This is a genomic window from Komagataeibacter diospyri, assembly GCF_006538165.1.
GTDB classification, from domain to species: Bacteria; Pseudomonadota; Alphaproteobacteria; order Acetobacterales; family Acetobacteraceae; genus Komagataeibacter; species Komagataeibacter diospyri.
This window is the reverse complement of record NZ_BDLU01000053.1, coordinates 1-51,940: the sequence shown is the minus strand read 5'-3', so window position 1 is coordinate 51,940 and position 51,940 is coordinate 1. Positions and strand designations below refer to the sequence as shown.

At 59.0% G+C, this 51,940-nt stretch carries 50 protein-coding genes and 7 pseudogenes; 37 read left to right on the top strand and 20 right to left on the bottom strand.

Annotation, left to right across the window (positions count from 1 at the left end; genetic code table 11):
• A partial coding sequence (locus MSKU9_RS12030) for a TetR/AcrR family transcriptional regulator (RefSeq protein WP_141261655.1) occupies positions 1-521 on the top strand: 521 nt, incomplete at its 5' end.
• Between the two features lie 134 nt (positions 522-655).
• On the opposite strand, the gene MSKU9_RS12025 is transcribed toward MSKU9_RS12030, so the two are convergent.
• Positions 656-1,549, bottom strand: a complete 894-nt coding sequence (locus MSKU9_RS12025) for an alpha/beta fold hydrolase (protein ID WP_141261654.1) — start codon at positions 1,547-1,549, stop codon at positions 656-658.
• A gap of 953 nt (positions 1,550-2,502) precedes the next feature.
• On the opposite strand from MSKU9_RS12025, the gene MSKU9_RS12015 reads away from it, so the two are divergent.
• Complete coding sequence (locus MSKU9_RS12015; RefSeq protein ID WP_141261653.1) at positions 2,503-3,441, top strand: replication protein RepA; 939 nt, start codon at positions 2,503-2,505, stop codon at positions 3,439-3,441.
• Between the two features lie 176 nt (positions 3,442-3,617).
• Here MSKU9_RS12015 and MSKU9_RS12010 read toward each other — a convergent pair.
• A pseudogene (locus MSKU9_RS12010) lies at positions 3,618-3,909 on the bottom strand (integrase core domain-containing protein); the annotation flags it as partial.
• A 154-nt stretch (positions 3,910-4,063) separates the two neighbouring features.
• On the opposite strand from MSKU9_RS12010, the gene MSKU9_RS12005 reads away from it, so the two are divergent.
• Positions 4,064-5,335: an IS110 family RNA-guided transposase gene (locus MSKU9_RS12005; protein ID WP_141261651.1), complete on the top strand. Its 1,272-nt coding sequence runs from the start codon at positions 4,064-4,066 to the stop codon at positions 5,333-5,335.
• Between the two features lie 401 nt (positions 5,336-5,736).
• On the opposite strand, the gene MSKU9_RS17915 is transcribed toward MSKU9_RS12005, so the two are convergent.
• The 3 genes from MSKU9_RS17915 to MSKU9_RS11995 all read right to left on the bottom strand — a co-directional run bounded on the left by MSKU9_RS17915 (position 5,737) and on the right by MSKU9_RS11995 (position 7,645).
• Positions 5,737-5,877 carry a hypothetical protein gene (locus tag MSKU9_RS17915; protein WP_154670676.1) on the bottom strand — a complete coding sequence of 47 codons (141 nt, stop codon included), beginning with the start codon at positions 5,875-5,877 and terminating at the stop codon, positions 5,737-5,739.
• Positions 5,878-6,314: 437 nt separating this feature from the next.
• On the bottom strand, positions 6,315-7,013 hold the full coding sequence (locus tag MSKU9_RS12000) for a hypothetical protein (RefSeq protein WP_141261650.1): 699 nt from the start codon (positions 7,011-7,013) through the stop codon (positions 6,315-6,317).
• The gene (locus tag MSKU9_RS11995; protein ID WP_084758338.1) at positions 7,010-7,645 is read right to left on the bottom strand and encodes a ParA family protein; all 636 of its coding nucleotides are present in this window, start codon (positions 7,643-7,645) and stop codon (positions 7,010-7,012) included. The genes MSKU9_RS12000 and MSKU9_RS11995 overlap by 4 nt, the downstream gene beginning before the upstream one ends.
• Before the next feature lie 589 nt (positions 7,646-8,234).
• Between MSKU9_RS11995 and MSKU9_RS11990 the strand changes: the two genes are divergently transcribed.
• The 12 genes from MSKU9_RS11990 (at position 8,235) to MSKU9_RS11940 (ending at position 21,198) form a co-directional block, all read left to right on the top strand.
• Positions 8,235-13,334, top strand: coding sequence for a lactate dehydrogenase (locus MSKU9_RS11990; RefSeq protein ID WP_141261649.1), 5,100 nt, complete (start codon positions 8,235-8,237; stop codon positions 13,332-13,334).
• Positions 13,335-13,511: 177 nt separating this feature from the next.
• A complete protein-coding gene (locus MSKU9_RS11985) occupies positions 13,512-15,431 on the top strand; it encodes a ParB/RepB/Spo0J family partition protein (protein ID WP_141261648.1) in 1,920 nt (639 codons plus the stop codon).
• Between the two features lie 182 nt (positions 15,432-15,613).
• Positions 15,614-15,952, top strand: coding sequence for a hypothetical protein (locus MSKU9_RS11980; RefSeq protein ID WP_141261647.1), 339 nt, complete (start codon positions 15,614-15,616; stop codon positions 15,950-15,952).
• The gene (locus tag MSKU9_RS11975; protein ID WP_141261646.1) at positions 15,945-16,358 is read left to right on the top strand and encodes a hypothetical protein; all 414 of its coding nucleotides are present in this window, start codon (positions 15,945-15,947) and stop codon (positions 16,356-16,358) included. Before MSKU9_RS11980 ends, MSKU9_RS11975 begins: the two co-directional genes overlap by 8 nt.
• Before the next feature lie 157 nt (positions 16,359-16,515).
• The gene (locus MSKU9_RS11970; RefSeq protein ID WP_141261645.1) at positions 16,516-17,547 is read left to right on the top strand and encodes a phosphoadenosine phosphosulfate reductase domain-containing protein; all 1,032 of its coding nucleotides are present in this window, start codon (positions 16,516-16,518) and stop codon (positions 17,545-17,547) included.
• Between the two features lie 31 nt (positions 17,548-17,578).
• Entirely contained in the window at positions 17,579-17,887 is a 309-nt protein-coding gene (locus tag MSKU9_RS11965) for a DUF5983 family protein (protein WP_141261644.1), read from the top strand.
• Positions 17,888-18,009: 122 nt separating this feature from the next.
• Positions 18,010-18,516, top strand: coding sequence for a DUF3085 domain-containing protein (locus MSKU9_RS11960; RefSeq protein ID WP_141261643.1), 507 nt, complete (start codon positions 18,010-18,012; stop codon positions 18,514-18,516).
• A gap of 227 nt (positions 18,517-18,743) precedes the next feature.
• Positions 18,744-18,899, top strand: a complete 156-nt coding sequence (locus tag MSKU9_RS18275; protein WP_162853816.1) for a hypothetical protein — start codon at positions 18,744-18,746, stop codon at positions 18,897-18,899.
• A gap of 69 nt (positions 18,900-18,968) precedes the next feature.
• On the top strand, positions 18,969-19,868 hold the full coding sequence (locus MSKU9_RS11955; protein ID WP_141261642.1) for an ArdC family protein: 900 nt from the start codon (positions 18,969-18,971) through the stop codon (positions 19,866-19,868).
• 57 nt (positions 19,869-19,925) lie between these two features.
• Positions 19,926-20,309 carry a hypothetical protein gene (locus tag MSKU9_RS11950; RefSeq protein ID WP_227002484.1) on the top strand — a complete coding sequence of 128 codons (384 nt, stop codon included), beginning with the start codon at positions 19,926-19,928 and terminating at the stop codon, positions 20,307-20,309.
• Positions 20,306-20,695: a hypothetical protein gene (locus tag MSKU9_RS11945; RefSeq protein WP_141261641.1), complete on the top strand. Its 390-nt coding sequence runs from the start codon at positions 20,306-20,308 to the stop codon at positions 20,693-20,695. The genes MSKU9_RS11950 and MSKU9_RS11945 overlap by 4 nt, the downstream gene beginning before the upstream one ends.
• Complete coding sequence (locus MSKU9_RS11940; RefSeq protein ID WP_141261640.1) at positions 20,692-21,198, top strand: hypothetical protein; 507 nt, start codon at positions 20,692-20,694, stop codon at positions 21,196-21,198. Before MSKU9_RS11945 ends, MSKU9_RS11940 begins: the two co-directional genes overlap by 4 nt.
• Here the strand turns inward: MSKU9_RS11940 and MSKU9_RS11935 are convergent.
• Entirely contained in the window at positions 21,195-21,707 is a 513-nt protein-coding gene (locus MSKU9_RS11935) for a hypothetical protein (protein WP_141261639.1), read from the bottom strand. The two genes, MSKU9_RS11940 and MSKU9_RS11935, sit on opposite strands and share 4 nt — an antisense overlap.
• Before the next feature lie 368 nt (positions 21,708-22,075).
• Between MSKU9_RS11935 and ssb the strand changes: the two genes are divergently transcribed.
• From ssb to MSKU9_RS11880, 11 genes and pseudogenes are all read left to right on the top strand, one after another.
• Entirely contained in the window at positions 22,076-22,540 is a 465-nt protein-coding gene (ssb, locus tag MSKU9_RS11930) for a single-stranded DNA-binding protein (RefSeq protein WP_141261638.1), read from the top strand.
• A gap of 569 nt (positions 22,541-23,109) precedes the next feature.
• Positions 23,110-24,300: a DUF3991 and TOPRIM domain-containing protein gene (locus MSKU9_RS11925; protein WP_141261637.1), complete on the top strand. Its 1,191-nt coding sequence runs from the start codon at positions 23,110-23,112 to the stop codon at positions 24,298-24,300.
• On the top strand, positions 24,297-24,971 hold the full coding sequence (locus tag MSKU9_RS18600) for a hypothetical protein (protein ID WP_227002483.1): 675 nt from the start codon (positions 24,297-24,299) through the stop codon (positions 24,969-24,971). The genes MSKU9_RS11925 and MSKU9_RS18600 overlap by 4 nt, the downstream gene beginning before the upstream one ends.
• Positions 24,968-25,821, top strand: a pseudogene (locus MSKU9_RS18595) (ATP-dependent helicase); the annotation flags it as partial. The gene MSKU9_RS18600 and the pseudogene MSKU9_RS18595, both read left to right, overlap by 4 nt.
• A complete protein-coding gene (locus tag MSKU9_RS18590; RefSeq protein WP_264371851.1) occupies positions 25,801-27,021 on the top strand; it encodes an ATP-dependent helicase in 1,221 nt (406 codons plus the stop codon). The pseudogene MSKU9_RS18595 and the gene MSKU9_RS18590, both read left to right, overlap by 21 nt.
• Before the next feature lie 617 nt (positions 27,022-27,638).
• Positions 27,639-27,896, top strand: a complete 258-nt coding sequence (locus tag MSKU9_RS18585) for a hypothetical protein (RefSeq protein WP_227002486.1) — start codon at positions 27,639-27,641, stop codon at positions 27,894-27,896.
• A gap of 423 nt (positions 27,897-28,319) precedes the next feature.
• Positions 28,320-28,571 carry an antitoxin gene (locus MSKU9_RS11900; protein WP_141261636.1) on the top strand — a complete coding sequence of 84 codons (252 nt, stop codon included), beginning with the start codon at positions 28,320-28,322 and terminating at the stop codon, positions 28,569-28,571.
• Positions 28,568-28,873: a type II toxin-antitoxin system RelE/ParE family toxin gene (locus tag MSKU9_RS11895; protein ID WP_141261635.1), complete on the top strand. Its 306-nt coding sequence runs from the start codon at positions 28,568-28,570 to the stop codon at positions 28,871-28,873. Before MSKU9_RS11900 ends, MSKU9_RS11895 begins: the two co-directional genes overlap by 4 nt.
• A 178-nt stretch (positions 28,874-29,051) precedes the next feature.
• A pseudogene (locus tag MSKU9_RS19020) lies at positions 29,052-29,654 on the top strand (IS1595 family transposase); the annotation flags it as partial.
• Between the two features lie 70 nt (positions 29,655-29,724).
• Positions 29,725-30,084, top strand: a complete 360-nt coding sequence (locus MSKU9_RS11885) for a hypothetical protein (RefSeq protein ID WP_141261634.1) — start codon at positions 29,725-29,727, stop codon at positions 30,082-30,084.
• Between the two features lie 453 nt (positions 30,085-30,537).
• Positions 30,538-30,957, top strand: coding sequence for a hypothetical protein (locus MSKU9_RS11880; protein ID WP_227002482.1), 420 nt, complete (start codon positions 30,538-30,540; stop codon positions 30,955-30,957).
• Here MSKU9_RS11880 and MSKU9_RS11875 read toward each other — a convergent pair.
• Positions 30,951-31,556: a nuclease-related domain-containing protein gene (locus MSKU9_RS11875; protein WP_227002481.1), complete on the bottom strand. Its 606-nt coding sequence runs from the start codon at positions 31,554-31,556 to the stop codon at positions 30,951-30,953. The genes MSKU9_RS11880 and MSKU9_RS11875 overlap by 7 nt on opposite strands.
• 154 nt (positions 31,557-31,710) lie before the next feature.
• Positions 31,711-32,124: a winged helix-turn-helix transcriptional regulator gene (locus MSKU9_RS11870; protein ID WP_171791124.1), complete on the bottom strand. Its 414-nt coding sequence runs from the start codon at positions 32,122-32,124 to the stop codon at positions 31,711-31,713.
• Between the two features lie 100 nt (positions 32,125-32,224).
• On the opposite strand from MSKU9_RS11870, the gene MSKU9_RS11865 reads away from it, so the two are divergent.
• From MSKU9_RS11865 to MSKU9_RS11850, 4 genes are all read left to right on the top strand, one after another.
• A complete protein-coding gene (locus MSKU9_RS11865; RefSeq protein WP_141261632.1) occupies positions 32,225-33,244 on the top strand; it encodes a zinc-binding alcohol dehydrogenase family protein in 1,020 nt (339 codons plus the stop codon).
• A 65-nt stretch (positions 33,245-33,309) separates the two neighbouring features.
• Positions 33,310-33,744: a cupin domain-containing protein gene (locus tag MSKU9_RS11860; protein WP_141261631.1), complete on the top strand. Its 435-nt coding sequence runs from the start codon at positions 33,310-33,312 to the stop codon at positions 33,742-33,744.
• A gap of 521 nt (positions 33,745-34,265) precedes the next feature.
• Positions 34,266-34,946, top strand: a complete 681-nt coding sequence (locus MSKU9_RS11855; RefSeq protein ID WP_141261630.1) for a hypothetical protein — start codon at positions 34,266-34,268, stop codon at positions 34,944-34,946.
• A 70-nt stretch (positions 34,947-35,016) separates the two neighbouring features.
• Positions 35,017-35,307, top strand: a complete 291-nt coding sequence (locus MSKU9_RS11850; protein WP_141261629.1) for a hypothetical protein — start codon at positions 35,017-35,019, stop codon at positions 35,305-35,307.
• A gap of 351 nt (positions 35,308-35,658) precedes the next feature.
• Here MSKU9_RS11850 and MSKU9_RS11845 read toward each other — a convergent pair whose 3' ends face one another.
• The 5 genes from MSKU9_RS11845 to MSKU9_RS11825 form a co-directional block, all read right to left on the bottom strand.
• Positions 35,659-36,066 carry a hypothetical protein gene (locus MSKU9_RS11845; protein WP_141261628.1) on the bottom strand — a complete coding sequence of 136 codons (408 nt, stop codon included), beginning with the start codon at positions 36,064-36,066 and terminating at the stop codon, positions 35,659-35,661.
• Between the two features lie 13 nt (positions 36,067-36,079).
• On the bottom strand, positions 36,080-36,892 hold the full coding sequence (locus MSKU9_RS11840; protein WP_141261627.1) for a hypothetical protein: 813 nt from the start codon (positions 36,890-36,892) through the stop codon (positions 36,080-36,082).
• 110 nt (positions 36,893-37,002) lie between these two features.
• A complete protein-coding gene (locus MSKU9_RS11835; protein ID WP_039733634.1) occupies positions 37,003-37,497 on the bottom strand; it encodes a hypothetical protein in 495 nt (164 codons plus the stop codon).
• Positions 37,497-38,327 carry an FAD-binding oxidoreductase gene (locus MSKU9_RS11830; RefSeq protein ID WP_141261626.1) on the bottom strand — a complete coding sequence of 277 codons (831 nt, stop codon included), beginning with the start codon at positions 38,325-38,327 and terminating at the stop codon, positions 37,497-37,499. Before MSKU9_RS11830 ends, MSKU9_RS11835 begins: the two co-directional genes overlap by 1 nt.
• Before the next feature lie 3 nt (positions 38,328-38,330).
• Positions 38,331-38,915 carry a hypothetical protein gene (locus MSKU9_RS11825; protein WP_162853815.1) on the bottom strand — a complete coding sequence of 195 codons (585 nt, stop codon included), beginning with the start codon at positions 38,913-38,915 and terminating at the stop codon, positions 38,331-38,333.
• A 317-nt stretch (positions 38,916-39,232) separates the two neighbouring features.
• Here MSKU9_RS11825 and MSKU9_RS11820 point away from each other — a divergent pair, with 317 nt between their 5' ends.
• The 4 genes from MSKU9_RS11820 to mobF are packed head-to-tail and all read left to right on the top strand — an operon-like array spanning position 39,233 to position 43,898.
• Positions 39,233-39,985 (top strand): BRO-N domain-containing protein, encoded by a 753-nt coding sequence (locus tag MSKU9_RS11820; RefSeq protein ID WP_193557696.1) that lies wholly within the window; start codon positions 39,233-39,235, stop codon positions 39,983-39,985.
• A gap of 59 nt (positions 39,986-40,044) precedes the next feature.
• On the top strand, positions 40,045-40,338 hold the full coding sequence (locus MSKU9_RS11815) for an HU family DNA-binding protein (protein ID WP_039734189.1): 294 nt from the start codon (positions 40,045-40,047) through the stop codon (positions 40,336-40,338).
• Positions 40,339-40,389: 51 nt separating this feature from the next.
• Positions 40,390-40,680: a hypothetical protein gene (locus MSKU9_RS11810; protein ID WP_141261625.1), complete on the top strand. Its 291-nt coding sequence runs from the start codon at positions 40,390-40,392 to the stop codon at positions 40,678-40,680.
• A complete protein-coding gene (mobF, locus tag MSKU9_RS11805) occupies positions 40,680-43,898 on the top strand; it encodes a MobF family relaxase (protein WP_141261624.1) in 3,219 nt (1,072 codons plus the stop codon). Before MSKU9_RS11810 ends, mobF begins: the two co-directional genes overlap by 1 nt.
• Before the next feature lie 686 nt (positions 43,899-44,584).
• Here mobF and MSKU9_RS11800 read toward each other — a convergent pair.
• Both MSKU9_RS11800 and MSKU9_RS11790 read right to left on the bottom strand, forming a co-directional pair.
• Positions 44,585-45,973 (bottom strand): annotated as a pseudogene (locus tag MSKU9_RS11800) (ISL3 family transposase); the annotation flags it as partial.
• Between the two features lie 356 nt (positions 45,974-46,329).
• Complete coding sequence (locus MSKU9_RS11790; protein ID WP_141261656.1) at positions 46,330-47,613, bottom strand: chloride channel protein; 1,284 nt, start codon at positions 47,611-47,613, stop codon at positions 46,330-46,332.
• A gap of 468 nt (positions 47,614-48,081) precedes the next feature.
• Here MSKU9_RS11790 and MSKU9_RS11785 point away from each other — a divergent pair.
• Both MSKU9_RS11785 and MSKU9_RS11780 read left to right on the top strand, forming a co-directional pair.
• Positions 48,082-48,303: pseudogene (locus MSKU9_RS11785) on the top strand (transposase); the annotation flags it as partial.
• Positions 48,289-48,528, top strand: a pseudogene (locus MSKU9_RS11780) (IS5/IS1182 family transposase); the annotation flags it as partial. The pseudogenes MSKU9_RS11785 and MSKU9_RS11780, both read left to right, overlap by 15 nt.
• Here MSKU9_RS11780 and MSKU9_RS11775 read toward each other — a convergent pair.
• The 5 genes and pseudogenes from MSKU9_RS11775 to MSKU9_RS11760 all read right to left on the bottom strand — a co-directional run bounded on the left by MSKU9_RS11775 (position 48,466) and on the right by MSKU9_RS11760 (position 51,592).
• The gene (locus MSKU9_RS11775; RefSeq protein ID WP_456305980.1) at positions 48,466-48,990 is read right to left on the bottom strand and encodes a hypothetical protein; all 525 of its coding nucleotides are present in this window, start codon (positions 48,988-48,990) and stop codon (positions 48,466-48,468) included. The pseudogene MSKU9_RS11780 and the gene MSKU9_RS11775 sit on opposite strands and share 63 nt — an antisense overlap.
• A 37-nt stretch (positions 48,991-49,027) precedes the next feature.
• Entirely contained in the window at positions 49,028-49,450 is a 423-nt protein-coding gene (locus MSKU9_RS11770; protein ID WP_370685928.1) for a glutathione S-transferase C-terminal domain-containing protein, read from the bottom strand.
• Complete coding sequence (locus MSKU9_RS18935; RefSeq protein WP_370685927.1) at positions 49,347-49,691, bottom strand: glutathione S-transferase N-terminal domain-containing protein; 345 nt, start codon at positions 49,689-49,691, stop codon at positions 49,347-49,349. Before MSKU9_RS18935 ends, MSKU9_RS11770 begins: the two co-directional genes overlap by 104 nt.
• Positions 49,692-49,715: 24 nt before the next feature.
• Positions 49,716-50,393, bottom strand: coding sequence for a peroxiredoxin-like family protein (locus MSKU9_RS11765; RefSeq protein WP_141261623.1), 678 nt, complete (start codon positions 50,391-50,393; stop codon positions 49,716-49,718).
• Positions 50,394-50,497: 104 nt separating this feature from the next.
• Positions 50,498-51,592 (bottom strand): annotated as a pseudogene (locus MSKU9_RS11760) (alkene reductase).
• A gap of 133 nt (positions 51,593-51,725) precedes the next feature.
• Here MSKU9_RS11760 and MSKU9_RS11755 point away from each other — a divergent pair.
• The coding region (locus MSKU9_RS11755; RefSeq protein WP_141261622.1) for a transposase at positions 51,726-51,940 on the top strand (215 nt) is incomplete at its 3' end.

Genomic DNA, 51,940 nt, shown 5'->3' with positions numbered 1-51,940 from the left:
AGACGGCGACGATGACCGAGATCGCTGCCCGCTCCAGCACGGCGATCGGTTCGCTTTACCGTTTCTTCCCGACCAAGGACGTGCTGGCCGCCGCAGTGCTCGAACGCTACGGCGCGTGGCTCCTGCATGCCCTGGATGAGTTGGTCGACCGCGATCCGCCGCTGTCGTCGCCACGTGAGGCGGCAGAAGGACTGCTGGACATCATCCAGCGTCTACGGACGGAACGCTCAGTCGTCCTTTCCCTGATCGACAGCGGGATTACCCTGCCAGATGGGACCGGAACGCTCCGCAAGGCGCTGATCGGGCGCATGAGCCAGCTGTTGTCACGGCTGGGTGGTTCTCCGGGTCCACATGACGAACGGGCCGTGATGCTGCTGCATCTGGTCAAGGCGATCTTTGCCCTGCCACAGGATCTTTCGGTCCCCCGCCCTACCCAGGATAAGGAAGCCGTTACGATGCTGCGGCTCTATCTGGAACATGCCGTTGCTTCCCGTCGATCCAAGTCAGGGGTCGCTCCGTAACCTCTGAATCCACACACAGCCGATCGGTACCTCCACCGGTCACGTCATCTGGATCGAGCGGGTCTGCTTTTAAATCATAAGTGACTGTAATGCGGTGAAAATCGAGCTTTGACTCTCCAACTGTTTCGCGAAGGTCAGAGAAACGCATCAAGCCGATGCAACAGTTCTGCCGGTGCTTCCTCCTGCGGACTATGACCACAGTCGATCGCGTATCCCCGCACATCCACGGCTTTTTCGCGCCATGTCTCGACAACATCATATAACGCGCCCACGGTGCCACGTGCACCCCACAGAGCCAGTAATGGGGCCTCGATCCGCCTGTCTGCATCAGCTGCATCATGAACGAGGTCGATGCCTGCCGCAGCACGGTAGTCTTCGCATGCTGCATGACGCATTGCCGGGTCGGCGTAGCATCGACGATATTCGGCCATGACACGCGGATCGACCGATCCTGGTATCTTGATCTGTCCTGCAATGTGGCTTTCGAGAAAGAAATCCGGATCCCCACTGATCAGCCTTTCGGGCAGTGGGGCGGGCTGGATCAGAAAAAACCACCAGAAATAGCGTCGGGCGAATTCCATATTGGTCCGGGCATACATCGTTGCTGTCGGTGCGATATCGATCAGCACCAGTTTTTCCACCGACTGCGGTGCATCCAGTGCCATGCGGTGCGCCACCCGTCCGCCCCGGTCATGCCCGACGACCATGAACCGTGCAAATCCAAGCTGGTGCATGACGCCAACCAGATCAGCCGCCATGGCCCGCTTGGAATAGTTGGCGTGATCCGTCCCACCTTCAGGCTTGGCGCTATCACCATAACCCCGCAGATCTGGGGCCACGATGGTAAAACGTTTCGCCAGTGCGGGCGCAACCTTGTGCCATGTCAGATGCATCTGCGGATGACCATGCAGCATGAGCAGCGGCGGTCCGTTTCCGCCGGTAGCCGTGCGGATCTGCACGCCATTCACCTCGATATCCCGCCAGCTAAAGCCCGGCAATAAATCGGGAAATTTCCTGATTGCGGTCATGCTTTCACCTGCATTCGTCCAGTGGACACACAGCAAAAAAGCAGAATATCAGGAAATCAGTATTTCCCCTGTTGAAGACCTGTTGATTATCTCCCTACCGCGACTCACAGCGGCGTCACTGGGTAAATCAGTTGGGATATCCGAGACAGTCGATTCGCAGAGTCTGCGGAAATAGCCAGGGCCATGTCACGCGTGATCACGGACGTCAGTCCCCAGTGTAACCACAACATCCAGATGAGGACTTTGGCGGGCGTAGCCCACGCCACGACATTATCCCGACAGACCGTAAAACGTACATTGACGGAGCCAGCGTCTCAGCGCGCCACCCGACCAAGTAAAAGTTCTGAACACATGTTCCCGCCTACATTCCCGCCAGAGTCCTCATGGAGTTTCTTTCAGAAGCAAAAACTGAGGACTCTGGCGGGAACATGCGACGCGCAAGGTTAATTTCTGAGATATGCCGAAAATCTGGAGCCGAAACAGATCGCAAAACGGTCCTCGAAGTGAGGACTCTAGCGGGGTTTTGTGCGCCAAAAACAGTTTATCCGCCGAACATCAAGGAAAATCGGCCTGTTAGAAGCCTCCTAACCTGAAAATTTCTCAGTTTTGAGGACTTTGACGGGGGGCCAAATTAGCGCTATCTGCAAATCGAGGACTCTGACGGGAAACTTGATGCCCTCAGAGATACCGATTCGCTCCACCTCCCTTTTGCAAGGTGACCAACAGGGTACTGAGGACTGTAGCGGAAAAACTGAGGACTCTAACGACACGAGCTTACGGAGCAAGCGCGATTCGCTTAAGTTATCCCGAGGACACTAACGGGACAAACTAATATTAGAATACAATTATCTCTAACTAGTATTAGATCCCGCTACAGTCCTCGGAGACATTCCGAACAAATCCGTGCATCATGGACACAGAATCGAGCCAACATACGTATGCCTAGGGGAGCCATGATGGCGGAAGTGCATGACTTGCTTCAGGAGCATGGTCGACAGCATGTACTCCAGCTAGACATGGACCGCCGGGTCGTTGATGCGGCAGCCGCATATCTGACAGACGAAGATGCCGGACTAGGTTTCATGTATAGCGGTTGGGCACAAGCACCGCTCCCGCATAAAAAACAGCCCGACTCTGCACCTTGGCAGGTTCGTACCGACAGAGTTACCCTTCTCGTAGAGCCAGGTCGACGGACACTTCCAAATGGAGAACTTCAATGGATTGGTGTCCCGTACGGAAGCCGGGCCAGACTTATACTGCTATATCTGCAGACTGAGGCTCTAAGAACCCAGAGCCGCGAAATTGAACTCGGGAAGTCGCTCCGCGATTGGCTTAAGAAGATGAACATCTCTCCCGGCGGTAAAACGATAGCCGACGTAAGAGAGCAGGCACTCCGCATCACACGCTGCCGTCTCACTTTCGAGGTCCAACAAGCAGGAAAGTCAGCATTAGTACAGCAACTTATAGTCGATAAAGCGCTGTTTACGGAAGATGGTGAGGACTCTAGCGGGGGGCAACTTTTAGCGCGAACGAAGCTAAGTGAAACATTCTACGATCAGCTTCGTCGACATCCTGTTCCCATCCAGGAATCCGCAATTCGAGCGATCAGTAAGCACTCGATGGCTTTAGACATATATTGCTGGCTTGCATATCGGCTGCATGTCCTCCAGAAGGACACACCAATCACTTGGAAGGGTCTTCACGCCCAGTTCGGTGCTGGCGTGAAACGCCTAGACCATTTCCGTGATACCTTCTGCGCTCAACTCAATTTGGCGCTGGCAGTATATCCGGAAGCGGTAGTCAAACTGAGTGCTGTGGGCCTAACATTAGTTCCCTCACCTCCACCCGTTGAGCCAAAACGCTCGATAGTCGCATTTCCTCGGTCCCGCTAAAGTCCTCACTCGACGTAAACGATTAAAACGTCTGAGTCACATAGAGGCAGATCAGTGGAATAATTGCGGACGAACAGTCGAAGATAGCCGTGTCGTGTTGAAGGCCCTAAAAGAGAGAGCCCAAACCGTCGGGACATTACCCTGCCCCGAAAGTGCCCTCAGTTTTAGGTCGAGTTCTATGGATTGCTATTTGCTTTATTGGCGTGTTGGGCGAAAGTCTTTGGCGTCATGCCGTTCATGCCAGCGTGGGGCCTGACGGCATTGTAGTCGGCACGCCAGATCTCGATGACCAATACGTGCGTGAGCGATGTTGCGAAACAGACGTTCATTGAGGCATTTGTCCCGGAACCGGCCGTCGAAGCTCTCGACGAGCCCTTTCTTCTGCGGCCTGCCTAGTATGATAAAGTGCCACAGCACCGACCGTTTTTCTTGCCAGGCCAGGATTGCGTTCGACGTCATCTCGATGCCGTAGCACATCAGGAAGCGCCGGCATCGGTAATGCCGATCTGGCCTTAAGGCCAGATCGGCGGCCATGACCAGGCGACATGTCTCCATAGTGATGGTGTCCAGCCACACAGAGGAGACAACCGACCGTGACCAGATCCGATACTATACTATACCAATGACTGCCGTCCTCGTCGCCATCGATGTCGCCAAATCCCGCAATGAGGTCCTGATCGAAATGCCCGGCAGCCGGCGGCGACGACGCCTGACCGTGGCTAACACGCGCGTCGAGCATGACCGCTTCGTGGCAGAGCTCCAGGCTCTGGCGCCGCGACCGGTCATTGTTGGCTTCGAACCGACAGGCCATTATCATCGGCCACTGGCCTGGCGCCTGGTGCAGGCTGGGTTTGATACACGCCTGATTTCTTCGGTCGCCCTCGCCCGCACACGAGAAGCTCTGCACAATGGCTGGGACAAGAATGATCCCAAGGATGCGCAGGTCATCCTGCACATGCTCCAGATCGGTGCGACCAAACCGTATCACGATCCGCTGGCCAACAGGATCAATGACGTTCAGGAACTGTCCGTTACGCACGAGGTGATTTCCCGTGCCAAAACTGAGGTCCAGCACCGGATCCTTACCCATTATCTGCCGCTTTATTTTCCGGAGATCGATCGTTTCAGGGGCAATACCCGCAGCGACTGGTTTTTCGCTCTGCTCGAGCAATTCCCGGTTCCCGCCAGCATCACGGTGCTCGGCAAAGATGCGTTTGTCGCGGCAGCCTGGGACGTCGTCGGTCGCAAGGTCAGCAAGTCTCGTCTGCCTGGCGACATCTGGGACACAGCCCGGACATCCATCGCCTTGCCGATTGCCCCGGATGCTCCTGCGATCGGGATGTTCAGGCTGGTGTTGGGAGAGGCGCGGCGCCTGATTGCCCAGCGCGACGACATTGAGGCCGCGGCCATCGAACTGCTGGGCGAGCATGCCGATTTCCGGCGTCTGCAGCAGGTGCCAGGCATCGGGCCGATCCATGCCCTGACAATCCTGGCCGAGGCAGGTGATCTGAGACGTTTTCGTCATCATCGGCAATTTCTCAAATTCTGCGGTCTGGATCTGTCCACCTACCAGTCGGGTCAGTATCGCGGCAGAACGAAGCTGTCCAGGCGCGGTAATGCGCGCTTGCGCCGCACATTGTGGATGGCAGCTCAGGTCGCCATTCGTCAGCGCGAGAACAGCTTCCGTGACAAGTTCGATCGCTATGTGGCCAGGGACCGGCATGATCCGGACCTGCGCCGCAAGGCGTTCACAGCCATCACCGCAAAGATGGGACGTGTTGTGCACGCGATCATTAAACGCGGTGACGATTACCGGCCCTTCGTTGAGGGGCCGGTTCCAGGTGGAGGAACCCCTCTCACTCAGTGCCGTGAGGGCGCGTTAGCGACCCTGTAGATAATGTTTGGGTCCTCCACCTGGGTTATCGCATCCCATCTTCAGGACGGTTAGAGCCACGGCGCCATCACGCCGCTCTGGACTCTGTGTTTGCTATGGCAGGGAGCACCTTATTTTGCGGTGGAGACCGCCTAGTTTTTGCTTGCAGTATTTTTCAACGACAGTGCAAACTGCCGATAGAGACGTGTTGCCAAATCGACCGGATGCTTCCCGATATAGGACGTTGTCGCTGACGATCATCATGTTGAAGCCGCGATATTCGTCGATCCGGTCGAGTTCGCGTAACGGTAACGTCCCCCCCTTTAGCGCCCGGCCCTCCCGCGTGTAATCGTTTTCAACTGGCAGCACGCGGAAGCGACATCCGTTATCCAGCGCGTCCGAAAAAAATCAAGGCTCCAGCGCTAATTAAGACCGTCGGGTACCAGCATTGGCGAGTAGATGCCGATTTCCTGCTTCTGGCTACCAGACTTGTGGACCGACAACTCTTCCTTGCGATACAACCGGAACAGCTTCTTGTGGATCATCATTACTCCCTCGCACATCCAGAAAAAACCTGCCGGCTCTGATAGCCGAACCGACATCGTTCGCCCGCAAGGTGGCATAGTGGGCTGCGCGCCTCGGTATCATATGGACGGCATGACTGACGCATAACGCCACGTCCGTGGGTCGGTGCTGATGAGGCTACAGGCCCGCCCCGTTTTTGCGAGCAATCCCGTTCGGTCATGGCTCTGGTCAGAGCATTACGCCATAAACTAGGTGTCTCACGAATTTCCTATTCGCTGCTCCTCCAGCTTCGAGGCCTCCATTACGCTTTCCACTAGGAGCCGCTTCAGGTTTTCGTTCTCCTCTTCAAGAGGCTTGAGGCACTGTGCTTCCGGCATTTCCATCCCGCCGTATTTCGATCGCCTTTTGTGGAAGGTCGTATTACCGATCCCGTAATAGATGCGTGGGTTGGCCTCTTAATATTCTCTCGGATTCCTTACTCGTCACCGATAAGTTCATCGATTTCACGTAAGCGCTTTCGGATGGCAACAAGCTGTTCCAGCATTTGGCGCCTGGTGCTTCTAAGGCGCCGCGCCTCTGTTACGAGCGCGGCAAAATCAACATGGGCCTCGGGCCGCTTGATTGACTTTCGGAATGCTATGATTGCGGAACGAGACGCGCTGGGTGCGACTAGGCCCTTCTCGCGAGCCGCATCGAGTTCTTCTGGTCCCAGCAAAGTCAGTTGGTACGCTGCACTATATGAACCCGGTAGTGAAGTCTCGCTAATTCGGCCACTATCTACCATGCTTGCGATCCGACGCAACTGAGAAGCCACCGGTTCGGAGAAAGGAAAAAAGCGCTCGAAGCTGGATTTAAGACGGTTTTTCTCTTCTCGCGAAAAAAGTGCATTTTCTAGCGTATTTAATGCTCGACCGATTTCCAGAAAGGAACGCGCAGCCTTTTCCCACGCCGATGTGACTGCGCGCTGGGTGTCAAGAATGATCCGGATGCGGCCCTCGTCCTTCGCGAGGTCCGTTCCGGAAAATACTGATGCAATCGTCTCCAAGGTTTCAGAGGATACGGTGGTGAGTTCATGTAGCTCACTAGGACGCGCGTCAGACGGCTGTATTTCGTCAGCATCAAGGCCCTGCAAAGCTCGCAGCGAGATACCGCGCGTCGAATTGGCTTTGCTCACAGGTCCAACTCCTGTCGCAAGTAAGACCAGAGTGCGCCAAACGCTTCCGCGTTTTTGGGCCGACTTAGATCCATGACGCCCAACCCTTTACCATTTGCAAGTGATATTTCCTCTGCTTGGGCGATTTCTACGGGACACACGGGTCCGACATTCAGCAATTTGGAGCGGATAGTCGCGTAGGAACGAGTTCGAATATTCGCCCGATTAATGATGAACGCTGCTTTCGCGCCGCTCTGTTTCAAATGGCGCATCCACGGTATCACGCTATCTAAATCGTCTTGACTTTGCTGGCAAGGAACCAGAACAAAATCAGAACCCTCACACAAGCCCAAGATTGCCGTCATGTTGATTTCGATTGAAGGCGGCGTGTCGATGACAATAAAATCGGCGGAGGATTGCCTCGCCATTTTCAGGGTAGACCGCCAGTCATCAAGAGACGCGCGATGTACAGGAATATGGGATACAGCCGGAATACTCGCACGGACGCGTTCCCTGCGTTCCGCCCATGTGGCTAGAGTTGCCTGTTTATCCATATCCAATCCTAATACTTGTCTGCCTGCTTGAGCAGCTAAGACAAGTATATTCCGGGATAACGACGATTTTCCGACACCGCCCTTTGGCGATGATAGCATCACGATGGATTGCTTTGACGGAGAGGGATGTTTTGTCATTGGGACCTTATCGATGCAGGAGTTCCGCGGACCGCCACCATGTAGAAGAAGTTTTTACAGGACAGCTTTCTGAAGACAAGCGAAGATTTCCAAATCTTTTACGCCGTAAAAATTTTACCGCGTAAAACGCTTCTGTCTGTTGATGTGATGCGCCGCTTGCGCGGGATGTATCGTCTGGCACTGCCGTTAGATTACCTACGGTCGGTTGCGCCAGAGCTTTGGGTCTTTTGCCCGTTATTTGCCGAAGAGGAATGGGCAAAAAAAGATCTAAATAACACAAAACGGCACCAGATCGGTCAGCACGCCGCAAGGGGTAGCTCCTCCCCGTGCTCGGCGTCTGCGTCGCCTGCGCGCGGGTCCGGTGCTGCCGCTACGCGGCACCCTTGCACCGCACTGCCCGACCCGGTTGCGATAAGATCTGAAGGAAAGAGTAATCAGGCAGCACAACCTGGTTAGCACGCCCGTTCCTGACATCCCGAAAACCTGACCCCGGAACCATCCCGGCCTGCAGAAGCAGTGCCGGGTGCCGGCGTTTGTACGGAGCACGGCCATGTCGTTCCAGCTCAACCTCTTCGGTACAACCGCTCTCGCAGATACCCAGAACGACCTTTTCTGGGGCGAACTTGAAGGTGAAGACGGTTCATCCCCTGCCTCGCCCGCCACACCGGCCGCGATGGCCCTTCCCCAGATCGACTTTCATATGGTTACCGACCGAAGCCTCGCAGCTACGTGGAAACAGCGAGCCCGTGACAATGCGCTGGCAATCGCACTGCTCAAGGAGATCGAAGAAGCTGACCGAAACGCATCGTCCCCCGAACAGATCGTCCTGTCACGCTTCATCGGCTTTGGAGCAGGAGAACTGGCGAACAACCTGTTCCCATCTGGAAGCGATAGTGCCCGTCCAGGCTGGGAAGAAATTGGCGAGGCGATCCATGCCTCCACAACAGACATTGAGAGGGCAGGACTGAAGCGCGCAACACAATATGCGCACTTCACCCCTGAACTGATCGTGCACGCACTCTGGAGTACAGTGTTGCGGATGGGATTTAGAGGCGGTTCCGTGCTCGAACCCGGGTGTGGCACCGGTCTTTTTATCGCGGCCCGACCGGAAAAGCTCGAGGGACGCATCGCCTTTACCGGGATCGAGAATGATCCGATCACAGCAAGGATTGCGCGCAGGCTCTATCCGAACCAGTGGATCCGCAGCGAGGATTTCACGACAGCGAAGCTCGCAACCGGGTACGACCTTGCGATCGGTAATCCACCCTTTTCCAATCGCACCGTGCGGGGCCCCGAAGGTCTGGGGCGGCTTGGCCTGAGCCTGCATGACTTTTTCATCGCCCGATCCATCGAAGCACTCCGCCCGGGCGGCATTGCAATCTTCGTGACGTCCCGCCATACGCTGGATAAGACGGACAGCACCGCGCGTCGGACCATCGCTAAAATGGCTGACCTCGTGGGGGCGGTCCGTCTTCCGGCCGGAGCCATGCGCGATGACGCCGGCACGGACGTCGTGGTGGACGTGCTGGTGTTTCGAAAGCGCATGATCGGCGACATGGCCGATGATGAGGCCTGGCTGGAAACCAGCGCTCTTGTGGACAGCGACCAGGGCAACGGCCCGCTCCTTGTTAACCGCTATTTCCTCGACCATCCGGAGCAGGTGCTTGGCCGTCACGGCTGGACCACCACCCAGTTCGGCCCCGATTACACATGCCACGCGTGTGCCGACTGCGGACTCGATGTGATGTTGCCCGAGGCCCTGAGCCGGATCGGGCAGGACGTGCGCTTTTCGGAACCCCTGGACCAGCGCATCGTCCGACCGACGGGATCCAGTGTCCTGATCGGCACGGCGGCCGATGGCGCCCTGCTGAAAGAGGGATCCTACTTCGTCACGAAAGGCGTCCTGCAACAGATATGCGACGGCCAAGCCGCTACGGTAGCCATCAGGAAGGGGGACCAGAAGGACGGCCTTTTCCAGAAGCATGCCCGGATCATTACCGCACTGATACCCGTCCGGGATGCAGCACGCGCGGTTCTGCGGGCGCAGATGGAGAACCTGCCCTATGGACGCCTGCAGGGCGATCTGAAGCGTGCCTATTTCAGCTTTGTCCGACAGTTCGGACCGATCAACCTGATGAACGTGACGGTCAGGATCGACCCGGAAACCGGGGTCGAGAACGAAACCCAGCGGCGGCCAAACCTGACGCCATTTTACGATGATCCCGATGTCTGGCTGGTTTCGTCCATCGAGGAATATGACGAGGCGACACAGAAGGGCCGGATGGGACCGCTTTTCTCGGAACGGGTCATTCATGCGCCTGTCGAACCGGAAATCCATTCCGCCCACGACGCCCTGGCTGTCTGCCTGCATGAAACAGGCGGCGTGGAAATGCCGCGGATCGCGGAACTCATGGGACAGTCCGAAGCTGAGGTCGCAGCCGCACTGGGGGATGCGGTGTATCTCGATCCGGTACGGAGCGTGGACGGTCGCGATGTCTGGGTCACGGCTGACGAAATGCTCTCCGGCGCCGTGCGGACCAAGCTGGAAGAGGCACGCGATGCAGCCCGGATCGATTGGCGCTACGCCCGGAACGTCACGGCGCTGGAAGCCGTCCAGCCAGCCGATCTGCGTCCGTCGGAGATCACCGCGCGCCTTGGCGCTCCGTGGTTGCCGGTCAGCGACATCATCGCCTTTACCGCCGAGGTGCTCGGGGTCGAAACGGTCATCTATCACGCACCCGCGGTCGCCTGCTGGACCGTGGAGAAACGGGCGTTCATGGGCAAGGCCGAGGCGACGTCAGTCTGGGGGACGGAATGGCGACATGCCGGCGAACTGCTGGAAGATGCCCTGACGCAGGCATCGCCAAAGATATGGGATGTCTGGCGTGATGGCGATGGCAATGAGCACCGCGAACTGAACACACAGGAGACGGAAGCCGCAAAGGAAAAACTGGCAGCGATCAGGCGTGCGTTCGAGACATGGGTCTGGCAGGATGGCGATCGGGCCGAGCGGCTGGTCCGGCTGTACAATGATACTTACAACAACCTGGTTGCACGCGCGTTTGATGGCTCCCATCTGCGCCTGCCCGGTGCAAGCACCACGATCAGCCTGCGCCCCCACCAGAAACGGGTCATCTGGCGGATCATCGCTGCCGGCGGCACGTATATCGCGCACGCGGTCGGCTCCGGAAAGACCTTCTCGATGGTTGCGGCCGTCATGGAGCAGAAGCGGCTTGGCCTGATCAGCAAGGCGATGATCGCCGTTCCCGGTCACTGCCTCGCCCAGATGGCCCGCGAATTCCTCATGCTCTACCCGACCGCGCGGATCCTCGTCGCTGACGAGACGAACTTCGTGAAGGCAAAGCGCCAGCGGTTCCTCGCCCGGGCCGCGACCGGAAACTGGGATGCGATCATCATCACGCATGATGCATTCAGGTTCATCCCGGTAGAGGGCGATTTCGAACGCCAGATGATCGAGGCGCAGATCACGTCTTACGAGGAAGTGCTGGAAAGCGTCGATGCGGCCGACCGCCTGTCGCGCAAGCGGGTCGAGAGCATGAAGGAGAAGATGCAGGCGAAGCTGGAAGGCCTTGCCGCTCGAAAGGACGATCTCGTGCATCTGGGAGAGATCGGCATCGACCAGATCCTCGTCGATGAAGCGCAGCAGTTCCGGAAGCTGAGTTTTGCAACCAACCAGTCCGACCTCAAGGGGGTCGATCCGAACGGCTCGCAGCGGGCCTGGGATCTCTTCGTGAAGACGCGCTACCTGGCGGCAAAAAATCCGGAACGCCCGCTGATCATGGCGTCCGGCTCCCCGATCACCAATACGCTGGCCGAGATGTGGACGGTCAGCCGCTATATGGATCTTGAGGCGCTGCAGAAGCGCTACCTGCATGAATTCGATGCCTGGGCAGCCAATTTCGGCGAAACCCGTACCGAACTGGAACTGCAGCCAAGCGGGCTTTACAAGCCGGTCACGCGCTTCACCGAGTTCGTCAACGTCGCCGACCTCATGGCGATGTATCGCGACTTCGCGGATGTCGTGCAGCACGATGACCTGCGCCAGTACGTGAAACTGCCTGCGATCCGGGGCGGACGTCGCGAGATTATTGTCGCGCCGACAAACGATAACTTCAGGGCCTACCAGAAGACGCTGGCGGCCCGCATCAACGCCATCGAAGCACGCCAGGGGCGTCCCCAGAAGGGCGATGACATCCTCCTGTCCGTCATTACGGATGCCCGTCATGCCGCGATCGACCTGCGCTTCGTCGCCCCTCTCGCCGCGAATGATGACACGTCGAAGCTGAACCTGATGATCGGGAACGTGTTCCGGATATGGCAGGAGACATTGGAAAGCCGTTACAGCGATCCTGAAACCGGTCGGTCGTACGACCTGCCGGGGGCGGTGCAGATGATCTTTTCGGATCTGGGCACCGAGAGCGCGATGGAGACACGCGGTTTTTCCGCCTATACGTGGATCCGCGATGAACTGATCCGTCTGGGTGTGCCGCGCGCGGAAATCGCGTTCATGCAGCACTACAGGAAGAGTGCGGCGAAGCAGAAGCTGTTCGGTGATCTCAATGCCGGCCGCAAGCGGATCCTGATCGGCTCGACGGCGACCATGGGCACCGGCGTCAACGCCCAGCAGCGCCTCAAGGCCCTGCACCATCTCGATGTGCCGTGGCTGGTCTCCGACATCATCCAGCGCGAGGGACGTATCGAGCGGCAGGGCAACCAGCACGCGGAAATCGAACTCTACGCCTACGCCCAGCAGGGTTCTGTTGACGCGACCAACTGGCAGCTCCTCGAGCGCAAGCAGCGCTTTATTGGCCTTGCGATGTCAGGTGACCGTTCCATCCGCCGGATTGAGGACATTGGCGGGGAAGGGGGAAACCAGTTCGCCATGGCCAAGGCGCTCGCCTCAGGCGATGCCCGGCTGATGCACAAAGCCGGGCTGGAGGCCGATCTTGCGCGGCTGGAGAGACTGGCGGCCGCCCATTATGACGACCAGTTCGCCGTAAAACGTGCCATTGACCGGGCCGAGCGTGAGATTGCGGGCGCGGAGCGTCAGATCCCGCTCATCGAGGCGGATATCACCAGCCGTCAGCCCACGAAGGGGGACGCGTTCGTACTGCGTCGGGACAAGGGGGATGTCAGCGAACGTGAGAAGGCCGGATCATGGCTCCTGTCCCAGGTCCGCCTGGCGGCGAAGAACGGTGAGGCAGGGGTCTGGAACCTCGGACGCATCGGTGGGTTCGCCGTCATATGCGAAGCTGGGCCAGGCCGTCGCGTGCGCGGCGAAAAGCGCGCGGTCGACGTGACGCTGTTTGTGGAAGCACGCTCGGGTCGCATTGAGATCGCCGTCGAGGACGACACGAAGGGCCTTGGGCTGACGTCGCGTCTCGAGCATGCGTTGCTTCGGATCGATGACGCGCTCCGTGACGCAATCCGGATGCGGGAGGAAGCGCAGCGTCGCCTGCCATCCTACCGGGCCCGTCTGGGCCTGCCGTTCGCGGAACAGGCGATGCTTGATGAAAAGCGCGCGGAGCTGAAAGCGCTGGAAGACGATCTGGCGGCGACCGCGACCGATGAAGACCCGGTGCATGACGACACCGAGGACAGGGAGAAGGAAGAAGAGGCGGCAGCCTGAGAAGGGCTGCCATCTCCGGTCAGGCGCCGCAAGGGGTGGCGCCTCCCCGTGCTCGGCGTCTGCGCCGCCTGCGCGCGGGTCCGGTGCCGCCGCTGCGCGGCGCCCTTGCCCCGCCAGCCCGGTGCTGGCCGCCGGAGTGCATCAGGAAAGGCGTCCTGAGAACACGGAGTAAAAACCATGGAACTGCGCGAAGTTGATCCGAAAACCCTGCTCGATAACCCCGAAAACCCGCGGAAATCCGCGCCCAACGAGGCGGAAGAGCGCCAGCTGGCGCTGAACGTCAAGGCCGTCGGGATCATCCACCCGCCTTTGGTCCGCGAAACCCCGGGCGGCCTGATGATCGTTGCGGGGCATCGCCGCCGGCGTGCTGCGGTCAAGGCCGGCCTGAAAACCATTCAGGTGACGGTGGCAGGCGATGATGCGGAACTGGACCGGATGCGTGCCGCGTCGGAGAACATGATCCGTCAGCCCATGACCCAGGTTGAACAGTGGCGGGTCGTTGCCAGGCTCCGGGAGGAAAAAAAGTGGAATGACACCGCGATCTGCAAGGCTCTGATGCTTACACCGGTGCAGCTGAAGCAGATCGGCCGCCTGTCTGCCATCCTGCCTGATATTCTGGCGTGGATCGAGGCGGGCAAAGGTCCCGGCAATCGTGAACTGGCGAGCATCGCCCTTGCGTCCACCGCGCTGCAGGAACAGGTCTGGGGCCATTTCGGGTTTCCGGTTGGCGCGGCGCCGCCCGAGGATGTCGAAACCTGCGAAGATGAGGGCGAGCAACTGCCCGACGGAAATTGGGAACCCGGTGCTGCCATCCCCGATTGGGACCGGATTGCATCAGCCCTGCGGCAGGACCGTTTTTATGCAATCGAGGCCTCGTTTGATGACGCCATTGCAAAAAGCTGCCGGATCGCCTGGCAGGAAGATCTGTTCGGTGAAGCCGGGAAGGACGGCCGTTATACCGATGACGGCTTCGCCTACGAGAAGGCGCAGCGGCAGTGGCTAGGTCAGAACACGCCTGAAGACGCACTGATCCTGCAGAGCGACGAGAACGGCGACCCGGTCCTCGAACCCGGCATGGTCCGGATCTACTGGCAGCGCGAGGGCGCCACGAAATTCTTCTGGCTTGATCATCGCCTCAAGGTTCGCGAGGGCTGGTGCGTTCTGCCGGGCAGTGAGGCGGCAGGTCGCACGACGCCGTCCGCCGTCATTGAAGCCCTGCCCGAAGGGCCAAGGGAACGGCCCGATATTTCGGGGCGCGGTTTTGACATGATCGGCAGTTTCCGCACCCAGGCGCTGCATGCCGCATTGGACGGCATGCGGGGGGCTGCCGATCCATGGATCCTGGTCGGACTGATGATCGCGGCCCTCAACGCGCAGAATGTCCGGGTTGATGGCGATGCCGGAGCACATTATCCGCAGCGTTGCCCTTCACGCCGGCTTCTGGCCGCCGCCGGACTGTTCCAGGATGGCGAGATGGCGCTGGACGAGGCGGTCCTGCGTGGCGCCGCTGTCGACGTGCTGAAAGCCGTGCTGTCGTGCGAGAAGAACGGGACGAATAGCGGTGACTGGAGTGTCCTGGTCGGCCATATCGTGAACGCGGATGCCCACCTGCCCACCATGGCGGACGAGGACTTCCTGAAAACGCTCAGCAAGCCCGGCATCACGAAGGCCATAAAGGCCGAAGGCATCCTGCCGCGCAATACCGGTAAGGAAATGCGCCGCGCCCTGATGGACCATGTCGGGCAGGGGATCTGGGTGCACCCTGCAGCACGTTTCCAGGTCGATGTCGCAGCGCTGAATGCCACTTTCGCGGAAGCGCTTACCCCGCCATCCGCAGCGGATGACGATGACGGGGAACTGGCGCATGACGATGATATCGACCCGGAAGACGATGCTGGTGCGCTGGCTGATGGTCCGGGAACCGATGATCCTGCTGCGACGGGCATTGAGCTGGATGAAGTGACTGACACGCCCCCGGACCAGGCGGCAGATCAGGAGGATGACGTGCCGCACGGCAGGGTGGAAAGTCTGGCTCCGCCATCGCAGACACCTGAAGAATTCCTCAGGACGCATGTTGAGTTTGTAGGTTTCAGCTGAGCGAAGCTGGTGCTGCCGTACTGCTCTGGCTCACGGCCCGTCGCCCCAATGGTGACGTCGGGCGGTGAGCCAGCAACTGCCTCTGGTAGAACGTCGACCGGGAAATTCTGCGATACGCCCCCACCGGGCTTATCCGGAACGTCAGGTTACGCGTTCACCTGCGTCGGCGAAGGAGAACCGTGATGACCCATGAATACATGACGGAAAAGCGTCTGATCGGCAGGTATGTGGTTGAACTGGGCTTCCACCCGGATGGTGGAGTTCTGATCCGGACGCCTGAAATCTACCCGCCCGCGGCCCGCCGATGGCGGGGACCCTATGAGAGCGTGGAGGCGGCGGTGGTCGAATTTTCCGCTTTCACGGCGGTTCCAAGAGTCACGTCGGACGAACTGGCCCGGCTGAGAGAGAGTGGTTCTGTCGCTGAAATCTGCGGAAAGGACGTGATGATCTGGCACTGCCCATGGCGGGAAGCCACGACACTGAGTGAATTTGTCCTGGTAAGGGAGGACGGCAATGCCTGATTTTCGTGTCACGCTGGTTGAGCGCCTGTTTGAAGCGGATGCCGGCGATTTCAGGGTCACGGCGACGGACGCCGAGGCGGCTGCGCGGATCGTCCTCAATGCCGTTCCCGACAGTGTGGACTCTGACGGGATCCGGACCACCATTCTGCCTGACGGTCAGGAAGTGGATCTTGAGGTTGAGGAAGTCGTCCATGGCGAGATCGTGGCCATGGTCCACGATGCCGGGACCGGCGTGCTGCAGGGACAGTTTGGGTTTTCCCTTGTTTTCAGCCCGGGACGGGAGGCAGCCGCCGTTCTTGTTAGAGTGATGGATCGTGTCCTTGCGGATGACGGTGAGCGGGACACTCATGCAGCCTGCATGCTGTTGCGCCGGTACCTGCACGAATACCTGAACGCGGACGCGTAGGAAACGCAGGAAGAAACAGGAAAAAATATGTCTGAAGGGCCACCGCGCCTCAAACGGTGGCTCTTGTCCCGCTCCGCGGGCCTGCGATGCCGGCGCACGCGCCGCGTTTGACCCGCGATATCCCTTCAGACCGCCAGAAGACATTCAGACAAGGAGAATGTCCATGGCGACCGCAAGCCCGTCATCCCGTCAGAGAACTGTCGTGCCGGGGCAGGAAGAGATGCCTGATCTGTCGCGTTATGATCACGTCGTCGTCGCCTGTTCCTTTGGCAAGGATTCCCTCGCCTGCACGCTGCACCTGCTTGAAAATGGCGTGGCGCCCGACCGCATCGAGTGGTGGCACCATCTTGTGGATGATGACGGGGACGTTTTTGACTGGCCGCACGTGCCTGATTACGGGCGGCATCTGGCTGCAGCCCTTGGTATCAGACTGTTTTTCTCCGCGCGGCAGGGCGGGATCGTGCGGGAAATGCTGCGCGATAATGTGCCGACCGCGCCAGTCTGGTTTGATACCCCGACAGGGCGGGTCACTGTCGGTGGCAAGGGGCCGCCCAATACACGACGCCGCTTCCCGCAGGTTTCGGCGAACCTGTCGGTCCGCTGGTGCTCCCCATATGCCAAGATCATGGTTGCGGATGGCGCCCTGCGGAACCAGGCGCGCTTCAGTCATGCCCGTACCCTGTTTGTAACTGGAGAACGCGCGGCGGAATCCGCGAACCGTGCCCGTTACGCTGCCTTTGAGCGGCATCGGACAGACTGTCGTGATGGTCGGGTCCGACGGCATATCGATCACTGGCGGCCGGTACATGCCTGGAGCGAAGCGGCTGTCTGGCAGATCCTGCGCCGGCATGGCGTGATTCCGCCGCTTCCCTATCAGCTCGGGTTTGGCCGTCTGTCCTGCCTGACATGCGTCTTCATGTCTGCCGATCAGGCTGCGACGCTGCGTCACATGGACCCGGATCGGTTCGCCCGGCTGTGTGAATGGGAACGCGCATTTGGCTGCACCATCCGACGCGACCGGGACCTGAGCACGCTGGCCAGTGGCGGCACGGTCTACGGCTCCGTGCGTCGGCGCCCGGATCTGGTGCGCCGCGCGCTCTGCCATCGCTGGTGTGGTCGTGTCCTCACATCCCCCGAACAGTGGCTCCTGCCCGCTGGCGCATTCGGCGAGAGCGCCGGGCCGGTCTGACTAGCCTCATCCTTCAGCAGGAAGAAACCCGATGTTAGCGCCTTTCCAGATCCGGAAATTCCTCGACCTGAGCACCGGTCACCTCCCCCTGTCGGACCGCGAACACCTTGAGAGATATGCAAGGTCAGGTGGTTCCTTTGGCCTGACCTGCCTGTCCGGCCCGCATGGATGGTTTGTCCATGTCCCGCTGGATCCATACTCCCGTGATTGGCCGGGGTCGCGGACACTGCGGGCCATTCTCGCCCTGGCCCGGAATCACGACTGCGATTACGTCCTGTTTGACGCGGACGGCCCGGTCGATGCTTCGCTTCGTTTCTTTGATGACGATGAAAATGAATGATCGGCAACGGCATCGGGGGTACCACGGTCCAGATGTGCCGGTTCCCATTTCTTAAGGCGGGATACTTCGGTGTTCCGCCTTTTTTGTGTCTTCGCAAGGGGCTTACACAAAGGAATACTGCCATGAAACTTCATTTCGACCGTGCCCTGGTGGCGCGTCTTCTTGCTCATGCGCAAGCCGCGAGCGAACATTCCCCTACCTATGATCAGCTTGTTGACCCGGCCTTTCTCAAGGCTGGCGTGTCGTCACGCCATCCGACCGGTGCGGATGTCGATCGTACCAAAATACCGGCAGGCCTCATGCTGGTTGGCGATCATGGGGTGTACCTGATGTCGAATGGTTATCCGGGCTTCAGTGACGCCGAGGGTCAGGCGAACCTTGTCGCCTATGCTGTCGAAGCGGACCCGCGCACATGTCCTGACGACTGGTACGATGTCAAACGCGCGTCGTTTGGCGGTGACGATGGCGCGGAATTTCTTTCCGCCGACACCATCCGCAAGGCGCTGGACGCGACTGCGGGCAGTCGTTTGTGGATTGATGTCACGCCTGCGCGGATCAGTTGCCCCTATCTGGCATCCCCGCAAAAAAACCGATCCGGACGACCGGATGGCGGATCTGGAAAGGCCTGACCTGAATAAAAATACAATAAAAACAAAATATATAAATAAATGAAACAGTAAAGGTAGGAGGCGGGCACCACAGTCCAGCCTGCCGCGCAAGGGGTGGCTCCTCGCCGTGCGCGATGGCTGCGCCATCTGTGCGCGGCTCCGGTGCCGCCGCTGCGCGGCGCCCTTGCCCGCCAGTCTGCCCTGCGGTCGCCGGAAGGGGTCGAAACGCCAGAAAAAAGGATCTGGACATGACTCAGAACCGCATCGTGCCGCCGTCCCGCCCTGCCGTCGAAATCGCCAAATTCGTCGCCATCGTGCTCCTCTGGACGGCCTCCCTGGTCACCTTCCTCCTGTTGCCCGACATCTTTCTCGATCCGTGCACCGGCATCATCGATCTCAGATGACACCCGCATCGCAAGTCGTCTATCCGCGCCGCCCTGAAGGGCGGCGTCTGCATATTCTGGAGACTGATCATGGCCAGAACCGAACGTACCGACATTCATCAGTCCGTCACCGACCGCATCATCCTCGAACTTGAAGCGGGAACCGTGCCATGGGTCTGCCCATGGAACCGCGCGAAATGCGGGATTGCCCTGCCGCGTAATGCCGCGACCGATCGGGCCTATTCCGGGATCAACATCCTGATGCTGTGGGGCGCGGTGGAGATGCATGGGTTTTCCACCCAGAAATGGCTGACGTTCCGTCAGGCGCAGGCCGAAGGCGGCAATGTCAGGAAAGGCGAGAAGGGAACAACGGTGTTCTATGCTGACCGTTTCACGCCAAAGTCGGAAGCAGGCTCCGATGATCCCCGCCAGATCCCGTTTCTCAAGCGGTTTACGGTGTTCAATATTGACCAGTGCGAGAACCTGCCAGAGAGCATGGTCGCGCCGACCGCTCTGTTGCCGGAACGCGAAATCGTGCCGCATGCGGAAGCGCTGATGAGCGAAACCGGGGCGGACATCCGTATCGGCGGCGACAAGGCATTTTATGCCCCGGATGCGGACTTCATCCGGGTTCCGCCCCGGCAGTCCTATTTCAACCAGATCGACTGGTACAGAACCGTCTTTCATGAGATCGGGCACTGGACCGGGGCTGAAAGCCGGCTGTCGCGCACTTTTGGCAGGCGGTTTGGGGACCATGCCTACGCGGCCGAGGAGCTCGTCGCAGAGATGACATCAGCTTTCGTGTGCGCGGAACTGCAGATCGAACCGACGGTCCGCCATGCTGATTACATCGGGAACTGGCTGGAACTGCTGAAGGCTGACAGGCGCGCTATTTTCACCGCAGCGAGCGCAGCTTCAGCCGCGGCCCAATACATTTTCAGCTCATCGACACGTCAGCCGTCCGTCGGAGATGTGGCTTCTGCCGCCTGAAACCCAACCCTGGAAACCTGTGCGCCTGCGAGGGCGTGCCGGGTGATGGAGTTCATCATGCCTGTCTTTGCCCTGATTGCCACTCCCGCCGTGCGCATCCGTTCTGACGGCTGCGCCATCCTTAAGGCACTGCCGATGGAACACCTTGGTGCACGGGGGATGACAGAAGCCCGGACGCTCGCGGAAATCTCGACTGCCGTAACGCTTTACGGTGAGAGGATCGCCGGCGTGCATCCCGGGCGCTCATTTTCCATCAGTGTGCATATCCGTCGGGGTGATCGTAAGCCACGTGGCTTTGATGCGGCTTACCGCACTGGCGCCCTGGGGACCGACAGATGGGTTCTCATGGTCGATAACGACGCTGATGGCGCGCGGATCCTGCATGGACGATCCGCAGCCGAAACCGGAAACATGGCGTCCTGCAAAGGAGACATGGCATGATCCGTCAGTATTATACGTCTCCATTTCAGGGCGGTAATAACCCGCTCCGGGTCGGGACCATTGCCAGCGGAACCATCTTCCGTCTTCCGGCTCCTGTTTCGGGACGTCCCTATCGGACCCGGCCGTGGATCGTGGAATGCTTTCTGAACGGCATGATGGGGGCGGCTGCGCTGAACCCCGTCACCGGTCTCTGGGAAGACCGTTATATGCGAGGCCGCTCGGATCTGGTCGTATTGCGCAGCCTCGCCAATTCCCGCCGTGTGACCGTGGCAGTGCGCTATCTGGAAAGGATGAGTGAAGGGGGCCTGAGCGAGGGGCATTATCCAGAACTGCCGGATGTGAACCGCTTCCATAACGGCTATCGATGCCGGAGCCGGGTGTCATGACGGCGAGGCCAATCCTGTGCGAGCGGCTTCGGATCCCGCCTTTCGACCCGGCTGTCCTGAAACCCACCAAATGGGCGACAGCCCAGCAAAAGGCAAAGCTTGGTAATGCGATCCTGCGGTTCATCGCACTCGGAATGCCTGCAGGAAAATTTACCCCGGCCCTGTATAACCGCCTGAGCAACATGTTCGGATTTATCGCGCATTATAATCGGATCGGCTTTGCGCAGACATGGTTCGAGAATGCAGCCACACGTCGCGATTTCCTCGATCAGGTTGCGCGACATCCCTGCTGGGGCGACCCGTCTTTTGTCTGGTCGGATGTGGAGAGGGAAATCGGGCAGCGCATCCGCGAGAACCTTCTGGTCGAGGCATGGGCAGCCCGTGCCCGCGAAGAACAGATTGCGCGTGAGAAGTCAGAACTGGCTGGCCTGATGGCAAAGCATGGCGGGACCACAACATCCGCGGTTGCCCCCGCGCCTCCCGTGCAGCCTGGGCTCTTCTAGCCTGCATCCACGCTCCAGGACCCGTGCCCATCAAGGCATCTGGCCAGGAACTCCAGCGCTGCGCGTGGGTATTTCCTGATTTCCAGCAGGCTGCCGGTGGGCACCTCCATATGGTAGGCGCCGAGCCGGGTGGCGCAGCGCGGCTGGCCGAGCAGGAATTTTACGCCCCTGCCAGTCCGGACGGCCTGACGCGGACCGAAAACGCCGACGACGTGACGACCACCAAGGTAAATATCGGCGTTGAACTTGCGCCACAGTGGTGCCCGGACGTCCTGTTCGTCAACGTCGACCTGCACGGTGCAGCAGTCGTTCCACGCAGCCGGCGTGCCATCTACACCATACAGGGTCTGGCAGATCTGGCGGACCGCCTGCTCGTGTTCGGGGAGGAAGGACCAGCCGATTTCCTTGCCGAGAAACCGTCCCCTGTACCGGCCGGCCTGGGTCGACAGTTCGGGATGAAAATCCGCCTTCAGCGTGATGCGGTCTCCCGACACGGTAATCACAGCCATGATGAACCCCCACGTTGGCAACAGGGAAATTCTAGAATGAATACTTTCATTGTACAAGAGAAAACAGCACAGGTACGAATAAAAAAAGAACAATAATATGAAAACAAAGACCCCGAAGAAACAGAATTTTGCATCAGTGCTCCTGCCGGGTCTCTGACCTGGTTTCTGCGGTCTGAAGCGGTCGTCGTCGGGCGCAACCCCCAGGCCTTCGGTCGGGACGGTACCGTGAAGCCGCAGGCGCGGCTTCCGCACCATTGCCGCCCCGAGGGGTTGCGCCCGCCGCCTGATACCCGCTTCCGCGTGACCGCACCAGGTCAGAGATCCGGCAGGGGCCGGAGAGGACCGGGAAGGAAAAAAGGAACAGGACCATGAGCCAGTCAGTCAATCGTGCCATCATCATCGGTCATCTGGGCAGGGATCCGGATCTTGCCGCACGCAGGGAGGGGGATGGAAAAATCGCGTCTTTCGGCGTGGCGACAAGCGAAACCTGGACCGATCGCGCCAGCGGCGAACGCCGGGAGAAAACCCAGTGGCACCGTGTCGTCTCTTTCAACGATCACCTGTCGGCCGTGATCGAACGTCGGTGCCAGAAGGGAACCCTGGTCTATATCGAAGGCCATCTGGAAACACGCAAATGGACCGATCAGCAGGGACAGGACCGTTATGTAACCGAGATCATCATCGACCGGTTTGATGGGAACCTGAAGGTGCTGGCCAATGGCCGCAGCACCAGCGATGGACGTTTTGATGAAGAGCGCCCGTCGCGTAGCGCCGCCCAACGACCTGCTCCTGCTGGCGGTGGCCAGGAAATGGAGGACGAGATTCCGTTCTAGCTGCGGTTTTGCCGGGCTGGAGACAGCCCGGCTTCTCTGCCAGGGATATCTTCCGGACAGAGGGTCAAATTCCGGCATTGCGCCTTGGAGATCCACAAGCGTAACTGCCCGAAGTCCCCGCGACGGTGCCTGATGATCGGGTCGGGGGACTGAAAAGCCAGCAGAACCGGTCTGTTATGATAGATTTCTGGGCGGATGGAAACGGGGCGTGCCCATGTTGTTGTACGGGCAGTAGTATCGCGCGTTTCCTCCTCCCGATCCCGGTTTTTTCTCGTTGGTCGCATGATGTGGGCGGACATGGGACATTCCACAGGGAGTGTCCCGTGTCGTGTACGTTCCAGTCTTCCCGTTCTGTCCGGATTGCAGGTGCCTGAAGGCTGCCTTGCCCCTTGCATCCATATCGGGAAGCCGGAACGAAGAAAACATATATGGATACGGACCTAAAGTAATAAATGCCGCTTTTATGCGGCTTGTATTGCTCCGTTCACTATTCTGTTCGCGGATATTATTCGGGAATTCTGCCGTATTGTTTCCAGAAAGGCGGAGCCATTCATGAAAGGATTTATCCCATGGCTTACGTATCGTCTCCAGAAGCGCAGCAAAGGGAGCTTGACGAGCTTCGCAATGCGGTAAACTGCGCGGTTGTGCTTGAAAAAGCCGGGTTCAGGCTGGATCGGCAGGCTACTGCACAACAGTCGGCCCGTAACCTGAAGTTCCGCCGCGACAACGATGTGATCATTGTCAATCATGGCGGCAAGGGCTGGTGGGATCCAAAAGGTGATGGAAAGGGTGACGTGTTCAAACTCGTCCAGTATCTCGATCCGTTAAAAAATCTCGGCCATGTCAGGCGGGAACTTCGCGCACTGGTCGGGATGAACCCGACGCTGGAAGTCGCCCAGCGTACCACAGGTGCCAGTGACGGACCGCGCCGTGATCCTGTTGAATTATGGGATCGTCGTTCCGCACCCGGAAAAGGGACGGCAGCGTGGCGCTATCTGACGGAAGAACGGCGGCTGCCCGCCGATATCCTCGCTGCCGCCATCCGGCAGGGTGTGCTGAAAGAAGGCCCACGCGGGACCGCCTGGTTCAGTCACCGCGATATCAGCGGGCAGCTTACCGGGATGGAGATGCGTGGTCCCGAGTACAAGGGCTTTTCGACGGGTGGCGGGGGTAAGCGCCTGTTTGGTTTCCGGGCCGATGGAGGAACCGAACCCGTAACACGCCTTGTGGTCACCGAGGGGGCCATTGATGCCCTGTCTTTTGCCGCGCTGGACCATTTTCGTAAGGGAACATTCTATGCTTCGACCGGGGGCGGCATGAGTCCCGAGGGCGAGGCGAACCTGAAGCTGGTCATGGCGCGTGTCGCGCAGCAGCCGCATGCGCGACTGGTCATTGCCGTCGATAACGATCTGCAGGGTGATCGATACGTTTCGAAATTTACGACATTCGCGCAGGAAGCCGGTCTCTGGTCAGGCCGGATTTCGCCGAAAGTACCTGGAGATGACTGGAACAGGGTGCTGCAGGCACGCGAAGATAAGGCGCAGCCCGGACCTGCGCCTGCAGATCCGCTCTCTCGCCTGTCCGAAGCCCTGACTACCAGAACGGCTGCCAACCCGGCGGAAGTTTCGACGGGTTGGCTGGATCAGGCCGAGACATATCACGCGAAACATCAGAAGGTGCTCTCTGGTCCGGAACAGGGCGCACCACCGTCTCCGACCATATCGCGCTCAGCAGCCCCGTCGCCGGAAGCATCACCATGATCTGGTTCGAACCTTTTGCTTCCCGGATGTGGCGGAGCCGTCTTCTTCGGGCTTTCCTGCTTCACGAGCAGGCCAGTGCGATCTGGCAACAGCATCGTCCGTCCGGCTGTACCCTCCCTGACTGTTTTGTCGGGATGGGCAACGGGAGCGCCGAGTTCCGCGGTGTGGTGATCGGCGGGACGCGCGACACTTCGCTGCCCGAGGGGTGGGATCTCGAAGCGCGTACCGTTCTCTTCACTGACGATCACGAGGTGACCGTCATTTACGGCTGGCGGGCCACAGACGTGTCGGCCGAGCGATCCTGTTTTCAGGACCATCTCATGCAGGAGAAAGTGATGATGGCTATTTCCAGTTACGCGGATCTGGGGGTTGCGCGCCTGGCCATCAAGGAGGCCCTAGCCGGGGCTTTCGCCCGTTCTGCCCTGGCAGGGGCGATCTGGAACCGCCATGTGTGCTGCCGTGGAATGGGGATCGAAGATGACCTGCCGATCCCCGAGACGGCTGTCAGGCTCTATGAACGTGTCGGTTGTCCGGTCGGGCTGGTTATCGACGGGTGCTGGGAAAGGGGGTTCGGGAACTGGGATCTTTCCTGTCCCGTGACGCTGCTGCTCGCGAGCGGTGAGGTTACCCGGACCCGCGGCTGCCTGGCGGAAGGGATGGAAGAACTATGACGTCCGGGGATCTTTCTGTTCCGCACGCCCTGGCGTCAATCCTCAACGATCTGACGGTGCAGCAACGGTCTGCTGCCATGGCGCTGGGGCGTGTCCTGGTTCTCGCCGGTGCGGGAACTGGCAAGACCAAGACCCTCACAGCGGGTGTGGCGACGCGCATCGAACTCCACGGCATGGTTCCGGGCCAGATTCTCTGTGTCACGTTCACCAACAGGGCGGCGCAGGAAATGCGCAGACGCATTGCCAGTGTTCTGGGACCACATTCGGTACTGCCATGGTTGGCACGTTTCACGCGCTCGCATCCCGCCAGTTACGGGCCGAGCCCGAGGTGGCGCAGTTGCGTAGCGGTTTCGACATTCGTGATGCAGATGACAGTCTCGCGATCATACGTCGCCTGATCAGGGCGGTTCCGAAGGCGCAACTCCCTGACCCGCAGGAAGGGGCTCCCGGGGATGCCAGGCAGATCAGGAAGATGGCCGAGCGGATTTCACGTCTGAAAGAGAATCTGGTAACACCCGAAACGGCTGCAGCGCATGTCGAGGCCATGATCCACACGCGGCAGTCGGCAAACCGTTTTGTAGATCATGACAGCTGGCGTTTCGTGATCGGCCTGTACGCCCGGTACCAGGCCGTCCTGCGCGATCAGAACGCCGCGGATTTTGGCGACCTTCTTATGTGGCCAACCCTCGCCATGCTGCATGACCCATCCTATCATCGCCGCTGGACAGGCCGTTTTACGGCCGTCATGGCAGACGAATTTCAGGACGTGAATCATGCACAGCATCTCTGGCTTGCACTGCTGAGTAAAAAATCTGGCGAACTGTTCTGCGTGGGTGATGATTCGCAGAGCATCTATTCCTGGCGTGGTGCAAAAGTCGGGTTTCTCAGGAATTTCTCAACAGAGTTTCCTGGTGCGAAAATATTCAAGCTGGAAGAGAATTTTCGCTCCACCAGCCATATCCTTGATGCGGCGAATGCCGTGATTTCATACGATCCGTCCCGCATCGAGAAGAGCCTGTTCACGCGTCGGGGCGAGGGAATGCCGATCGAGGTACTGGGCTTTTCCTATGCCACCGAGGAAGCCGCCGCGATTGCCCGTGAGATCGGCCGTCATGCGGCCGCGGGCACAGCCTGGCACGATATGGCGGTCATTTACCGTCAGAACAGGCTGTCGTGGGTTCTGGAGGAAGCGCTGCTCCATGCTCACGTTCCGCATGAGATTGTCGGGGACGTGGGGTTCTATCAGCGTATGGCTGTCAAGGACGCGCTGGCCCTTCTCACACTCTCCGCGTGTCCCGATGAGCCCCAGTCTGAGGAGGCATTTCGCCGGGTCGCCAACAGGCCGGTCCGCGGACTTGGAGCAAAAGGCCTGGGAATGATCGAGGCCAAAGCCAGGGATTCCGGACTGTCGTTGTGTGCCGCTGCAACGCGGGTCCGCTTGCCCCTGAAATGTGGACGGGCGCTGGACAGCTTCGTTCAGATCGTCAGGCGGACGGCCTCTCGCGGGAGTGAAACCATCGGTCAGCGTGTCAGCTGGCTGCTTGAGGAAACCGGTTATCTGGACATGCTGCGCGCTGACGACACGGACGATGCAGTCTCACAGCGTGAAAACCTGGCTGAACTGGTTGCGTTGGCGGATGGCTTCCAACGTGTGGAGCATCTGATGGAGCATGCAGCTCTGGCGAGCGTGGCGCCTGGGGAAAAAGGGAAGGATCGGGTGCAGCTCATTACCATGCACCGGGCAAAAGGGCTGGAATTTCGCCACGTGTTTCTGCCTGCGTGGGAAGAAGCTGTCTTTCCTGGCGGCATGGTGCGTAATCTCGATGAAGAACGCCGCCTTGCCTATGTGGCGCTGACCCGGGCGATGGAGCAGGCTACCATCACTTTTTGTGATTACCGACAGGGCGGCTCTTCTGCGCCATCCCGCTTTATCGACGACATCCCGCTGCAGAACCGGATTACCGGCTGGAACCATGTTCGGCATGAGCCGTGCCAGACCAGTCTGCGCTGGATGCAGGCCGGACGCGCACTTGATGCGCAGGGGCCCTGATCATGAGCGATGAACCGTCGCAAGATTTCTTTGGAGGCAGGACGCCTGCGTCTGCGCGATCTGTCCCGTTTCACGGATATGCCCATAGCTGTAAGGGCTGCGGGAAAGGCGCTGTGTTCGGTTTCAATACCCGTGGCGGTGATGACTGGTATTGTGGGGAACATCGGCATCTTGGTCAGGCAATCCCGCCTTCCGGAGTGAAGCCGGGTAGCTGATGTGGTTTTTGATTGTTATTGCTGGCTCTGTTGTTACCTGCGTGATGTGGACCCGCTGGCACCGTCAGATGGGACTGGCATGCGTTCAGCCGGAAACATGCCATGCATCTTCACACCATACAGACAGTCGTCGGCATAACTGTCCGGCGCGGGCTGTCGGATCATTGCGTCTGCAGGCGAAAACGGCGCAATGGCGCTCCTGCATTAAGGTGCGCTCCGGCCTGTCGGGAGACAAACGGGTTTGCTCCGCACAGGGGCGCTGAGGTCAGGCGAAACTCCATTACAGTCGATCGGTTTCATCAGCCTGCCAGGCGTTGAACTCATTGAATTGATCTGCTCTGGTGGCCAGCACAGGGCTTTGGCCTTTAATCGTAGCCGCGTAGCTTTAAGGACGTCCGATTCATGGCGAAAAAGCCAGTGTTGTCGATTGAACCTGAGGACTGGACTGACGATAAGGCGGCCTTCCTGTCGCTTCTTGAACCGCCGACACCCGTGCGGGATCCGAAGGATCTCCGACTGCACACGCGCCAGCTTGCTGACTTTTTGCGGGTGAAATTCCCGCAACGGTGGGTTGGCGTGGAGATTGGAACCCTTCCTCTTCGCTGTGAAATGGATAGTGGATTACCGTCCCACCGGGCCGACATTCGAGCCTCAGTGTGATCTGGCCCGCGAGAATGAACGTCTTCGTCTGGAGAATCGGACTCTGCGGGAGGAGAGGGAAATCTTAAAAAAACGATCCCGGGCGTATCAGCGCATCGGGTATGCTGAGACGCATTGCGCCGAGGAAAAGGGCCTTCGACGGGTTTACATGGTCAAGACACGCTCCGAACGTTCTTGTTCGCCGTGAGGGTGAATGGATCGTCAGCGATAACTGATCAAAATCCGGACAGGGAGATGGGAAACTGACATTACTGCGGCAGTTCGGGGGACGAGGGATAGAGTCTGCGAAAGACCCGCTCCCTGATCAGTTCCTGCACGATGACAGTTCGTTAAACGGTAGAGATGAGGCGGCTGCCGCCTTTTCCTCGCATCATACCCACATATGTGCTAATGTGGGTTTATGCTTCGCAGGAGAGATATATCATGAGCCGACTGACCATTGATATGACGGATCAGCAGCACCAGAGTCTGAAAGCACTGGCGGCGCTACAGGGCAAGACGATCAAGCAGTATGCCCTTGAGCGTCTACTCCCTGACAACCTTGATACTGACCATGCATGGCAGGAACTTAAAAATCTTCTTAGAGCCCGCGTTCAGGAAGGCCTTGATGGCAAGGTAAGTTCAAAGAGCATCAGTGCGATCCTTGGTGAGGAACTCGATGAGAAGCGTAATTGAAAAGCTACATCCTTACTGAAGCAGCGGAAGCTGACCTGCGTGCGGTCATCAGTTACACAGAAAAACAGTGGGGCGATGCTCAGGTCCGTCGATATGTTGCCGTGCTGGAACAAGGCATTGTCAGTCTCGTCGAGGGTCATAGCGCTTTCAAGGACATGAGCACGCTGTATCCCGGGTTGAGAATGGTGCGGGTCGAGCATCACTACATTTTCTGCCTGCTGCGTGAAGGTGCGCCAGCGTTGGTCGTGGCCATCCTGCACGAGCGCATGGATCTTCTGATCCGCCTAGCAGGCCGGTTATGATTTGACGTCTGCTTTCGGCAACACAGATTGCCGCGCCCTACGTCCGAGAAGAGGGCGACTGCCTGTCTATTCAATTCTCGAAGCAGGTAGGCAGATCAGGGGACCAAAGATCTTACCCGCTTATCAACAAGACAGCACGGCCTTTGCTGGCGTCCCTTGACATCCCATATGAACTTGAGTGGCGGGAGTTCTGGTGATGTTGTAAAGTCATGAGAGGTCTGACAGACGTTGAGTTTGAGCGTCTCTACAGCACGGAAGAAGCCTGTATCGAGGCGTTGATGATGGCGCGTCGGGAGGCATTGATGGCCTGCCCGTCCTGCGGCCACGATCGGAATTACCTCTGTGGTCGCCGGGTGGGGTGCACACGCTGCAACCGTCGCTGGTCGGTCACGGCCGGCACGGTGATGAACGGGACAAAACTCCCCCTCACGATCTGGTTCCGGGCCATGCATATCATGACCAGCACCAAACAGGGTGTTTCGGCCATAGAACTGGGCCGTCGGCTGGGCGTGAGCTATCCGACGGCGTGTGGTACCTCGCCAAACGCCTGCGTCGCGCCATGACCGAACGGGAAACCCGTTATGTTCTTGGTGGTTCTGGTCCGGGCGGTGCCCCGGTCGTGGTCGAGGCAGACGATGTCTATCTGGGGGGCGAGCGCAACCAGGGCTCGGGTCCGGGAGGCAAGACCAGAGTGATCGCCGCGACCGAGCGATATGAAAACGGCCGTATGGGCCATGTCGCCATGAGGACGGTGGTCGGCTTTACCAGCAAGGCGGTGCGGGCATTACCTTGAAATCCATGAAGTCAATTCGTAGAATGATTGTCATTTTTTTTGGATTTGGAGAGTTGAATTGAAATTAAGAATATCATTCCCAGATAATTTTATATCAGAAATGACTATTGATCAGAAGTTTGTACCTTGCTTATGCAAAATATCACGTGATTTCGAGATAGAATTTAGGGCTCCTCTTCAGGAAGTGGTTGGTATTGTATCTGAATGGGATATTGAATTAATTAACGAAAGGGCTCCTGCTGGTATGGGAGGGAAATACACGTATTACGCAGATGGAGAAATATCTATCGAGCGGATTTCAGATGATATGTATCGTATATTAGATCTAAAGATGTTTTATCCAGCATCCGGGTGGCGTCCTGTTATAAAAGATGGAGATTATGCTGTTCCAAAGGAGGGGCTTTGGGAGATGGAGTAATTTCAGATATCATTTTTTTAATTATAATTAGATAAATATATAATAAATTAAATATAACATTTGATTTTTAATACAAAAATAAAATAAAATTATAATATTTATTAACTTTTGAATTGGCCTCTCAAGTTTCGTGATCGCTGGAATCTTGCGGATCAGGAATTGGATGCAGTCCGGATTGAGAATGCAGGAAAGGGGTAATCGGGCGCGGGCGGCGCAGGACGGCGACCTGCTCTTGCATGGCCGGGTGCGGCCCAGACATATGTTGGCGAGCTTATGGATAACCGGACAGGACCGCGTTTCGATACAATACGCACGCAGTCACACAGCTGCGATATAATCGGCTTCACACGAGCGTCAGGGCATTGCATCAGACAGGTTGTCCCTGTCCGACGCGTCGGTCTTTAATTGCTTTTCTTTTGGTCGAAGGACGTCTGATTTATGGCGAAAAAGCCAATGCCGCCGATTGAGCCCGATGACTGGGATGATGACGAGGCGGGTTTCCTGCAGCCTCTGGAGCCACCGCCGCCCGTCCGGGACCCGACGGATCTCAGGCCCCATACGCGCCAGATTACCGATCTCGTTCGGGCCAGATTTCCCGACAGGTGGGTCGGTGTGGAAATCGGCACGCTTCCGCTTCGGTGTGAGGATGATCTGTTCTCCGATTTCATCGACCTTGGAGATGGCCTCGGGGTTCGCGTCGATTATGATCCCGAGGAGCCGGAGCGGGTACTCTGGATCAGTGCCGGCAACCGTGACCATGGTGGTGAGCCGCTCGATTTTCCCCGCGATAGCGAGGCCTGTCGTGGGCGCATGCTTTCAACCGGGGAAATCGCGGAACTGCTGGGTTTTCTCGACAGAGAGGCCGCTTACTGATGCCCGCTGGCATGGCAGGCAAGCCCGATGCGCCGCCATGCGTCAATCAGTGTGCCCCGCGGCACGTTGCGCTCAAGATCGTGCAGCAGGGTTTCCAACTTGGAAAGGGAAAGGGTGCAGGCGACAAGCGCCGGTGACAGGACCGCAGTTCCCGTCATCACGACGTGGCTGAAGACCTGAATGGTCGGGTCCACGAGGCGGGCCAGCGCGTAGACGGCCCGGCAATGGGCGGCATTCTGCATCACCGGGCTATAAATCAGCCGGGGCGGGGCGTCGGGTGCCTCGCCTGCAAAACGCTGCCGCCACCGTTCATCTTCCGGGTGTCCGGTCAGTTTGCCGCCATACCGCTTTGTCTCCACGACATGGATGCCCCGCGGGCTGAGGAACAGATGGTCAATCTGGGTCGTCCTGCCTTCACCCGCCGGCAGTATGGCGTCGTGCAGCACAGCCAGGCCGCTCCGGTCGAGCATGTGGGCTACGGCGCTCTCTCCTTTCTCGCCTTGGATAGCGGCGCGAAAGGACCGCCAGACCTGCGCCTCATGGGCCGTCAGTCGGCAGCTGCCGGGAGGCTTCACGCGATGACGTCGAAGTCTTGCCACGCAGTCTCCCCCTGTGGTTCCATGGCCCGATAGCGTGTCCCGTATATCTGTCCGTCATGCGACTGGGATGGGAAATACCGGGAACCGCGTATGTTCCGGGTGAGAGTCCGGGTGCATGTCCGCAACGTGGATGCGGATCACCAATAGTGCCCGCTCAACCGCCAGCCTGAACGCAGGAGACCGGACAATCGGCGGCAGGCTCGTCCAGTTTCGCAGGGGATTCAGGATCCCGCCTGAACCCGGTATTCTCGTCCCCCCATTTCTTGAGGGCCATGATGACCGGCTCCAGGGTCCGTCCCCGCGGCGTCAGGCTGTATTCCACCTTCGGGGGCACCTCGGCGTAAACCGTTCGCAGGACAAACCCGTCCTGCTCCAGTTCGCGGAGCTGCGCTGTCAGCATGCGCTGGGTGATGTTGGGCAGGCGCCTGCGGATTTCGTTAAAGCGCAGGGTTCCCTCAAGCAGGTGGTAGAGGATCACCCCTTTCCATTTCCCGTCGATCAGCTGAAGCGTCGCTTCAACGGCACAGCCGGGACTGCAATCAAGTGATTTATGCCGGATACGGGCCATGACGGTATCATTTCCGATACTATGGGCGTTAAAAGTGCGTTCTTGTCCGAACCCAGCATAATGCTCACTGTTCTCCTTCATCAACACAGGAGCAGACATCATGCGCGCCGTCGGTTACCAGACGCCTCTCCCGATCGACAATCCGGCTTCGCTCCAGGATATCGATCTGCCGAAGCCGGTCCCTTCAGGGCGGGATCTTCTGGTGGAAATCAGGGCTGTGTCGGTCAATCCGGTCGATACAAAAGTCCGTCGCAGCGCCGCGCCGGACGCGGGTCAGTGGCGGGTCCTGGGCTGGGACGCCGCCGGGATCGTTGTCGGCACCGGACCTGAAGTCATGGATTTTGCCATCGGGGATGAGGTTTTCTACGCAGGCGCGCTCGATCGCCCGGGAACCGATGCCGAATTCCACCTGGTCGACGAGCGGATTGTCGGCCGTAAGCCCCGTTCCCTGAACTGGGCTGAAGCCATGGCCCTGCCGCTGACAGCGATCACCGCCTGGGAGATGCTGTTCGATCGCCTGGATATCCGTCGGTCAGTCCCCGGCGTGAGGCCAGCCGTGCTGATTATCGGCGGCGCTGGCGGGGTCAGCTCCATCGCCATCCAGCTGGCCCGGGTCCTGACCGATGTCACGGTCATCGCCACCGCCTCCCGGCCAGAAACGCGCGACTGGGTGACATCCCTCGGAGCACACCATGTGGTGGATCACAGCAGGCCTCTTGCCGCGCAGGTCGCGGCCCTTCCGACCGGTGCGCCCGGCTTCGTCTTTTCCACGACACAGACCGATCGGCATATGCCAGAGATTGTCGAACTGATCGCGCCCCAGGGGCATTTCGGTCTGATTGATGACCCGGCCGCGCTCGACGCCCTGCCGCTGAAGAAGAAAAGCCTGTCGCTGCACTGGGAACTGATGTTCACCCGCCCGCTGTTCGGCACAGCCGATATGGGCAGGCAGGGCGAGATTCTCAACGAAGTCTCACGCCTCGTGGATGACGGGCGTATCCGCACCACGCTTGGCAGGAACCTCGGCCTGATCACCGCGGCGAACCTGCGGCAGGCCCATGCCCTGATCGAGGGCGGTCAGGCAAAAGGCAAGATCGTGCTCGAAGGTTTTCCTGGCTGAAATGGAGAAGACCATGAAGGCGCTCGTCGAGACATGGTGTGGAACATGGGCGGAGAACAGGCCTCATGACTGATGAAGAGCATCTGATGACCATGAACCGTACCGGTGGACGGTTCGATCTCAACAGGATTGCCGCGGCGTTCCCGCAGACCGCGGATACGATGCTGCTGGATACCTATCTGACCGACAGGCCTGAAGCCAGTATCAGGGTGTTCCGGATCTATCGGGACGTGCCGCCGCATTATCATACCCAGTGTGATGAAGTCCTCCATGTCCTTTCGGGAGAAGGGACATTCTGGATTGATGATCCGGCTGAGGAAGCGCCGTTTGTCCCCGGGCACCTGCTGGTCTTTCCGCGGCGTGCGGTGCATGCAGTGCCGCGTATCCTGCGTGATCCTGTCATTTTTCTTGCCATCGACACACCGCGCCGTGCACCGGATGACGTGGTGTTTGTCGATCCTGCCGAAGGCACGCCTTCCGGTTTCATCAAGAGTATCTGAAGTAATGTCGCGGGTCACAGATGAACGGGATCTATGTCCCTGCAGCGCATGCCCGCAAAACGCGGCGTAAGCCCAGGGCATCTGGAGACGGTTTCCTTTCCTGAAAGGCCCGGTCCGGGAAACATCGCTGTTCAACAGGAAAAAAGAAAATCAGGGGCGGCCCCTTCGGGGTTCTCTCTCTCTGGTTCGCTAAGCGGCTGCGCCGCTAACCTCACTGGAGCCCCCTGCGGGGTCTCCACGCTTTCGCGCAACGGTTCGACCGCTCGCCTGGGGTTCTTCAGGATGAATACTTATGAAATACCTGATAATTATTCAGTTAGGAAAATGGGCATAAGGAAATAAAGAGAATAAAAACAGTAGTAAACTAATGTTTACTGATAATATATTGTCTTTTTTATTGTATTTATATTCTGTCTGTACTATTCTTTATTTGTGGAGAGGGAAATGGTTCCCGCCACAGACGCCCCGCCCGATGCTGGAACACCGGACAGGGCTGACGCCAGACAGAAAGGTTAGGTTTCATGTCCAACGCTACCAGCACAATGACCGCCGCCCTCGCTTCCGCGCAAGAGAAGAAAGCCGCCGGCAAGGCAAAATCGGGTCAGAAGGCCCCCGCCGCCCGCCGTTTCGAGGACGCGGCCCGGCGCGCGCCCGTCATCACCATCGAGGCCGCCGAAGCCCTGATCCCCGTTCCCGACCAGATCACCAAGATCGTTTCCCATTTCGGCCTTGAGGACTTCGACGCCGACGCCCTCGCGGAAACGGCCCGGCAGGCTTTCACCGTCATCGCCCGCAGCCTCTCGCCCGTGCTGGTCGTGACCACATGGAACGGCGAGCAGAACGACAAGGGGCTGGAAATGCACCTCCAGCGCATGGCCGGGGCTGCTGTCGCGTCCGCGTTCGGAGCTGCCCAGTTCTATGACGCCAAGCGCGCGCAGGCCAGCGAACTGTCCTCACAGTTCAACGAGTATCGCGAAGAGGACCGGATGGGCGTCGACGGGCTGGAAAACAGGGCGGCCAACGCCCGCCGCTTCGCAGCCGAGCAGGGGATCAAGGCCGCCGCTCTGGTCGCGTCCGCCCGCGGAGTCCTTGCCGCCTACGAGGACATGATCGGCACCCCGTGGAAGCCCTACACGGCCAGCAACGCCCGCACCATCGACCAGCGGGCCGCAGCCGCCGAGATGGACGCCCTTGGTTTCTGACCGGCCCGGCCGGACCCACGGCGGGTCCGGCCACCCACGGCAAGGCACCTTTCCGCAAGGATCGACCCGCATGAGCGAATATGAATCCATGGCAGACCGCGACGAGGCCCTTGCGCTTTCGCGTGCTGCGCCCGACCACGCATGGGTCCTGACGGACCGGGATGTCTGGCATCGCAATCCTTTTTATCATGGCCCGGAAATGCCGCACCCCGAAGATGACGGCGCCCATGACTTTATTGCCGATCACGGCATCGACGCATGGCGGGAGGCGATCAGGGCCGCAAGGGCCGCAGCCGAAGCAAAAGCGCGCGAGATCGCGGACGCTCCCGACCCCTGGTGGCCCGACGATCCAACGCCTTGAAAGCCCACGCCGCAGGAGCCCGGAAACCGGGTTCCTGCTTCTGGTGTCCGGAGCCGCCATCGTGCTGGAAAAAAATGCCCTGACACCAGCATGCTGCCGCGAGGCACCCGCCTCAAGCCCGCTGCGCGCCGCGCTTCGCGCGGTGAGGACACGCCCCTTTCAGTGAACAGGGCCGCCCGGACCGCAGGGCGATGCCCCGCGATCCGGGCAACCCGGCTCACCTCAGGGGCATGCCCTCAGGCTTGACCCGGGTGCCTCGCGGCCCTCCCGGCGGGCAGCGGCATTCCTCGTTCCGCTTCCGGGAAGACCAATGTCGGTCACGCGGCCTGCCGGACTGTGGAGATGAGAAACCTACTGTGTCGCCCTTCCGAACACGAAGCCAAGCTTGCCATCATTCATGACGTAGGGCGTGCAGGTCATGCCGGGATGGACCGCGCCGTAGGGTTTCAGCCATCTTGTCGAGACCCAGCCGGGACGCAATGAGAGGTTCATGCTCCGGACGTAGCCGTTCGTAGGCGGTGCATCCGTGGCGACGGGCAATACTGCCAGCGCAGGAGCAATGCTCGGGGCATCGTCCCGTGGTTCGCTCTGCAGCGGGATCGGATGCCCGAAATCCATCATGACCCGCTCCGGCGCATCAAGGGCCATGCATCTGTACCCGTCGAGCGCACGTACCGGGGTTCTGTGCAGCGCGAAGGCCGGATGGCTGATGCTGCAGGTGATGGCCGCAAGGATCGCGGCCCGTTGGGAAAGCCTCATGCTGGCCTCCTCGTCAGCCGGTCAGGATCGAACTGGACGCGGCACTGCCCATTTTCGCTGCGACTGCCGCGCGCCATTGGCCGACCGTGGTGGTTGAACTGATATTGTTCCCCGACATTGCCGCGCTCGATATGTACGAAGACATGAGACTGGTGTCGTCGGCCGTCGCGATTTCCGCGCCCGCGCTCGGGCCAAAGTTGTAATAGGCGCGGGCATCAAGGGCTGTCGGGTTACTGATGCCGCTCTGCTGCAGACTGGTCGCAGCATCCTTGAGATACTGCGCCGCAGCCATCGCCTGTGTCGCCGGGTCCTGCTGGCCCGCCGTGCCACTGGTGAGGAATGAGGCCAGCGAGGGGTCTGCTGCCAGTGCCTCTCCAAGGGTCTGGCTGTAAGTTCCGTTGCTCATCTGGAACGCGCCGGTGATCGTGCTGCCGTTTCCGGCCGTGTAGAGGTTCTGGCAGCCGGATTCGACCACGCAGGTCGCGGCGAGCGCTGACGGATTGACGCCCAGCGCCTCGGCGTTCCGGGCTGCCGCATAGCCCCATGACTGCTGGTATAGGGTCTCAAGCGCATCGCTGTCGGACGTACCTGCTGTCGCTGTCTGGGTGAGCGCGCCGCTCCCGCTGGTGGTCTGGGCTGTACCCGTCGTGTCCGGGGTCCAGCCACCGAGACCCGGTTCCTGATAGGTCGCGTTGACATGTGTCGGGAGCCCGCCGGGTACATTTACTGTCTGTGGCCGCCCGATGGAGGGCATGACGAAGCCGCACGTTACAAGGACCACGGTCGCTTGCGCCATGCGGCGGCATGGAAAGGGGAGCCGGATCACCTTGGCCTCCTGTTGCGAGGCGGACAGGATCGGCCAGCATCATGCGACCTGTGTCAGTACTTGGTACGGCGTTTCGGTTCCGGCCCTGAGCGTGTCCGTTGTGGATACGCTCAGGGCATCCGTCCGAGCGCAAATCCCGCTATCAGGACGATGGAACTGTATCCCAGGATGCGAAAGGCCGTCTGCAGGTTGTACCGTCTGGTCATGGCCGTGGCCTGGCTCTCGATGGCGCCCCTTAATCCTTTCGTCATATCCGCGGTGATCGCGAGGAGTTTCTTCTCGACCAGTTTTTCGTTGATGGTGCGCAGCGTGTGCACCGCTTCAATTCCGTCCCTGAGGTAGCCGCGGATGGCGATTGTATCCTGCGCCAGGGTTTCGCGCTGCTGTTCGGCCACCAGCCTGCTCTCTGCAACGGAGCGGATGGAGGCCCGCCTGGCTTCAATGCAGAGGGTGCCGATCTGGTCCATCGCTGCGACCAGCGCCGAAAGCACTTCGACTTCGGGCGCGATCGGACGCTCGACCCACTGGGCGGCGACCCGGCGCAGGTTCTCCATTCGCGCGGCGAATTCACGGTCTGCCGCCTCGATGTCGCCCTGGGCTACCATCAGACATTCTCCATAACCACGTCGGGCAGCCCCTTTGGCATCCGGGGCAGATAGTCCGGTCCGAGGTCGCGCAGGAAGAGGGGCACGTCCCGTTTGAGCCAGCGATTGACCCGTAGCCTGTCGAAGACCGAGCTTTTCGGCTGTCCGGGAACCGGCCTGTTTGCAGCAAAATCCATGAACGACTGCCCACGATCCGCGATTTTCTTGAGCCCGTTGATTGCAGGGAACACACCGTGTGCGGCTCCTCGGTCCAAAGCGTTGATTACCGTTTCGTTTTCGAGGATCTGGCTTACCGCCTGAGGTGTGTCGATTCCGACGGGAAGCAGGCCTTCATTTATGACAATAGCGGTGCGGGGCGGCAGGAAGTCATGCTGCTCCTGAAGGTCCTGCAGATAGTCGATGTCCGCATTCTCCATACCGACCATGAAGATCGTCACAAGCGAGACCCCGAGTTCATCCAGCGCCGCCACAAGGGGAGATGAACGGATCAGTTCGTGCATCGCTGTCCATCCGCCCCCAATGTCAAGAATGGCATCACGGCGGGATTCAACCAGTCTTTCGATTTGTGTTTCCAGCCATGCTGCCTGCCCGGCTGGTGAAGTACTGTCTGCTTCCAGCACGTGCGGACCAAGCGACGAAAGCGTATGCGACCGGTTCATGGAATCCGTGTTCCAGATCTCCGGCTTGCCTCCCTGCTGCGTGGTAATCTCGGCCAGCGATTTGAGGAAGGTCGTCTTTCCCACCCGCTGGCGCCCGATTGCGACGAGCAGGGTTGGGCGTGTCACCAGCACCGTTGGGTCTGCGGCGTCTGTGATCGTGGCGGATGCCATGCCTTACTCCCGATGAAAACCGGGCTCCTTCCGCTTCAGTCGCGCAAGAAGATCCCGCTTGATGGCCTCAGCCCGGGCACGACCAATGGGAAAGCTCTTCTCCCCGGTTGTCTCGCTACCCGAGCACCCTGCCACTGTCGTGGGCAATGATGCGACCTGCGCGCTTTTTTCGGCGGGCACTATTGGTGCGGGTACAGTTGATGCATCGGGGAGGTGAGGGAGGTTTTTCTGGCCATCATCGATAAGGTCTGGCTTCCAGTCCTGCGGCAGCCGGCTCGGATGGGTATTGTGGACGGGGGGATCGGCTTCTACCGGCGCAATCTGCTCCCCCGCATGTTTTTTACGGGAGGCCTGGACCTGCACCCAGAGCTTTCGTACCTTCCTCAGGCCGGAGTGGTCGGCTGAGATATTGAGCCCGTCTTCGCGCATGATGGCGATGACGGGCTTCCATGAACCACCACGCGGCCGGGTCGCGACAACAGCGTCATGATGCTCGGTGAGCCAGCGGAGTACAGAACCCGCTGCCGCCTCGGTCGCCATAGCAATCGCGCATTCGCGAAGGCGCCCCCGGACATCCAGATCAGCCATGGCCAAAGCTCCCGTTTCCCATGTTCCGAGGGTATGTGGAGGGTGATTTTTTCTCATTGGATCGCTCCCCTTCCGCTCCTATATCGCTCCCCTGTCGCTCCGGCAAGCGCTCCCCAACCGCTCCCTTTGATTTGGGGGTCCTCATACACCATTGCACCGTTGGTGCGGGCGGCTTCGCCGCCAGGGATGGGCGGACGCGAAAGGGTGTAAGCAATGCTTAGACCCCTGCAGGTGACGGGGATGCTACCGGGCACGTCTTCCATAACGGGTCGCATGTTGCCAGCGCATGGTTTTCCCAGGAACAGGGGAGACATGATATGCCTGACACCGCGCCCAGGAGGCTGCGATCCGGAAAGCCGGTCAGTGATCCGGTTCAGCCTGTTCTGCATAAGAACGAACGGGATTATCTGACATTCGAAGAAACCCGGATCTCAGTGCGGGAAGTCACTGGAAGGCGCTGGATTTCGGCCCGGGAGATTTGCTCCATCCTGGGCCTCAGTAATCCCTCTGCGACCGTCAGACGGCTCGATGACGATGAATACTGCCGTATCAGCGTAGTGACGGCAGGAGGAATGCAGGACCAGCTCTTTGTCAGTGAAAGCGGCGCCAACCACCTGACGTTCATTTCTCGAAAGCCAGTTGCCAGACGGGTTCGGCGCTGGATTACTGGGGAAGTGATGCCACAGATCAGCCGAACCGGCGGCTATGTCCCCGGTGGAGATCCTGCAGGTGCAGAGCCACCCACGATCACTGGTGCCCAGATGGATCTGCCCCGGCGCCTTTCGCAGCCTGGTCCTCACATGGTTTTTGTGATGCCGGGACATGAGCCCTACGTCGAAGAGGTCGACCCTTGCCAATTCATTCGCGATCTCGACCGTCACGACGTGGAAGGACTGGTTCATGCCATGAACCTGATCGGGTCGGTCTGGAGCATGTGCCGTAAAATCGACGGGGCGATGTATTGCTCCCCTGTTCTTCAGAGTGGTATCGGTCGCCAGCTTGATGACGCCATTCGCATCGGGGTGGATCTGTCCCGCAGCGTCATCGTGCCCGCTCCGGAGAAACCATAAACCCGGCGTGGTCGTGATTCCATTTCTCCATGTTCCCTTGATCGAAAGAGACAGCGCTGATGAAAAGTACCGATCTGATTGACCGTATTGCCGAAGCCACGGGTGGCACGAAGGCCGATGCGAAGATCGCTCTTGAGACCGTCATAGCCTCTATCATTCAGGCTGCAGAAGCCGGTGACGAGGTATCGCTGCCCGGTTTTGGCAAATTCACCGTCCGGCACACCGCCGCTCGTATGGGTCGCAACCCCGCGACCGGCGCCGAGATGCAGATTCCGGCCTCGCGTAAGCTGGCTTTCGCGCCGGCCAAGGCCGTCAAGGATGCCCTCGCCGGGGCCGATACAAAGAAGGCCTGAACAGTCGCATGATTCCGCGTCACGCTTCCCGTGTTTCTGACACGGGAGGTGATGACGATGAGCGAGACAGCCGGGAGGTCCGACACAGCTGCAAGCCGGGACGGTGACATCCGGGAACGGCTGCGGGTAATCGAAGACAAGCTTTCCCTGATCATTGAGATCCTGTCTCCGGAAACGTCCGATGGTCCCACGCTCGATGAGATCCTTGGTCGGCTGGTGACGCTGGTCGCAGGTCAGAGTCCGCTTCTCAGGCGCATCGATCTCACAACCGGCAGGATACTCGACATTCAGGAAGGCCGGACGCCGCGCTCCGTTCAGCTGGAAGATCAGGCCGACGCCTGATGATGACATTCCGGAAAATCTCGGCTGAGAGCAGCGGTCGGCTGATCACTGCCTACTTCACGCAGGAACTGCCAGATCCAGAGCACGATTTCCGTACCCAGCCCGGAAAAGTGCCTGACGCGGACGGCGGCCGACTGACGGGCTATTACACCGGTCGCGACGGGCGGGCCTCGTGGCGACCGGACATGCAACCCAAGATTGCGGCGGCTCTTGGCATTGATCCGAAGACACCACCGAAGAACGCGCAACTCAATCGCCTGTTTGAAGCAAAAAGGGCCGATAATGGCGAGGACTGGTCAAGGAACTCCCGGAAGATCAGTGCCTATGATCTGACCCTGGCGCCACACAAGTCGGTGACTCTCGCGGCCGAGTTCGCCCCGACCGAGGCCGAGAGGGCAGCCATCTGGCATGCCATTGATCGGGCAAACGACGCCACCATGCTCTATGTCGCGCGGGAAATCGGCTTCGCACGGCGCGGTCATGGGGGCGAAGATGGTGCCGACCCGGGCGAGGTCGCCTGGGTGTCATTCCGGCATGACACCGCGCGCCCGACGGTTGAGGCGCGGGACGCGGGGACGGGCCAGACCTATCTGATCGACACGCCCGCAGGCGGCGATCCCCATGCCCATATCCATAACGCCCTGTTCAATGTCGTGGTCACGGAAAAGGGGCATGTGGGGTCGCTTGACACGAAGCGGCTGCGATCGCGCGTTCATGAATTCGGGGCATACTTTCAGGCGCAGCTCGCTGATGAACTGCGCCGGATCGGCATTGCCCAGCGATACGACGCGAACGAGCAGGCGACGGTCATCTCGGCCGTGCCGCCGGATATATCGGATTTCTTCAGCAAGGGACGACGGAACGTTATCAGGGCGGCCAAGGAGTACGCCGCGGCGGAAGGAGCGGACTGGGCGCACATGCCGATCGAACGCAAGCGCCGCATCCTGTCCATGGCCGGCCTGGCAGCCCGGCTGGACAAGAACGAAGGCACAAGCGACCATGAGATATGGCGAGAACAGGCCAGGCGTCTTGGCTGGGAGGAAAAAAGTCTGCTTGGCGCGCCAGTAGCGCCTGCGGGCACCAGGGAACAGCGATACGATATTGCCTGCCGTTTCGCTGTGCGCCATCTCGCGAGGGAGTTTGAAACAGCCGCCGTGATCGATCACGACAAGCTCAGAACGTATGCGGCCCGGGGTCTGATCGGCACCGGTATTGAAGGCGGCGTGAAGGACATTGATCATGTCGTGGCCCTTATTGAACAGCGTGGTCTTGAACTCGGCGGGGAACGGGTCTCGCTGATTCAGGAAATGCGCGGCGACAGGCTGAGGGTGACGAATTCCGCGCAGATCGTCATTGAAGAAAATCTCGCGATTCAGGCGGCTCGTGCTTCAGGAGACCGAAGCGGGGCGCTGTCGGACCGCCAGATCACAGAAGCGATCGGACGATCGCCGCTCGACTTCGCAAGCGAACATGGAAAGACGCAGAAGGCTGCGATTTACGCTCTTGGCCGGGGCGGTGCGCTCTCCATGCTCACCGGCGTCGCGGGCTCCGGGAAGACGGCCCTCCTGTCTCCGCTGGTCGATGCGTGGAAACATGATACGCGTTATGACAAGAACGGTCGCAGGGTTCTCGGAATTGCCAATGCCTGGCGTCAGGCGGACGCATTACGTGAGGCTCGCATCTTTGACACGAGCGCGATGCTGCCTTTCCTGGCGCGGCTGGAGCGCGGTGACGTCGATGTGGACCGGAATACGGTGCTGGTGATTGACGAGGTCGGCCAGGTCGGTCCGCGCCAGATGCTTCGTCTGTTACAGTTGCAGCGCGATACCGGCTGCACGATCAAGGCGCTGGGTGACCATGAGCAGGCGCAGAATATCGAGGCTGGGGACTCCATCGAGATGCTGCGTCGGGTCCTGGACCCGGAAGACATGCCGGAGCTTCTGTCCAGTGTCCGGCAGCTATCAGCGAGAAATCGCCAGATTGCTGATCTGTTTCGTGGCGCGGAGCCCGAAGAGAGCGATCTGGAAGCCCACGAGTTCAGGGGGGCTGCGGCCAACGCGCATACGGATGAGGAAAATGATGATGACGTCCGTAACAGGTTTCATCTGAAGGAAGTGCGGGATGCGATCGATATGAAACGGGCGGATGGCACGATCCGTCTGGTCGGCGGCGATCATGAGGAAGTCCTGCAGGATATTGCCCGACTGTATGTCACGCGTCGCGATGCACTGGTGGCCGAGGGAGCCGGGCCGCAGCGAGGCCGGGCCAAGACGATCAGCATGTCGGCGCTGACCAATCAGGATGCTGCGGATCTGAGTCGTGCAGTCCGTAAAATCCTGCAGGAGCGCGGCGAGATCTCGACGCATGAAATCACCGTGCAGGCTATTGATCAGCGCGGCGAAACCTATGATCTCGCGATCGCTACGGGCGACCGGCTTCGGCTGTATCGTCGGACATGGGGCAGCGTGGATGGAAAGGGCGGCACAGTCGGAAATAACGGCGATGTGGTGGAAGTTCTGGCCCATGGCGATGCGGGGCTTCGCGTCCGCACGAAGGACGGGCTTGTTGCTGATGTTGAATGGCGGCGGTTTCGTGATGCGAAGACTGGTCGGGTAATGCTGGGGTTCGGACATGCCATGACGATTGATGCTGCACAGGGGCTTACTTCAGATGAGCACATCAACGCCATGCCGCGCGGCACGGAACTGGCGACGGGATTTACCTCATACGTCGCCGAAAGCCGGGCGCGTGGCACAACATGGACCATGATCTCCGATGGCGCGACGTTCGAGGCGGTCCGGAACCAGAGGGCGCTCGGGGATATGACGCCCATCACCAGTGACGATCTGTGGGATTATGTGGCAAAGAAAATGGCGCATAAACCATATAAATCATTGGGCACTGATCTGGTTGCCCGAACCCGCAAGGCCCGGGATGCCAGGATCCGAGAGCTGATTGCACTTGGGCGTATGCAGGAGACGCTCGCAAAGGAAGGTCGGCCTTACGGAAGGGAGATCGTTCTGAAAACCCAGGCGCGGCATGCCGAGCGGTCGCATGGTGCACGTCTGGTCGAGATCGATGCCCGCCTGCGGACCATGATCAGGGACGCGCCGGCAGTCATGACCCATGCGGAAAAGATGCTCCGGAGCGAACGGGCCGCCCGGGTGCTGGGTAGAAGTCGCCATGTTTCATCGATGTCGGCCGGAGCCGGTCATTAGAGGGCTCGGTTCCTTACTGTTGCAGGTCAGACGCGAACTGCAATCTACCATGCTGAAACAGCATATCAGCCCTGATACACGTCCTGTTCAGACGTGGAACGAAATGGGTTGTTTACCGTTAGGAGAGGCAGTGAGCGACGGACTGCAGAACCCATGACAGACGATATGCCTTTCGCGGGGGATCCTGATCCGTTCGAATATTGGGTGCAGCAAGGGTTGCGCACCCGGTTCAATGATGTTGTGCGTGAACCAGTTCCTGAAAGCCTGCTACGGATCATGAACGCGTGCGAACCGCCTGATCGTGCTCACGCTTTACGTCGGCCGCAGGCCGAAGCTGAGCTTGTCTCCGGGTGCTTGGCTTGCCGCGTCACGCGACGTCCATGACGGTCGTGCTATCGGATCATGATCCGGTTCGAAAAGCTACGTCCATCGATCACAACGGACTCATCATTTACCACCTGAAATCCCGGCCTTTCCTTGAAGGCCACGTTACGTGGCTTTTGCGTACCAAGAGATGCGGGAAATGGGCACGTATTCACAACGTATGAGAGTTCTCGCCGCAGTATGCGGGAACCCGGTTCGCGCCCCTGGAAGTCGGAATGGATGATCATATTATTGAGGTGCCAGCTGGGTGAATTGCCCCGGGTTTTGTGGGCTCTTCCGCAATGTGTGTGGTGATTTTTGCGCTATGAGATTGGAAGTACACGTGCCCTGAGGAGTTCGAAGCCTGCTCTCCCGAACATGGTGCGCTTTATCATTTTCAATCGACTGATCTGCCCCTTGACAGGGCTGGTTGTCCACGATGTCACAAGAGAAGCCTGAATGGCTGCGGCATCCCGTTCAAGGGCTGGAACCAGACGGGAGAGCAGCGTATCCCTTCCTGCTTTCAGTAAAAACCTGAGGTTATCCTCTGATTTCCTGCAGAGCAGATTTTGCATTTGTGGAGACGCAGCCTGTCGTATCGTCAACCATTTCCATACAATCCCATATTTCCCGGTAAAGCCCTGACTGACCAGCTCCCGCCACAATGTCGTGGCGGTATGGCATCCTTCATGCCATCGCCTGTCCAGATAATCCGTATAAGGCGCGAGGATACCGGGCTTTGTCGTGGTACGCTTCCATGTCGGGGCGTGCCCCAGCCTGAACCAGCGCCGCAGGGTCTTGCGCTCGACACCGATCATGTCAGCTATGGCCTGAAGGTCATGCCCTTCGGCTTTCAGGGCAAGGGCTTCATTGAATCGGGTTTCACGCTTTGACTGTGCGGCCTGGCTCGCATTCCGTGTGGGCGCCTGTGCTTTTTGCAGGTATGATGGCTGGGCACGCATCCCGGTATCCGTGGAGGCTGACTGACAGAGTTTCTGCGTGATCTGCGTGGCTGTACGGGCATACCGGTCCACAACTGCCACAAAGGCATCCGAGAGGTTTCTGAGCAGATGCCATCTGTCTGTGACCTGAACGGTCGATGGTGCGCCTCTGCAACAGGCATCTGCGTATGCTCCAGCCCGGTCTCTGGCAATGATCTCAATACCGGGATTTTGCACAAGCCATGCAGCAAGGGTATCCGCCTGCCGGTCTGGCAGCAGGTTGACCACATCATTTTTTTCCAGATCGACCAGGATGGTGCCGTAATGATGCCCGCGACGCCAGGCCCAGTCATCCACACCCAGAACACGGGGAGACCGCGCAGAGGGCTTCCCTGACATTCTGGAAAGGAGCCTGCGGATCAGAGTGTCTGCGCTGACCGGGCAACGCAGGCGTTCTGCCATTCTTTCGCCTGCAGACCCACCCAGGGCATGGGCCACATAATGGTGAAGGTCTGTCAGGCGCATGGTATGCCGCCCATAAGGCACGGTCATATCAGAAAGCGGGATGACAAACGTCCGGCGACGACAACCAGCAGTGAGGTGAGGACGCTCGCTGGCATGGACCTCGGCGATGCTCCGGGCCAGTTCGATATGCTGCAGCCGTTCCCAGCAGTCCAGGCAGCGGGCTTCCAGCCAGGCATTCAGCGCCCCCAGAGCAGGAAAGGCAGGCAGATCCTGCCAGATCTGGCGTCGGGCATCCTGCACGGCCTCGACATGGAGAATGCCACTGCCTGACGCCAGCGGCGCACCATTTCCGCTGCCACAAAGGTCGCCAATGCGACCCCGACGACCAGAATGCAACCCTCCCATGGGGAACCATGCACAAACCGAAGAGTCAGATCCGTTCGCGCGGTTTCCAGCCATTGAAGAAACAGGCGAAAGGTTCCACAGATTGCACCGGCTGCAAGCCCGATCACGACTGACGCTGATGCCAGGAACACCAGACTGCAGTCCCGGTATGTTCCGGTTGTAGTTGCGGGTTCAGCACCTGCTGCAGCATAAAGTCTTCTTTCGTGGACTGATGATTCTCCGGATCGGGACACTGCACCTGCGACCGGGATCCAGCTTCAGGGGACATCTGCGCCCTGTCTTGACGTCGTCCTTTCTTGACCTATCTTCCGCTCCGTTTTCTCCATGAATCCGGCAGCAAGGGCAGAATAAAGCGGATGAGGGCAGACCATACGTGACACCCCGAACGCCAGAAACGCGGTCGCAAGAAGCGCTAGCGTGACCTGCTGGTTATCACATATTTCCATGACTATGATCGTGGCGGTAAGCGGTGACTGTGCGACACCGCAGAAATATGCCGCCATACCGAGAAGGACGACGCCGCCTGGGGCAGTATGAGGCAGAAACTGTTCAATCCACCCGCCCATTCCGGCTCCGATGGCGAGAGAGGGCGCAAACATACCGCCAGGAATGCCTGAACAAAAGGTAATGAGCATGGAAAGGTATTTCAGGAGAAAGAAGGAAGCCGGATAATGCAGGCTGCCATCAATGATTCCTCGCGCCTGAAGATAGCCTGTACCATAGGTCGCGCCATCGGAGGCCAATCCAATAAGGGCCAGAAGCAGGCCACACAAGGCGGCAAACCCGAGTGGAAAGCGGGCAGAAAATGGGCCCAGGAGCCCTGGCAGGCCTTTCGAGAGCCGGATGACCAGGCGGCCAAAGAGACCACCAGCAAGACCGCCACTCACGCCGCAGGCCAGAACGGCCAGCCATGCGCGCCCCACCGGGACGACAACGCTGGTATGGCCGAAATACGTATAATTTCCTAACAGGGCGATCGCGGTAATCCCGGAAAAAATAATGACAGTCAGCGTCCGTCCTGATGCTTTCTGCTCAAAGGAATGGGCAAGTTCCTCAATGGCGAAGACGACGCCTGCCAGAGGCGTATTGAAAGCTGCAGCCATGCCTGCGGCACCGCCCGCCAGGATCATGCCGTGCCGGGTAACGTCCTTGTGCTGGCCCATAACTCGCGAGAACGCATGCATGATGGACGCCCCGATCTGGACGCTAGGCCCTTCGCGACCGATCGAGGCGCCGCAGATGAGACCAAGACAGGTCATTAGAATCTTGCCGAGCGCAATGCGCAAGGTCAGGATCTGATCCACCAGCATGAAATCGTGCATGTGAAGTGTTGCAATTGTCTGGGGGATACCAGAGCCTTGGGCACCATTGAACAGCAGGCGCGTCAACCAGGTAATGACGACCAGTCCAAGCGGTGCTATCAGGAGCATGGACCAGGCATTCAGGGTCACAATGTGGTAACGCAGATCTGCTGCCGCATCTCCCAGATGGGCAAAGATCACGGAAATAACCCCGATCAGCACAGCCCCTGAGCAATACATGAGTGTTCTATGCCATTTCAGGGTTTTGACACGTGCCAGACGACGAAGCCGACGGGCTCGCCTGATGCGATTTCTGCCTGAAACGGACTGGCAGTCAGCCTCACCTGCACCATGGTATGACAATGTCGGCAAAATGGTCACGGCAGAGAAGTTCCAGACTGTGATACAGGAACGGGGCCTATACCATTTCTTATGTCCCCGCCCAGAACCCATACCGGGAAGCTACGGGAAATTCATCCTCAAAATCTACGGGACTGCTAGGTAGATCAGTCATACATCTGGTGGTTTCCGTCTGGCTTCATTATTCAAATATGGGGAATGGGCGACTGGCGCTATCAGGGTGAAGATGACATGGAAATACCGGACTGGCCACAGAGCGGCCTCATGTTCGGTTAGCGGTAATCCCTCCAGAAAGTAACAGGCTTCAAAAGTAGAATTCTCTCGTCAAGATCAACGAGGAGATTTCGAATGAAGATAAGTAGATATACTGAAGCGCAGATCCTTGGGATTTTGTGTGAGACGGAACGTAGGATGCCAGTGGCCTCGCTATGCCGGGCGCACCGTATGAGCAGCGCGTTGTTTTACAAATGGCGTGCGAAGTATGGTGAGATGGATGCTTCGCTGATCAGCCAGATGAAAGTCATGGAAGATGAGAACCGTCGTCTGAAGCGGATGCATGCAGGCCTCAGCCGGCGGAAAGCTGCCAGAGAGCAGGATATCATCCTGGAAATAGTCAGGCTGCTTCGGGCAAAGCGGGGTTTTGTGTTGCTGCCCAGACGATGGATCGTGGTGAGATTGTTCGCATGGGCGACATGCTGCAGAAGGCTCGTAAAAGACTACGAGCGCTGCGCCTCAACCCTCGCCGCAACGCACACCGTTGCCTTCGCTGGCTTCATGTTCAGAAATGCCGCTTAACTGCTCGCGCAAAGTGCATAAACCGCCACTGATATAAAGTGCGCTGCCAACCTGCCAGAAAAGCCAATTCAGGCACGCTGTCCGACGGGCGATATCCTTGGGAATAAAGGCACCGAATTTTTCAGCCAGATAAAGTAGGATCGAACCGGACTCCAAAACGGCCAGAGGCTGATCGCCGCTATGATCGACAAGGGTTGGAATTTTGGAATTTGGATTGATGTCCGTATAGCCGGATCCAAACTGATCCCCCTCGCCAATGCGAATAAGCCATGCGTCATATTCGGCCTGCGTGTGCCCCGCAGCAAGCAGTTCCTCAAGCAGGATCGTGACTTTGACGCCATTGGGCGTGCCCAGGAAATAGAGTTGGAGGGAATGCTGGCCAACAGGAAGTGTCTGCTCATGAGTGACACCCGCAGTCGGGCGGTTCATACTGGCGAATTTTTGCCGCTTGGTGCCGTCCACGTCCAGACTTTGGGAGGTGTATAATCGGAAAGTCCGCTTATGACACTGTTCCTTTTGGCACTGAGGAGAAACTGGTCGGATACATGGCCTGCCGCGCATCTTGATCCATCACGGTCTTGAATGCGTGGCTGTTCATGATGGTATGCGCACGCTCCACTGCCGGATGCGCGTTCATTATGTCCATGAAACGGCTAAGATTGGGCCAGCGCTCAAGCGGCCTGTCTTCACCTTTCATGACCCGTGCTGCCCGATCCAGCCAGCCCCATGCGGATATGTCCACAATCGTATAATGATCGCCGACAATGAAAGATCGCCCTTCCAGATGATCGTTCAGGACCTGATAATGCCACTCCGCTTCACGACGGTATTGATGGACCGCATAGTCCAGGCCTTCTGGTGCCGCATGCTGGAAATGTAAGGCTTGTCCCGAGAAGGGACCACGACCCGTTGCAACAAACATCAACCAGGACAGAATCTGGGGGCGATCCTGCGCCGTTCCGATGAAGTGTCCTGTTTTTTTCAGCCAAATAGAGAAGGATGGCCGTGGAATCGAACAGGGTTGCGGTACTCCCCTCCGGACCATCCGTATCCACAAGCGCCGGAACCTTGCCATTTGGATTAATGACCCAAAATGCCGCGTCATGCTGGGCACCACGATAGGTATCGACCGGGCTGGCCCTACCAGGAGCTGATAAGGCCATATCCGGACAATAAAAGGCTAAGAATTAGTTTGTCGAAGCCTGTGTTGTTTTTCGAAGTACTGGCAGCATGTCTTCCGGCTCAGGGCGTCGGGTATAGTCAGGATTGACCTCGGCATAGAGGATCACGCCATCCTGCCTAATGACGAAACGGCCGGGCATCGGCAGCGTCCAGCTGTCATCACCGTTGAAGGACGGAAGATCGTTCTTCAGATTGCTGTAGAGCTCTACGAGATAGTCTGGCAATGCGAACCTCAGACCGAAAGCTGCGGCAACGTCATTATGCGTATCCGACAGGATCGGGAAATCAAGATTGTTCTGCCGGACCGACTTGCGGCTGTTCACAGCCGTCTGCGGTGAGATGGCAATCAGGCTTGCTCCGAGTTCGCGGAAAGATGGAAGTGCAGCCTCAAGAGCCTGAAGCTCCATGTTGCAGTAGGGGCACCACACACCGCGATAGAAGCTGATGACCAAGGGGCCTTTTGACAGCAGATCTGCGGAGGACACCGGATTGCCTTCCGGGTCGTTCAAGGTGAAAGCCGGAGCCTTGTCGCCGGCTTTGAGCGTGTTTTCTGCTGCACCCGAAGTGATCAGTTCAGCGGTTGCACGGTGCATGACTTCAATCACCGAAGCAGGAACATTGTAAGGCGGCTTGCCCGCTTCGAAGTCAGCTTTGAAAGCGTCGAGTTTTATCTGAAGAGACATGGCTATTTCCTTTGGAATGAAGCGACGCCTGATGTTAGGGGCGCTGGTTTTTTTCAGGGATGACGGCATGGAGGACTATTGGTCTTTCCATGCCGGAATAATCGTCAGTCGGACGTCTGAGCACGTGGATAATCGGTGTATCCGTGCGCCCCGCCGCCGTAGAAGGTTGTGCGGTCGTATGGCGTGAGAGGCAGGTTGTCGCGCAGACGTTCAGGCAGATCGGGATTGCTGATGAATGCCCTACCGAACGCCACGGCATCCGCATCGCCTGCCTGAAGGATGGCTTCGGCGCTTTCACCGGTGAAGCCGCCCGCAGCAATGAGGGTGCCACGAAAATGCTGGCGCAGGTTTTTCGCCGCCACAGGCTCTGACACGGAGATCAGTTCCGTCCCCTTGATGCGTGGTTCGACGACATGCAGATAGGCAATGCCCAGATCGCTCAGTTTTTCGGCGACGCACCCGAAGGTCTCCTGTGGGCTGCTGTCTGACATGGAGCCGTAAATGCCACTCGGGCTAAGCCGGACGCCGACGCGCTCTTTTCCCCATACATCAATGGCAGCCTGCGTGATCTCCAGCAGGAACCGCGCGCGGTTTTCGATCGGGCCGCCATACTCATCCGTGCGGTGATTGGTGCCATCCTGCAGAAACTGGTCCGGGAGGTAACCATTCGCACTATGGATTTCCACGCCATCGAAACCGGCGGCTTTAGCGCGGGCTGCACCTTGACGTTACTGGTCGATCACACCCGGAATTTCATGAAGCTCCAAGGCACGCGGCATAGAAAACGGTCGAGGTCCATCAGGGGTGTAGGCATCGCCCTTGGCCTGAATCGCTGACGGCGCGACCGGGGCTTTACCGTCTGGCTGAAGGCCTGGGTGGGACTGCCGTCCAACATGCCAGAGCTGCATGATGATTTTTCCGCCTCTCGCATGAACGGCGTCCGTGACAGCACGCCATCCTTCGATCTGCGCATCCTCATAAATGCCGGGGGCGCCAGCATAGCCGTAGCCTTCCCGGGCCACTGGCGTTGCTTCGGAAATGATAAGGCCGCCTTCCGACGTTCTCTGAGTGTAATAGTCGCGGATCAGCGCGCCCGCTTTGTCTCCGGGTTCTGACCGCAGACGTGTCAGCGGGGCCATGACGATACGATGGTCGAGCGACAGCGCCCCTGTCTTGAAGGGGGTAAACAGTTTGGACATGGTCTTTTCCTTGAAAGGATCTGTCTCAGTCCTACGGCGTGTCGTCAGTTAAGCCCTGAGTTTTGCACGTGAGGGTTGTACTTTGTGTCGGCATGTGCTGACTGTTTCCCCGATTTTTGGGGGAGGCAGACGGATGCGGCGCTATGGTTTACGCGATGACCAGTGGGATCGGATAAAGGATCTTCTTCCCGGTCGAGACGGCTATGTCGGCGGCACTGCGGCGGACAACCGTCTGTTCGTGGAGGCGGTACTGTATCGCTATCGCGCGGGTATTCCATGGCGCGACCTTCCTGCCCGTTTCGGGGACTGGAAAAACGTGCACCGGCGTCTGCGCCGCTGGTGTGAAAG

What these genes read in the sequence shown, in the direction of transcription:
- MSKU9_RS12025 (WP_141261654.1), bottom strand. Translation starts at nt 1,549, where the DNA reads ATGACCGCAATCAGGAAATTTCCCGATTTATTGCCGGGCTTTAGCTGG.
- MSKU9_RS12015 (WP_141261653.1), top strand. Translation starts at nt 2,503, where the DNA reads ATGATGGCGGAAGTGCATGACTTGCTTCAGGAGCATGGTCGACAGCAT.
- MSKU9_RS12005 (WP_141261651.1), top strand. Translation starts at nt 4,064, where the DNA reads ATGACTGCCGTCCTCGTCGCCATCGATGTCGCCAAATCCCGCAATGAG.
- MSKU9_RS17915 (WP_154670676.1), bottom strand. Translation starts at nt 5,877, where the DNA reads ATGTGCGAGGGAGTAATGATGATCCACAAGAAGCTGTTCCGGTTGTAT.
- MSKU9_RS11995 (WP_084758338.1), bottom strand. Translation starts at nt 7,645, where the DNA reads ATGCTATCATCGCCAAAGGGCGGTGTCGGAAAATCGTCGTTATCCCGG.
- MSKU9_RS11990 (WP_141261649.1), top strand. Translation starts at nt 8,235, where the DNA reads ATGTCGTTCCAGCTCAACCTCTTCGGTACAACCGCTCTCGCAGATACC.
- MSKU9_RS11985 (WP_141261648.1), top strand. Translation starts at nt 13,512, where the DNA reads ATGGAACTGCGCGAAGTTGATCCGAAAACCCTGCTCGATAACCCCGAA.
- MSKU9_RS11980 (WP_141261647.1), top strand. Translation starts at nt 15,614, where the DNA reads ATGACCCATGAATACATGACGGAAAAGCGTCTGATCGGCAGGTATGTG.
- MSKU9_RS11975 (WP_141261646.1), top strand. Translation starts at nt 15,945, where the DNA reads ATGCCTGATTTTCGTGTCACGCTGGTTGAGCGCCTGTTTGAAGCGGAT.
- MSKU9_RS11970 (WP_141261645.1), top strand. Translation starts at nt 16,516, where the DNA reads ATGTCCATGGCGACCGCAAGCCCGTCATCCCGTCAGAGAACTGTCGTG.
- MSKU9_RS11965 (WP_141261644.1), top strand. Translation starts at nt 17,579, where the DNA reads ATGTTAGCGCCTTTCCAGATCCGGAAATTCCTCGACCTGAGCACCGGT.
- MSKU9_RS11960 (WP_141261643.1), top strand. Translation starts at nt 18,010, where the DNA reads ATGAAACTTCATTTCGACCGTGCCCTGGTGGCGCGTCTTCTTGCTCAT.
- MSKU9_RS18275 (WP_162853816.1), top strand. Translation starts at nt 18,744, where the DNA reads ATGACTCAGAACCGCATCGTGCCGCCGTCCCGCCCTGCCGTCGAAATC.
- MSKU9_RS11955 (WP_141261642.1), top strand. Translation starts at nt 18,969, where the DNA reads ATGGCCAGAACCGAACGTACCGACATTCATCAGTCCGTCACCGACCGC.
- MSKU9_RS11950 (WP_227002484.1), top strand. Translation starts at nt 19,926, where the DNA reads ATGCCTGTCTTTGCCCTGATTGCCACTCCCGCCGTGCGCATCCGTTCT.
- MSKU9_RS11945 (WP_141261641.1), top strand. Translation starts at nt 20,306, where the DNA reads ATGATCCGTCAGTATTATACGTCTCCATTTCAGGGCGGTAATAACCCG.
- MSKU9_RS11940 (WP_141261640.1), top strand. Translation starts at nt 20,692, where the DNA reads ATGACGGCGAGGCCAATCCTGTGCGAGCGGCTTCGGATCCCGCCTTTC.
- MSKU9_RS11935 (WP_141261639.1), bottom strand. Translation starts at nt 21,707, where the DNA reads ATGGCTGTGATTACCGTGTCGGGAGACCGCATCACGCTGAAGGCGGAT.
- ssb (WP_141261638.1), top strand. Translation starts at nt 22,076, where the DNA reads ATGAGCCAGTCAGTCAATCGTGCCATCATCATCGGTCATCTGGGCAGG.
- MSKU9_RS11925 (WP_141261637.1), top strand. Translation starts at nt 23,110, where the DNA reads ATGGCTTACGTATCGTCTCCAGAAGCGCAGCAAAGGGAGCTTGACGAG.
- MSKU9_RS18600 (WP_227002483.1), top strand. Translation starts at nt 24,297, where the DNA reads ATGATCTGGTTCGAACCTTTTGCTTCCCGGATGTGGCGGAGCCGTCTT.
- MSKU9_RS18585 (WP_227002486.1), top strand. Translation starts at nt 27,639, where the DNA reads ATGGCGAAAAAGCCAGTGTTGTCGATTGAACCTGAGGACTGGACTGAC.
- MSKU9_RS11900 (WP_141261636.1), top strand. Translation starts at nt 28,320, where the DNA reads ATGAGCCGACTGACCATTGATATGACGGATCAGCAGCACCAGAGTCTG.
- MSKU9_RS11880 (WP_227002482.1), top strand. Translation starts at nt 30,538, where the DNA reads ATGCCGCCGATTGAGCCCGATGACTGGGATGATGACGAGGCGGGTTTC.
- MSKU9_RS11870 (WP_171791124.1), bottom strand. Translation starts at nt 32,124, where the DNA reads ATGGCCCGTATCCGGCATAAATCACTTGATTGCAGTCCCGGCTGTGCC.
- MSKU9_RS11865 (WP_141261632.1), top strand. Translation starts at nt 32,225, where the DNA reads ATGCGCGCCGTCGGTTACCAGACGCCTCTCCCGATCGACAATCCGGCT.
- MSKU9_RS11860 (WP_141261631.1), top strand. Translation starts at nt 33,310, where the DNA reads ATGACTGATGAAGAGCATCTGATGACCATGAACCGTACCGGTGGACGG.
- MSKU9_RS11855 (WP_141261630.1), top strand. Translation starts at nt 34,266, where the DNA reads ATGTCCAACGCTACCAGCACAATGACCGCCGCCCTCGCTTCCGCGCAA.
- MSKU9_RS11850 (WP_141261629.1), top strand. Translation starts at nt 35,017, where the DNA reads ATGAGCGAATATGAATCCATGGCAGACCGCGACGAGGCCCTTGCGCTT.
- MSKU9_RS11845 (WP_141261628.1), bottom strand. Translation starts at nt 36,066, where the DNA reads ATGAGGCTTTCCCAACGGGCCGCGATCCTTGCGGCCATCACCTGCAGC.
- MSKU9_RS11835 (WP_039733634.1), bottom strand. Translation starts at nt 37,497, where the DNA reads ATGGTAGCCCAGGGCGACATCGAGGCGGCAGACCGTGAATTCGCCGCG.
- MSKU9_RS11830 (WP_141261626.1), bottom strand. Translation starts at nt 38,327, where the DNA reads ATGGCATCCGCCACGATCACAGACGCCGCAGACCCAACGGTGCTGGTG.
- MSKU9_RS11825 (WP_162853815.1), bottom strand. Translation starts at nt 38,915, where the DNA reads ATGGCTGATCTGGATGTCCGGGGGCGCCTTCGCGAATGCGCGATTGCT.
- MSKU9_RS11820 (WP_193557696.1), top strand. Translation starts at nt 39,233, where the DNA reads ATGCCTGACACCGCGCCCAGGAGGCTGCGATCCGGAAAGCCGGTCAGT.
- MSKU9_RS11815 (WP_039734189.1), top strand. Translation starts at nt 40,045, where the DNA reads ATGAAAAGTACCGATCTGATTGACCGTATTGCCGAAGCCACGGGTGGC.
- MSKU9_RS11810 (WP_141261625.1), top strand. Translation starts at nt 40,390, where the DNA reads ATGACGATGAGCGAGACAGCCGGGAGGTCCGACACAGCTGCAAGCCGG.
- mobF (WP_141261624.1), top strand. Translation starts at nt 40,680, where the DNA reads ATGATGACATTCCGGAAAATCTCGGCTGAGAGCAGCGGTCGGCTGATC.
- MSKU9_RS11790 (WP_141261656.1), bottom strand. Translation starts at nt 47,613, where the DNA reads ATGTATTGCTCAGGGGCTGTGCTGATCGGGGTTATTTCCGTGATCTTT.
- MSKU9_RS11770 (WP_370685928.1), bottom strand. Translation starts at nt 49,450, where the DNA reads ATGTTTGTTGCAACGGGTCGTGGTCCCTTCTCGGGACAAGCCTTACAT.
- MSKU9_RS18935 (WP_370685927.1), bottom strand. Translation starts at nt 49,691, where the DNA reads ATGGCCTTATCAGCTCCTGGTAGGGCCAGCCCGGTCGATACCTATCGT.
- MSKU9_RS11765 (WP_141261623.1), bottom strand. Translation starts at nt 50,393, where the DNA reads ATGTCTCTTCAGATAAAACTCGACGCTTTCAAAGCTGACTTCGAAGCG.